Source organism: Ensifer sp. LC11 (assembly GCF_001695835.1).
In the GTDB taxonomy this organism is placed as follows: Bacteria; Pseudomonadota; Alphaproteobacteria; order Rhizobiales; family Rhizobiaceae; genus Ensifer.
This window is the reverse complement of the sequence record NZ_MBSO01000017.1, coordinates 54225-99063: the sequence shown is the minus strand read 5'-3', so window position 1 is coordinate 99063 and position 44839 is coordinate 54225. Positions and strand designations below refer to the sequence as shown.

General features: G+C 63.1%; 44 protein-coding genes and 1 pseudogene (1 of these 45 running past the window's edge). 30 read left to right on the top strand and 15 right to left on the bottom strand.

Annotation, left to right across the window (positions count from 1 at the left end; all coding sequences use genetic code 11):
- Positions 1 to 107 (top strand): annotated as a pseudogene (locus BBX50_RS29905) (IS630 family transposase); the annotation flags it as partial.
- A 143-nt stretch (positions 108 to 250) separates the two neighbouring features.
- Here the strand turns inward: BBX50_RS29905 and BBX50_RS14160 are convergent.
- On the bottom strand, positions 251 to 1057 hold the full coding sequence (locus tag BBX50_RS14160) for a class II glutamine amidotransferase (RefSeq protein WP_065775963.1): 807 nt from the start codon (positions 1055 to 1057) through the stop codon (positions 251 to 253).
- Between the two features lie 263 nt (positions 1058 to 1320).
- Here BBX50_RS14160 and BBX50_RS14155 point away from each other — a divergent pair, with 263 nt between their 5' ends.
- From BBX50_RS14155 to BBX50_RS14125, 7 genes are all read left to right on the top strand, one after another.
- On the top strand, positions 1321 to 2448 hold the full coding sequence (locus tag BBX50_RS14155; RefSeq protein WP_065775962.1) for a Gfo/Idh/MocA family oxidoreductase: 1128 nt from the start codon (positions 1321 to 1323) through the stop codon (positions 2446 to 2448).
- Positions 2449 to 2670: 222 nt separating this feature from the next.
- On the top strand, positions 2671 to 3525 hold the full coding sequence (locus tag BBX50_RS14150; protein ID WP_065775961.1) for a MurR/RpiR family transcriptional regulator: 855 nt from the start codon (positions 2671 to 2673) through the stop codon (positions 3523 to 3525).
- A gap of 123 nt (positions 3526 to 3648) precedes the next feature.
- Positions 3649 to 5586 carry a 5-dehydro-2-deoxygluconokinase gene (iolC, locus tag BBX50_RS14145; RefSeq protein ID WP_065775960.1) on the top strand — a complete coding sequence of 646 codons (1938 nt, stop codon included), beginning with the start codon at positions 3649 to 3651 and terminating at the stop codon, positions 5584 to 5586.
- 75 nt (positions 5587 to 5661) lie between these two features.
- Complete coding sequence (iolD, locus tag BBX50_RS14140) at positions 5662 to 7515, top strand: 3D-(3,5/4)-trihydroxycyclohexane-1,2-dione acylhydrolase (decyclizing) (RefSeq protein ID WP_065775959.1); 1854 nt, start codon at positions 5662 to 5664, stop codon at positions 7513 to 7515.
- A gap of 323 nt (positions 7516 to 7838) precedes the next feature.
- Positions 7839 to 8738, top strand: a complete 900-nt coding sequence (iolE, locus tag BBX50_RS14135) for a myo-inosose-2 dehydratase (protein WP_065775958.1) — start codon at positions 7839 to 7841, stop codon at positions 8736 to 8738.
- A 225-nt stretch (positions 8739 to 8963) separates the two neighbouring features.
- Positions 8964 to 9764, top strand: a complete 801-nt coding sequence (iolB, locus tag BBX50_RS14130; protein ID WP_065775957.1) for a 5-deoxy-glucuronate isomerase — start codon at positions 8964 to 8966, stop codon at positions 9762 to 9764.
- Positions 9765 to 9934: 170 nt separating this feature from the next.
- The gene (locus tag BBX50_RS14125; RefSeq protein WP_065775956.1) at positions 9935 to 10354 is read left to right on the top strand and encodes a GFA family protein; all 420 of its coding nucleotides are present in this window, start codon (positions 9935 to 9937) and stop codon (positions 10352 to 10354) included.
- Positions 10355 to 10474: 120 nt separating this feature from the next.
- On the opposite strand, the gene BBX50_RS14120 is transcribed toward BBX50_RS14125, so the two are convergent.
- Positions 10475 to 11170 (bottom strand): DUF2268 domain-containing putative Zn-dependent protease, encoded by a 696-nt coding sequence (locus BBX50_RS14120; protein WP_161490873.1) that lies wholly within the window; start codon positions 11168 to 11170, stop codon positions 10475 to 10477.
- A 204-nt stretch (positions 11171 to 11374) separates the two neighbouring features.
- Between BBX50_RS14120 and BBX50_RS14115 the strand changes: the two genes are divergently transcribed.
- From BBX50_RS14115 to BBX50_RS14105, 3 genes are all read left to right on the top strand, one after another.
- Positions 11375 to 12181 (top strand): AraC family transcriptional regulator, encoded by an 807-nt coding sequence (locus BBX50_RS14115; protein ID WP_065775955.1) that lies wholly within the window; start codon positions 11375 to 11377, stop codon positions 12179 to 12181.
- An 86-nt stretch (positions 12182 to 12267) separates the two neighbouring features.
- Positions 12268 to 13191, top strand: a complete 924-nt coding sequence (locus tag BBX50_RS14110) for a DMT family transporter (RefSeq protein ID WP_065775954.1) — start codon at positions 12268 to 12270, stop codon at positions 13189 to 13191.
- 32 nt (positions 13192 to 13223) lie between these two features.
- Positions 13224 to 13925, top strand: coding sequence for a phenylalanine--tRNA ligase beta subunit-related protein (locus BBX50_RS14105; protein WP_065775972.1), 702 nt, complete (start codon positions 13224 to 13226; stop codon positions 13923 to 13925).
- Positions 13926 to 13999: 74 nt separating this feature from the next.
- Here BBX50_RS14105 and BBX50_RS14100 read toward each other — a convergent pair whose 3' ends face one another.
- Positions 14000 to 15583: a peptide chain release factor 3 gene (locus BBX50_RS14100; RefSeq protein WP_065775953.1), complete on the bottom strand. Its 1584-nt coding sequence runs from the start codon at positions 15581 to 15583 to the stop codon at positions 14000 to 14002.
- A 91-nt stretch (positions 15584 to 15674) separates the two neighbouring features.
- Here BBX50_RS14100 and dut point away from each other — a divergent pair, with 91 nt between their 5' ends.
- Positions 15675 to 16148, top strand: coding sequence for a dUTP diphosphatase (gene dut, locus BBX50_RS14095; RefSeq protein WP_065775952.1), 474 nt, complete (start codon positions 15675 to 15677; stop codon positions 16146 to 16148).
- A gap of 106 nt (positions 16149 to 16254) precedes the next feature.
- Here dut and BBX50_RS14090 read toward each other — a convergent pair whose 3' ends face one another.
- Complete coding sequence (locus BBX50_RS14090) at positions 16255 to 16692, bottom strand: Lrp/AsnC family transcriptional regulator (protein WP_065775971.1); 438 nt, start codon at positions 16690 to 16692, stop codon at positions 16255 to 16257.
- A 131-nt stretch (positions 16693 to 16823) separates the two neighbouring features.
- On the opposite strand from BBX50_RS14090, the gene BBX50_RS14085 reads away from it, so the two are divergent.
- Positions 16824 to 17738 carry a DMT family transporter gene (locus BBX50_RS14085; RefSeq protein ID WP_065775951.1) on the top strand — a complete coding sequence of 305 codons (915 nt, stop codon included), beginning with the start codon at positions 16824 to 16826 and terminating at the stop codon, positions 17736 to 17738.
- Positions 17735 to 18040 carry an NIPSNAP family protein gene (locus tag BBX50_RS14080; protein ID WP_065775950.1) on the top strand — a complete coding sequence of 102 codons (306 nt, stop codon included), beginning with the start codon at positions 17735 to 17737 and terminating at the stop codon, positions 18038 to 18040. The genes BBX50_RS14085 and BBX50_RS14080 overlap by 4 nt, the downstream gene beginning before the upstream one ends.
- A 70-nt stretch (positions 18041 to 18110) precedes the next feature.
- On the opposite strand, the gene BBX50_RS14075 is transcribed toward BBX50_RS14080, so the two are convergent.
- A complete protein-coding gene (locus tag BBX50_RS14075) occupies positions 18111 to 18743 on the bottom strand; it encodes a LysE family translocator (RefSeq protein WP_065775949.1) in 633 nt (210 codons plus the stop codon).
- A gap of 275 nt (positions 18744 to 19018) precedes the next feature.
- Between BBX50_RS14075 and BBX50_RS14070 the strand changes: the two genes are divergently transcribed.
- Positions 19019 to 19636, top strand: a complete 618-nt coding sequence (locus BBX50_RS14070) for a LysE family translocator (RefSeq protein ID WP_065775948.1) — start codon at positions 19019 to 19021, stop codon at positions 19634 to 19636.
- A 137-nt stretch (positions 19637 to 19773) separates the two neighbouring features.
- The gene (gene cysK / locus BBX50_RS14065; RefSeq protein ID WP_065775947.1) at positions 19774 to 20742 is read left to right on the top strand and encodes a cysteine synthase A; all 969 of its coding nucleotides are present in this window, start codon (positions 19774 to 19776) and stop codon (positions 20740 to 20742) included.
- A 63-nt stretch (positions 20743 to 20805) separates the two neighbouring features.
- Here cysK and BBX50_RS14060 read toward each other — a convergent pair whose 3' ends face one another.
- The 9 genes from BBX50_RS14060 to rsmI form a co-directional block, all read right to left on the bottom strand.
- Positions 20806 to 22338, bottom strand: a complete 1533-nt coding sequence (locus tag BBX50_RS14060; protein ID WP_065775946.1) for a YifB family Mg chelatase-like AAA ATPase — start codon at positions 22336 to 22338, stop codon at positions 20806 to 20808.
- Between the two features lie 223 nt (positions 22339 to 22561).
- Positions 22562 to 23509, bottom strand: coding sequence for a glutathione synthase (gene gshB / locus BBX50_RS14055; RefSeq protein ID WP_065775945.1), 948 nt, complete (start codon positions 23507 to 23509; stop codon positions 22562 to 22564).
- A gap of 147 nt (positions 23510 to 23656) precedes the next feature.
- Complete coding sequence (locus tag BBX50_RS14050; protein WP_065775944.1) at positions 23657 to 24646, bottom strand: endonuclease; 990 nt, start codon at positions 24644 to 24646, stop codon at positions 23657 to 23659.
- Entirely contained in the window at positions 24643 to 25755 is a 1113-nt protein-coding gene (locus BBX50_RS14045; protein WP_065775943.1) for a sn-glycerol-3-phosphate import ATP-binding protein UgpC, read from the bottom strand. Before BBX50_RS14045 ends, BBX50_RS14050 begins: the two co-directional genes overlap by 4 nt.
- Positions 25756 to 25821: 66 nt before the next feature.
- The gene (gene ugpE, locus BBX50_RS14040) at positions 25822 to 26664 is read right to left on the bottom strand and encodes a sn-glycerol-3-phosphate ABC transporter permease UgpE (RefSeq protein ID WP_065775942.1); all 843 of its coding nucleotides are present in this window, start codon (positions 26662 to 26664) and stop codon (positions 25822 to 25824) included.
- Between the two features lie 10 nt (positions 26665 to 26674).
- Positions 26675 to 27679: an ABC transporter permease subunit gene (locus BBX50_RS14035; RefSeq protein ID WP_244513156.1), complete on the bottom strand. Its 1005-nt coding sequence runs from the start codon at positions 27677 to 27679 to the stop codon at positions 26675 to 26677.
- Positions 27680 to 27684: 5 nt separating this feature from the next.
- Positions 27685 to 28983, bottom strand: coding sequence for an extracellular solute-binding protein (locus BBX50_RS14030; RefSeq protein WP_065775941.1), 1299 nt, complete (start codon positions 28981 to 28983; stop codon positions 27685 to 27687).
- A 159-nt stretch (positions 28984 to 29142) separates the two neighbouring features.
- Positions 29143 to 29511 (bottom strand): YraN family protein, encoded by a 369-nt coding sequence (locus BBX50_RS14025; protein WP_065775940.1) that lies wholly within the window; start codon positions 29509 to 29511, stop codon positions 29143 to 29145.
- The gene (gene rsmI, locus BBX50_RS14020) at positions 29501 to 30448 is read right to left on the bottom strand and encodes a 16S rRNA (cytidine(1402)-2'-O)-methyltransferase (protein ID WP_065775939.1); all 948 of its coding nucleotides are present in this window, start codon (positions 30446 to 30448) and stop codon (positions 29501 to 29503) included. Before rsmI ends, BBX50_RS14025 begins: the two co-directional genes overlap by 11 nt.
- Positions 30449 to 30685: 237 nt before the next feature.
- On the opposite strand from rsmI, the gene dnaN reads away from it, so the two are divergent.
- From dnaN to BBX50_RS30485, 7 genes are all read left to right on the top strand, one after another.
- Positions 30686 to 31804, top strand: a complete 1119-nt coding sequence (gene dnaN / locus BBX50_RS14015; protein WP_065775938.1) for a DNA polymerase III subunit beta — start codon at positions 30686 to 30688, stop codon at positions 31802 to 31804.
- Positions 31805 to 32040: 236 nt separating this feature from the next.
- Complete coding sequence (gene pmtA, locus BBX50_RS14010; RefSeq protein ID WP_083213679.1) at positions 32041 to 32643, top strand: phospholipid N-methyltransferase PmtA; 603 nt, start codon at positions 32041 to 32043, stop codon at positions 32641 to 32643.
- 4 nt (positions 32644 to 32647) lie between these two features.
- Positions 32648 to 33241 (top strand): histidine phosphatase family protein, encoded by a 594-nt coding sequence (locus BBX50_RS14005; RefSeq protein ID WP_065775937.1) that lies wholly within the window; start codon positions 32648 to 32650, stop codon positions 33239 to 33241.
- Positions 33238 to 33942: an orotidine-5'-phosphate decarboxylase gene (gene pyrF, locus BBX50_RS14000; protein WP_065775936.1), complete on the top strand. Its 705-nt coding sequence runs from the start codon at positions 33238 to 33240 to the stop codon at positions 33940 to 33942. The genes BBX50_RS14005 and pyrF overlap by 4 nt, the downstream gene beginning before the upstream one ends.
- Positions 33943 to 34058: 116 nt before the next feature.
- Positions 34059 to 34346 (top strand): DUF1330 domain-containing protein, encoded by a 288-nt coding sequence (locus tag BBX50_RS13995; RefSeq protein ID WP_065775935.1) that lies wholly within the window; start codon positions 34059 to 34061, stop codon positions 34344 to 34346.
- A gap of 120 nt (positions 34347 to 34466) precedes the next feature.
- Positions 34467 to 35447, top strand: coding sequence for a complex I NDUFA9 subunit family protein (locus BBX50_RS13990; RefSeq protein ID WP_065775934.1), 981 nt, complete (start codon positions 34467 to 34469; stop codon positions 35445 to 35447).
- Positions 35448 to 35681: 234 nt separating this feature from the next.
- Positions 35682 to 35843, top strand: coding sequence for a hypothetical protein (locus BBX50_RS30485; RefSeq protein ID WP_104662576.1), 162 nt, complete (start codon positions 35682 to 35684; stop codon positions 35841 to 35843).
- 220 nt (positions 35844 to 36063) lie between these two features.
- On the opposite strand, the gene BBX50_RS13985 is transcribed toward BBX50_RS30485, so the two are convergent.
- Positions 36064 to 36870 carry an undecaprenyl-diphosphate phosphatase gene (locus BBX50_RS13985; protein WP_065775933.1) on the bottom strand — a complete coding sequence of 269 codons (807 nt, stop codon included), beginning with the start codon at positions 36868 to 36870 and terminating at the stop codon, positions 36064 to 36066.
- A gap of 162 nt (positions 36871 to 37032) precedes the next feature.
- On the opposite strand from BBX50_RS13985, the gene BBX50_RS13980 reads away from it, so the two are divergent.
- From BBX50_RS13980 to BBX50_RS13950, 7 genes are all read left to right on the top strand, one after another.
- Positions 37033 to 37725 (top strand): glutathione S-transferase family protein, encoded by a 693-nt coding sequence (locus BBX50_RS13980; protein ID WP_065775932.1) that lies wholly within the window; start codon positions 37033 to 37035, stop codon positions 37723 to 37725.
- 10 nt (positions 37726 to 37735) lie between these two features.
- The gene (gene queG / locus BBX50_RS13975; RefSeq protein ID WP_139108322.1) at positions 37736 to 38908 is read left to right on the top strand and encodes a tRNA epoxyqueuosine(34) reductase QueG; all 1173 of its coding nucleotides are present in this window, start codon (positions 37736 to 37738) and stop codon (positions 38906 to 38908) included.
- The gene (locus tag BBX50_RS13970) at positions 38896 to 39771 is read left to right on the top strand and encodes an SDR family oxidoreductase (protein WP_065775930.1); all 876 of its coding nucleotides are present in this window, start codon (positions 38896 to 38898) and stop codon (positions 39769 to 39771) included. The genes queG and BBX50_RS13970 overlap by 13 nt, the downstream gene beginning before the upstream one ends.
- A gap of 459 nt (positions 39772 to 40230) precedes the next feature.
- Positions 40231 to 40605 (top strand): septal ring lytic transglycosylase RlpA family protein, encoded by a 375-nt coding sequence (locus BBX50_RS13965; protein ID WP_065775929.1) that lies wholly within the window; start codon positions 40231 to 40233, stop codon positions 40603 to 40605.
- 137 nt (positions 40606 to 40742) lie between these two features.
- Complete coding sequence (locus BBX50_RS13960; protein ID WP_065775928.1) at positions 40743 to 42032, top strand: RsmB/NOP family class I SAM-dependent RNA methyltransferase; 1290 nt, start codon at positions 40743 to 40745, stop codon at positions 42030 to 42032.
- Positions 42033 to 42223: 191 nt separating this feature from the next.
- Positions 42224 to 43504: an imelysin family protein gene (locus BBX50_RS13955; protein WP_065775927.1), complete on the top strand. Its 1281-nt coding sequence runs from the start codon at positions 42224 to 42226 to the stop codon at positions 43502 to 43504.
- A 48-nt stretch (positions 43505 to 43552) separates the two neighbouring features.
- A protein-coding gene (locus BBX50_RS13950; protein ID WP_065775926.1) for a di-heme oxidoredictase family protein crosses the window boundary here: on the top strand, positions 43553 to 44839 show its 5' portion. Its footprint extends 243 nt past the window's final position; 1287 of the gene's 1530 nt are visible here — the first part of the coding sequence; it begins with the start codon at positions 43553 to 43555; its stop codon lies off the right edge, out of view.

Sequence of the window (44839 nt, the reverse complement as noted above, 5' to 3'; positions counted from 1 at the left end):
CGATCGAAGACACCTGGCGACACATCGGCTCGCTCGTCGCAACCATCCAACCCGGCGAATGCAGCAATTACTTCGCAAACGCCGGCTACGCTTCCGTCAAAACATGAAACGCTCTAGAGAAATCGCGAATTGCGAAGGGGTGCTTTGCGGCCGAGCGAGCGCCACGGGGTCCTTCTCCCCGCCTGCAGGGAGAAGGTGGCGGCCACCGGATGAGGGGCTGACGCCAGCCGCTGAGGGTTCAGAAGACGCCTCACGCCAGGTGGCGAGACCTCACCGGAGCGCCCTTGGTCGAAAACAGCCGGACATCGACGCCGTTTTCGCCGACGATAACAGCGGTTCCGTCTGGGATTTCGACCCAGGCGCTATCGTCGTCGTTGAGCGGCTCGGAGACGAGGCAATAGCCGCCGCTCGGGCCCATCGGGGCTGCATAAAGCGTCGGCGCCTTCCAGTCGGAGGCATAGCGTACCGCGTAGAGATCGTGGCCGTCGGAAAAGGCAGCCGTGAAGCGCACCAGCACCTGGCGCTCCAGGTGTTCGGCAAGCTGCTCGATGAAGGCCAGCGCCTCGGCGATCGCGCCGAGCGGGTCGCGGTCGAGCCCGAATTGCATGGCAAGCAGGAACAGAAGCTCCGAATCGGTCGTGCCGGTACGGGCCGAATAGAGGTCGTTATCGAGCATGCTCTCCATCGGCCGGCGCAGATGCTCGAAATCGCCGATCTGGCCATTATGCATGAAGGACCAGCGACCGAAGACGAAGGGATGACAATTGTCGCGCCGGGTGCCGCCGCCGGTCGCCGCGCGCACATGGGCAAGAAAGAGCGGCGAGCGGATCTGCCTTGCGATGCTCTTGAGGTTGCAGTCAGACCAGGCGGGCAGGATATCGCGGTAGCGGCCGGGCTCGGGGTGATCGCCGTACCAGGCCACGCCGAAGCCATCGCCGTTGGTGGCGGTCTTCGCTCGCGTCGCGCAATGGGACTGTTCGATCAGCGAGTGCGCCGGGGAGGTCACCAGTTCCTCGAGATAGAGCGGCTCCCCGCGATAGGCTGCCCAGCGGCACATGCTGATTTCACTCCAGCTTCGCCCCGTTCAGCCCGAGGCGATTCGTTAACCATGACGAAGCGCGATGTTCCAACGAAACATGGTAAAAATGCGTTAACACATTCCCCCTTCGTCAGGTCGAGCCTAGCTGGAATCCACAGATCTGGCTGTTTCCCTTGGCACAAATCCGGCATCGCCGCCGCATTTCGAACAAATATTCCATATTGACAAATCATGCACAAAACATTTCATTTCGAGCCAATACGGCGACGGAGGAATTCAGCATGGGCAGCAAACGCAAACTCGGGATCGGCCTGATCGGCACAGGCTTCATGGGCAAGGCCCATGCGCTCGGCTTCACCATTGCGGCGCGCGTCTTTGACCTGCCCTTCGAGATCGACCTCGTTTCGGTCGCCGACGTCACCGGCGAGAGCGCTGAACGGGCTCGCGGCCGGCTCGGCTTTCGCAAGGCGACTGCCGACTGGCGCGAACTCCTGACGGACCCGGACATCGACATCATCGACATCACCACGCCGAACCTGCTGCACAAGGAGATGGCGCTGGCGGCGATCGCCCATGGCAAGCACGTCTATTGCGAGAAGCCGCTGGCGCCGACGGTTGCCGAGTGCCGCGAGATGGTCGAAGCCGCGGAAAAGGCCGGCGTCGTCACCCAGGTCGGCTTCAACTATCTCAAGAACCCGCTGATCTTCCTTGCCAAGGACATGATCGAAAGCGGCGAGATCGGCGAGATCCGCTCGATGCGCGGCATTCATGCGGAAGATTTCATGGCCGACGCCAGCGTTCCGTGGGGCTGGCGCCTGAACCCGGCCAGCGGCGGCGGCGCGCTCGCCGATATCGGCAGCCACATCATCGCCTCCATGCGCCACCTCGTCGGTCCGATCAAATCGGTGCTCGCAGAGACCGTCATCCAGATCCCGGAACGCCCGGTTGCCGCTGGCTCCAGCGAAACCCGCGCCGTCGAGGTCGACGACATCACCCGCGCATTCGTGCGCTTCGAAAGCGGCGCCACCGGCAGCTTCGAGGCCAGCTGGATCGCCACGGGCCGCAAGATGCAGCACGATTTCGAGATCTACGGCTCGAAGGGCAGCATCGTCTTTACCCAGGAGCGGCTGAACGAAATCCGTCTTTACAAGACCGGCGACGACATCCGCACGCGCGGCTTCCGCACCATCTGGGCGGGGCCGGAACATCCGCCCTATGGCGCCTTCTGTGTGGCGCCCGGTCACCAGATCGGCTTCAACGACTTAAAGGCGATCGAGGTCAAGGAGTTCCTCGACGCCATCGCCGGCGGCAAGTCGCCATCGACCGATTTCCGCGAAGGCTTTGAGGTGCAGAAGGTGCTTTCGGCCACCTATCAGTCTGCCAAGTCCAACGAGTGGGTCCATATCTAGCGCGGTCCCGACGGAGCCTCAGGAACCGCATTTCCGGACGCAAAACCGCTGCGCACTTTTGCTGGATATGCTGGCTATTTTTCAACGCATTTCCGGACGCAAAACCGCTGCGCACTTTTGCTGGATATGCTCCAAGAATAAAATGGAATGCCTGTTCTATCCCGTTCCCGATTATTCGATTAGGGTGAGGTCACAACGACAACTGAGGGAGATGAGCGAGACATGGCCATGCCGGAAACGACCACAGAGGTGCCGCAGGATTTCGAGGCGCTGAAGGCCGCCATTCTGGAACGCAAGGCGCAGCTGCCGAAACGGCTGCGCCAGGTAGCCGCCTACTCGCTCGACAATCCCGATGAGATCGCCTTCGGCACGGCGGCAAGCATCGCGACCTCCGCCGAGGTGCAGCCGTCGACGCTGGTGCGCTTTGCCCAGCATTTCGGCTTCGAGGGCTTTTCCAGCCTGCAGCAGATTTTTCGCGCGCGGCTGCGTGAGCGGACACCCGGCTATGAGGACCGGCTGAAGGCGCTGAGCGCCAACGACCACAGCAGGCTCGAAAGCGGCTCGATCTTCAACGGCTTCGTCGCCGCCGCCCATCGCTCGCTCGACAACATCGCCACCTCGGTCGACCCGGAGGCCTTCGAGCGCGCCGTCGATATCCTGGCCAAGGCCGACACGGTTTACCTGATCGCCAAGCGCCGCTCCTACCCGATCTCCAGCTACATGGCCTATGCGTTCGGCAAGCTGAAGGTGAAGTACCAGCTCGTCGGAACGGCCGCCGGCATCGACGACGACATGCTGGCGATGGCAACGAAGAACGACGCAGCCTTTGCCGTCAGCTTCTCGCCCTATGCGTCCGAAAGTGCGGCCCAAGCGCGGCTGCTCGCCGAGCGCAAGGTGCCGGTCGTGTCGCTGACGGATTCGGCCTTCTCGCCGCTCGCAGAGTCTTCGAAAGTCTGGTTCGAACTGGTCGAAGCCGACCATGCCGGCTTCCGCTCGCTGTCCGCCAGCATGGCCTTTGCCATGGCGCTGACCGTTGCCATTGCCGAGAAGCGCCAGCGGCTTGCCGAGGCCGAATAGGCAAACGGAACGAATAGAATGAAAATTCCATATTGACGAAACGTCGGAATTTATGTTTCATACCGCCATCACCCACAGTACGAAAATGGTCGGGCCCGCCAAGGTGTCCGCGGGGAGGAAGCAGTGAGCCAGAACGTTTCGGCACAGGGAGCAAAGCCGCTCGACCTGATCACCATCGGCCGGGCCTCGGTCGATCTCTACGGCCAGCAGATCGGCACGCGGCTTGAAGACGTTTCGAGTTTTGCCAAGTCGGTCGGCGGTTGCCCCTGCAACATCTCGGTCGGCACCGCCCGCCTCGGCCTGAAGTCGGCGCTCCTGACGCGCGTCGGCGACGAACAGATGGGCCGCTTCATCCGTGAGCAGCTCACCCGCGAAGGCGTCGAGACGCGTGGCATCGTCACCGATCCGGAGCGGTTGACGGCGCTCGCCATTCTCGCGGTCGAAAACGACAAGTCCTTCCCGCTGCTCTTCTACCGCGACAACTGCGCCGACAATGCGCTCTGCGAAGACGACGTTTCGGAAGAGTTCATCCGCTCGGCGCGCGCGATCCTCGTCTCCGGCACCCATTTCTCCAAGCCGAACACCGATGCCGCCCAGCGCAAGGCGATGCGCATCGCCAAGGAAAACGGCGCCAGGATCGTCTTCGACATCGACTACCGCCCGAACCTCTGGGGTCTGGCCGGCCATGACGCCGGCGAAAGCCGCTACATCGCCTCCGATCGGGTTTCGGCCCACCTGAAGACCGTTCTTGCCGACTGCGACCTGATCGTCGGCACCGAAGAGGAAGTGCTGATCGCGTCCGGCGAAAGCGACCTCTTGCAGGCGCTGAAGACGATCCGTTCGCTTTCCAAGGCGACGATCGTTCTGAAACGCGGGCCGATGGGCTGCATCGTCTATGACGGTCCGATCTCCGACAATCTCGAAGACGGCATCGTCGGCAAGGGCTTTCCGATCGAGGTCTACAACGTGCTTGGCGCCGGCGACGCCTTCATGTCCGGCTTTCTGCGTGGCTGGCTCAGGAACGAGCCGCACGCGACGTCTGCCACCTGGGCCAATGCCTGCGGCGCTTTTGCCGTCTCGCGCCTGCTCTGTGCGCCTGAAATCCCGACCTGGACGGAACTGCAGTTCTTCCTTGAGAACGGCAGCAAGGAGCGGGCGCTGCGCAAGGACGAGGCGATCAACCACGTCCACTGGGCGACCACCCGCCGCCGCGACATTCCGCTGCTGATGGCGCTCGCGATCGACCATCGCAGCCAGCTTGAAGACATCGCCGCCGGCGACCCGGCGCTGCTTGCCCGCATTCCCGCCTTCAAGGTGCTGGCCGTGAAGGCCGCCGCACAGGTCGCTGCCGGTCGCCCCGGCTTCGGCATGCTGATCGACGACAAATATGGCCGCGACGCGCTTTATGCCGCCGGCGCGCATCGCGATTTCTGGATCGGAAAGCCGATCGAGCTTCCAGGCTCCCGGCCGCTGCAGTTCGAATTCAGCCAGGATCTCGGCAGCTGGCTGATCGACTGGCCGGTCGACCATTGCATCAAGGTGCTCTCCTTCTACCACCCGGATGATCCGGCCGATCTCAAGGCGCAGCAGGTGGCAAAGCTCCGCTCGGCCTTCGAGGCAGCCCGCAAGGTCGGCCGCGAAATCCTGATCGAGATCATCGCCGGCAAGCACGGCAAGCTCGACGACCAGACCATTCCGCGCGCGCTCAACGAGCTCTACGATGCCGGTCTCAAGCCCGACTGGTGGAAGCTCGAGCCGCAGGCAAGCCGCGGCGCCTGGGCGGCGATCGACGCCGTCATCGAGACGCGCGATCCGCTCTGCCGCGGCGTGGTGCTCTTGGGCCTCGAAGCGCCCTATGAGCAGCTCAAGGACGGATTTGCAGCCGCCCGCACCTCTAAGACCGTCAAGGGCTTCGCCGTCGGCCGCACGATCTTCGCCGATGCCGGCAAGGCTTGGCTCGGCGGCACGATGAGCGACGAGCAGGCGATTACCGACATGGCCGGAAAATTTGGGGCGTTGGTGGATCTCTGGCTGCAACTGGGTGAAACGAAAGCGGCATAGGCTCGACGTTACCCGTCGGACAATGCGGCAAGCAGGGTGGAACCGGATCAATCCGCCACGAGGAGGAAACAGACAATGAGCCAGAAGACCGTGCGCCTGACCATGGCACAGGCCGTGGCGCGGTTCCTGACCCGCCAGATGACCGTCATCGACGGCAAGAAAGTGCCGATCTTCGGCGGCGTCTTCGCCATCTTCGGCCACGGCAACGTCGCCGGCATCGGCGAGGCGCTGCACGCGATCAAGGACACACTGCCGACCTACCGCGCCCAGAACGAACAGGGCATGGCGAATGCCGCGATCGCTTTTGCCAAGGCGAGCTTCCGCCGCCGCTTCATGGCCTGCACCACCTCGATCGGCCCCGGCGCGCTCAATATGGTGACCTCGGCGGCGCTGGCCCATGTCAACCGTCTGCCGGTGCTGTTCCTGCCCGGCGACGTCTTTGCCAATCGCCGACCCGATCCGGTGCTGCAGCAGGTCGAAGGTTTTGGCGACGGCACGATCTCGGCCAATGACTGCTTCCGTCCGGTGTCGCGCTACTTCGACCGCATCACCCGTCCCGAGCAGATCATCCCGGCGCTGCGCCGCGCCATGCAGGTGCTGACGGACCCGGCCGACTGCGGCCCGGTCACGCTGTCGCTCTGCCAGGATGTGCAGGCGGAAGCCTATGACTACCCGGAGAACTTCTTCGACGAGAAGGTCTGGGTGCCGCGCCGCATCGAGCCCGATCTCGACGAACTGGCAACCGCGATCGCGGCGCTGAAGCAAGCGAAGAAGCCGATCATCATCGCCGGTGGCGGCGTGCTCTATTCGGAAGCAACCAAGGAGCTCGGTGATTTCGCCGAACGGCACGGTATCCCCGTCGTCGAGACCCAGGCCGGCAAGTCGGCGCTGCCGCACTCCCATTCGCTCAACATGGGCTCGGTCGGCGTTACCGGAACCTCCGCCTCCAATGCGCTTGCGGAGGAGGCCGATGTGGTTCTCGCGGTCGGCTCACGGCTGCAGGACTTCACCACCGGCTCCTGGGCGCTCTTCAAGAACGACGACCTGAAGATCATCGGCCTCAACGTGCAGCCCTTCGATGCCGGCAAGCACAACGGCCTGCCGCTGATTGCCGACGCGCGCGCCGGCCTCAACCGCATCTCCGGCGGGCTCGGCAGCCACAAGGCCGATCCGAGCTGGACCACCAAGGCGAAGGCCGGCAAGGCCAAGTGGCTCGCCGCTGCCGACAAGGCGACGGCCACCACCAATGCCCCGCTTCCCTCCGATGCCCAGGTGATCGGCGCCGTCCAGCGCGCCCGCGGCGGCAAGAACACGACGCTTGTCTGCGCCGCCGGCGGTCTGCCCGGTGAACTGCACAAGCTCTGGCAGGCGGAAGAGCCCGGCGGCTATCATATGGAATACGGCTTCTCGACCATGGGCTACGAAGTGGCCGGCGGCCTCGGCGTCAAGCTCGCGAAACCAGAGAGCGATGTCATCGTCATGGTCGGCGACGGCAGCTACATGATGCTGAACTCGGAGATCGCCTCCTCGATCATGCTCGGCGCCAAGTTCACCATCGTGCTGCTCGACAATGCTGGCTACGGCTGCATCAACCGGCTGCAGATGGGCACCGGCGGCGCCAACTTCAACAATCTCCTGAAGGACACCCACCACGTCGAGCTGCCACAGATCGACTTTGCGGCCCACGCCGGCGCGATGGGTGCAGTCACCCGCAAGGTCGGCTCGATCTCCGAGCTCGAGGCAGCACTCAAGGAGACTGCGAGCGAGCCGCGCACGACCGTCATCGTCATCGACACCGACCCGCTGATCACCACTGATGAGGGCGGCCACTGGTGGGATGTGGCCGTGCCCGAGGTTTCGGACCGTAAGCAGGTGAACGACGCGCGTGAGGGCTACGAGAAGGCTCTCATCGCCCAGCGCTTCGGATGATCGAGAACACAGCGCTCGCGTTTTCTGCGCGGGCGCTCTTGCCTGTTGCGACTTCCGGACGAAGCGCACCGAACGGCCCTCCTCGAGTTAAACCCGAGGACTAACCCTCTCCCCGCTAGCGGGGAGAGGGGACTGCGGAGAGCACGGCGCTTCCCTCCCCCCAAGAGGAAAGGAGGTGCAGAGGGCACGGCATTTCCCTTCTCCCCGTACGCGGGGAGAAGGTGGCGGCAGCCGGATGAGGGGCCATTGCCCCCTCCTTCCGCGCCAAAGAGACAACACGAACGATCCGCCTGCGCGGACAATGCTATAGGAAACGACAGACCATGATCCGCTACGGAACCAACCCGATCGCCTGGAGCAACGACGACGATCATTCGATCGGGGCGCATCTGACGCTCGAGGACTGCCTCAGCGATTGCCAGAAGATCGGCTTCGACGGCATCGAGAAGGGTCACAAGATGCCAACCGACCCGGAGGCGCTGAAGCAGAAGCTCGCCTCCTACGATCTCGTCTTCGTGTCCGGCTGGCACTCGACCAACCTGCTCACCCATGACGTCGAGGCCGAGAAGAAGGCGATCCAGCCGCATCTCGACCTGCTGAAGCACAATGGCTGCAAGGTGGCGATCGTCTGCGAAACTTCGAACGCCATCCATGGTGACGACACCAAGTCGGTCACGGGCGACAAGCCGGTGCTGCCGGCCGATCAGTGGAAGAAGTTTGGCGCCGACCTCGAAGCGATCGCTGAGTATTGCGCCGACCAGGGCATCGACCTCGTCTACCATCACCACATGGGCACGATCGTCCAGACCGGCGAGGAGATCGACCTTCTGATGCAGAATACCGGCCCGGCGACCAAGCTGCTGCTCGACACGGGCCACGCCTGGTTCGGTGGCTCCGATCCGGCCGAAGTGGCGAATAAATACATGCACCGTGTGCGCCACATCCATTGCAAGAACGTACGCACCGCGGTGCGCAAGGTCGTTGAGGGCGAAGGCCTCTCCTTCCTCGAAGGCGTGCGCCGTGGCGTCTTCACCGTTCCCGGCGACAGCGAGGGCGGTGTCGATTTCCTCCCCGTGCTGAAAATCGCCGCCGAGCACAATTATTCCGGATGGCTGGTGATCGAGGCGGAACAGGATTCGGCCGTGCGCAACCCGTTCGAATACCAGTCGCTCGGACTGAAATCGCTGAAGGCCTTCGCCAAGGAAGCCGGGCTCGACAAGTAAGCATGCGCTTTCGGTCGCCGGGTTTCGCGGGATTACCCCTTATCCGGCTGCCGCCGCCTTCTCCCCGCAGGCGGGGAGAAGGCATATGCTGCAACCGCGCGAACTTCTCAGTAGCGGTGATAGTGCGCAAACGGTGTTCCCTCTCCCCGCGTGCGGGCAGAGGGTTAGGGTGAGGGGCAAGCCGCAGGTTCGGCGGGCCCCAGGAAAAGAGTTAGGGAGATCGACATGTCCAAGCTGCTCGTCAAACCGAAGGCCAAATCAGGCCTGATGCAAAACGTGACGCCGGAGAGCGCCGGTTGGACCTATGTCGGTTTCGCGCTTGAGCGACTGAAGGCCGGCGAGACGACCGAAGGGGAAACCGGCGACAAGGAAATCTGCCTGGTGCTGGTTTCCGGCAAGGCGAAGGTGTCCGTCGATGGCGAGGCATTCGGCGAACTCGGTGAGCGCATGACGCCATTCGAGGGCCAGCCCTATGCCGTCTATGTGCCGAAGGGCAGCCACTGGCAGGCAACCGCAACCTCCGACCTCGATCTCGCCATCTGCTCGGCGCCGGGCGGCGACGGCTTCAAGGCGAAGGTCATCCCGCCGGGTACCCATCCGCAAATGACCCGCGGCAAGGGCACCAACACCCGCTATGTCACCAACATCATGCCGGAAGACGACGGCTCGGCGCAGTCGCTGCTCGTCGTCGAGGTGATCACACCTGGCGGCCACACCTCCTCCTACCCGCCACATAAGCACGACCAGGACGACCTGCCGGCCGAGAGCTATCTGGAAGAAACCTACTACCACCGGATCAACCCGCCGCAGGGCTTTGCCATGCAGCGCGTCTACACTGACGACCGCTCGCTCGACGAGACCATGGCGGTCGAGGACGGCGACGTGGCACTGGTGCCGAGGGGCTATCACCCGGTTGCTGCCGTGCACGGCTACGATGTCTATTATCTCAACGTCATGGCCGGACCGAAGCGCGTCTGGAAGTTCCACAACGCCCGCGAACACGAGTGGCTGTTCACCGGCGTGTAAGCTTCCGCTTACGTACCGGAGTGCGTTCCGCGCCTTGCTCCCAATCGCCGCAACCTGCGGCGGTTGTCTGCGGCGACAGTCTCACCTGAGCCGTCCCGAAGGCGCATGTAGCGAGCCGCATACACTTTTCCCGTTCCCGCGCTAGCTTCTCCCCTTTCAGGGAGGTCTCCATGCACATCGATGGGCAATGCCACTGCGGTTTCGTGACCTATGAAGCGGAGATCGATCCAGCCGACGTCGCGATCTGCCACTGCACCGATTGCCAGCAACTGACGGGATCTGCCTATCGCGTGACGGCCGGCACGGCGCGCGAGAATTTTCGGCTGACCGGCGGCGAACCGAAGCTCTATGTGAAGGTCGGCGCCAACGGCCGGCAGCGGCTGCAGTTCTTCTGCCCCAACTGCGGCTCGCCGATCTATACGACCGGTACGGACGAGGATGCCGAAGAGGTTGGCATCCGCGTCGGGACGATCAACCAGCGCCGGGAGCTGAGACCCCGGTCGCAGATCTGGTGTTCCTCGGCCCTGCCCTGGATCGGCGATGTCAGGAAATTGCCGGGGCGCGACCGCGACGAAGCTCCCTATGCCTAGAGAATGCCGCTCTCAAGTGGATTCACGTGAGGCGGAAAGATGCTCTAAAATCAAAGTGCTAGCGCGTCCTTGCTGCGTTCATATGAACGCACGGCGCTCTCGACGATCGCGGTCGTGCCATCACGCCGCAGCAAGCAGGCGCTCCTTCAGCGACGCCCAGGCTTCGTCGATCACGAGGGTTGCCGGCGTTGCCGTCATCTGCGACGGGCGGGCGTCTGGATTAGCCGCAAGATAGGTTCTCACCAGATGATAGCCGATCGTGTAGCCGGCCCAACGCGGTAACGCACGATCGCTGCCGTAGAACCAGCCGGCATGATCATAGGTCTCTGCCCAAAGTTCACGCTCGGCCCGCTCCAGCACCCCAGCCCAATCGCTTCCAGCAATTGCGTGGTTCCACGGGTGGCCGTTGCCACCGTTGATTTCGTCGTCGAAGGCGTCCGCAAGTCCTTCCGTGACCAGAGCCTCTCCGAGCCTGGAACCGTAGCCGCAGGTGGCGTGGCGAAAGGAATGATGCAGTTCATGCGTCAGCAATTTCTGCACCTCTCCGGCGGCAAGACTGGCTTCGAAATTGTCGTTGCCAGGGTCGAGCGTGAAAAAGACCAGCGCCCTGCGATAGCAGGCGCCTGCGATACCGAGTTCGGGGATCGTCTCGCCCGGCCGATACTCGACGAGCACATCGATCGGAGCTACGCTGTCTGCGGCAGAAACCGACGCACCGACGCGCTCGGCAGTCTCCCGCACCGCCTCCAGCATCTGTTCACGCCACGGCGCCAGAGACCCGTCCGCCTCGAGGAAGTGAACACGCAGATCCAGCATTTCGACCATCTCCCATTGTCGGCGTCGCCTGGCATCGCAACGTAAACCTGCGGCTGGTGATTGCAACGCCGGAGCAATGAAAGTTTCACGTGCGGGTCCCAATGTCCGCGGCACCACCACGGCGCCCGCTCAAGCCGGCAGCACGATGACCATGGCCCGATGCGTCGCGGCAGTGTACAAGACAAGCTGGAGGATCAGGCGCGGATGGCAAAAGGTCAATTCAGGATGCTGCGCAGCGCGGCCGCGGGCATCGACGCGGTCGAGGCGGAAACGCGCCATTCCTTCGCCCGCCACACCCACGATCAATTCGGCATCGGCCTCATTTACCGGGGAGCACAGAAATCGCTCAGCGGCCGAGGCATGGTCGAGGCTGGGGCCGGCGACATGATCACGGTCAATCCCGGCGAGGTGCATGACGGCGCGCCAATCGGCGACACCGGCCGCGCCTGGCGCATGCTCTACCTCGATCCCTCCGTGATCTCAGCTGCCGCCGAAGACATCAGCCAGGGGCGCTCGACAGCCGCTGAGTTTACCGCGCCAGCATTCCACGATGCGGAAGCGGCAAACCAGTTCCGTGCACTCTTCGCGGCGATCACCGCCACCACGACACCGGACGAAGCGATCCGCCGGGAAGAGCGGCTCCTGACGCTGCTCGGTAGCCTGCTCGCCACCGGCAAGGCGCAGCGATCCGAAAGCCCGGCGGCCGTCGCTTCGGCAAAGACCATGATCGACGACGACCCGACGGCCGCGATCACGTTGGCCGATCTCGCCGCCGAGGCGAAGCTCAGCCGCTTCCAGCTGGTGCGCAACTTCGCGAGAGACGTCGGCTTGACGCCGCATGCCTATATCGTCCAGCGCCGCATCGACCTTGCCCGCGACCTGATCGGCAAGGGCACCCCGCTCGCAGAAGCGGCAATCGCTGCAGGCTTTGCCGACCAGAGCCACATGACGCGTGTGTTCGTCAGCAAGTACGGTCTTTCGCCCGGCGCCTATTCCAACGCGAGCAAGTAGCACCCGCAATTCCGTTCAAGACCCGCGTTCTCCTCCGGCGCATTGCTGGCGTCCGCTTACAGGCGCAGCATTCCAAAGAGGACGACATGTCGGAAAAGTTTCGAGGCTATCTCTATCTGTCGCTGGCGATGATCCTGGTCGGCAGCACGGTGATTGCCAGCAAGATCATCGCCACAGGCCTGCCGCCGTTTTCGGCCACAGCCCTGCGGTTTGCCATCGCCTTCCCACTCTTCCTGCTGCTGATGCAGCTGACGAAGGCGACATGGCCGAAACTCGAGCGACGGGACTGGTTGATTCTCATCGCACAGGCGGGCGCCGGTAGCGTCGGCTACACAACATTGCTGATTGCCGGCCTGAGCCTGACGTCGGCGACAGACGCCGCGGTGGTGATCGGCACCTTGCCGGTCGCCTCCGCCGCGATTGCCATCCTGCTTCTCGGCGAACGCCCTGACCGGCGGTTGCTTGCGGCGATCGCGCTTGCCGCCTTCGGCGTGCTCACCATCGTCTTCAAGCCCGGCGATGGCGCGGCCCATTCTCCGCTCGGCATCGCTTTGATCTTCGGCGCCGTTGTCTGCGAGAGCCTGTTCATCCTGATCAATAAGCGGGTGAAGGCCGAGATTACCCCGCTTGCCCTCTCGACGCTGATGGCGGGCCTCGGCTTTGCCGTCGCCCTCGTCCCTGCTCTTTTCGAGGCGCCGTGGAACACGCCGCTTGAAATGAACGCGATTGGCGCCGTTCTTTACTACGCCCTGATCCCGACGGTCGCTGGCTTCCTGCTCTGGTATGCCGGAGCGGCGCGCGTAAGCGGCACGGAGGCTTCGGTCTTCACGGCGCTGGCGCCGGTTTCTGCGGTCGCCTTCGCCTTCCTGCTGCTTGGCGAGCCGGTCGGGACGTATCAGATTGCGGGCATCGGCTGTGTACTTGTCGCTGTTCTTGGGTTGAGCCTGCCCCAGATCCGCGCAAGCCGGAAAACCGCAAGCGCCATTGCGCACCGGGCACGGAAGGCATGAGTATCATGGACCAACCGGAAGAGAGGATTTCCATGCATTTCCAGCACACGGACGATATCTGGCGCGACTTCCAGGAACTCAGCGCCGGAGCGCTCGTCATCGACCGCGTGCGCAGCGACGTATCGGTCCATGAAGCGGTCCTGTGGTTTCAGGCGACCGCAACCGATCGCCTCGGCACCGGCTCTGAAAGCGATCTGCCGGAGATCCAGGCCTGGCGCCGAACCTTCGCGAAGATGGGGCTGAAGCCAACGCAATACCGCTCGGCCTCCGAGGCGCTGTTGCGACGCTTTCGGAAGGAGGGCGACCTGCCTTCGATCCATCCGCTGATCGATCTCTGCAATGCCGCCTCGCTCGCCTTCGCGATCCCGATTGCGGTCTTCGATTTGGCACAGGTTGCCGGCCATCTGCATGTGCGCCGCGCGCTTGGCGCCGCCGAGACCTATCTGACCTTCGCAGGCGAAACAGAAAATCCGGAGCCCGGCGAGGTGATCTTCGCCGACGCCGAGGGGCGGGCGCATGCCCGGCGCTGGACCAACCGGCAGAGCGGCCTTTCGGCGATTAGACCGGAGACGTCACGCGCGCTGATCGTCGCCGAAGCGCTGCATGAGACGGCGCGGGCGGATATCGAGCGCTTGATTGCCGCCCTTTCGCACGCGATCGAGGCGACCTGGGGCGTTCGCCCGAGCATGGCGATGCTCGACCGTTCGTCGCCGCGTTTCGATTTTTGGGTCTAGGGACGTCGTTTCGACGGCGTCACGCGCCGGAATGCCGGCCGATGCCTCGGGCACCGGCCGGAACAGGAAACCGATCAGGCCGCCTTGGCGACGTGGTATTCCTTGATCGCGACCATCTTGATCGCCGGATAGCGTTCCGCTTCGTAGCGCAGAGAGAAGCTGTCTTGCGCCAGAAACACCGGATCGCCGTCGAGATCGCGGGCGATATCGCCGCGGCGGGCCGTGACGAACTTGTCGAGTTCGGCCGGCTGATCGGCCGAAATCCAGCGGCAGACGGAGAAACGCGACATTTCGAAGGAAACCGGCAGGCCGTATTCGGCGCTGAGGCGCTCCTTCAAGACGTCGAGCTGCAGCGCGCCGACGACGCCGACGATCGCCGGTGAGCCGTCTTCGGGCGAGAAGAGCTGCACGACGCCCTCTTCGGCCATCTGCTGCAGGGCTTCCTTGAGCTTCTTCGCCTTCATCGCGTCTTCCAGCCGCACGCGGCGCAGGATTTCCGGCGAGAAGTTCGGCACGCCCTGGAACACCAGTGGCTCGCCCTCGGTCAGCGTGTCGCCGATCCGGAGCGTACCGTGGTTGGGGATACCGACGACGTCGCCAGCATAGGCCGTGTCGGCAAGCTGGCGCTGCGAGGCGAAGAAGAACTGCGGGGCGCTGAGGCCCAGCTGCTTGCCGGTGCGCGACAGGCGCGCCTTCATGCCGCGCTCGAGCTTGCCCGAGCAGACGCGGGCAAAGGCGATGCGGTCACGGTGGTTCGGGTCCATATTCGCCTGGATCTTGAAGACGAAGGCCGTCATCTTGTCGTCGGTGGCGTGCACCGTGCGGATATCAGCCACCTGGTCGCGCGGCGGCGGGGCAATGTCGCCGAGCGCGTTGATGAGGTCGCGCACACCGAAGTTGCGCAGCGCCGAGCCGAAGAACACCGGGGTCAGATGGCCTTCGAGGAAGGCTTTCTTGTCGAAGGGCTTGCAGGCCTCGATCGCCAGCATCAGTTCTTCGGTGAAGGCGTCGCGCTCGTTTTCCGGCAGGCGATGGGACGCCATTTCCGGACCGTTGACCTTGGTCGGGATTTCCTGCGTATCCGAGCCACGCACGGTGTTGTCGGCGAGGTTATAGGAGCCGCAAAAGGTCTTGGAGCGACCGATCGGCCAGGTGACCGGCGCGCAGTCGAGCGCCAGCTTTTCCTCGACCTCGTCCAGGATCTCGAAGGGATCGCGGCTCTCGCGGTCCATCTTGTTGACGAAGGTGATGATCGGGATATCGCGCATGCGGCAGACTTCGAAGAGCTTGAGCGTGCGCGGCTCGATACCCTTGGCCGCGTCGATGACCATGACTGCGGCATCGACAGCCGTCAGCGTGCGGTAGGTGTCGTCGGCGAAGTCTTCGTGACCGGGCGTATCGAGAATATTGAAGACGTTGCCGTGGTATTCGAAGGTCATCACCGAGGTGACGACCGAGATGCCGCGCTCGCGCTCGATCTTCATCCAGTCCGAACGGGTCTGGATACGATCCTTCTTGGCCTTGACTTCGCCGGCAAGCTGGATCGCACCGCCGAACAGCAGCAGCTTTTCGGTGAGCGTCGTTTTACCAGCATCCGGGTGGGCGATAATCGCAAATGTGCGGCGGCGGGAGACCGCCTCGGCAAGAGTTTCAGCCATGTCGTAGAATCCTGTGAGTTGCCGCGTCCTTTACAGGCTTGGCCCCGATTATGCAATTGACCGGGACGCCCACCGCCCGGCTTATGCGGTCATGAGCACGCACATTTCCGATTCCCGCCCGCCCCTCGACCTCGTTCGCCTGCCGCATGGCGAGGGCCTGGAGCTGCCCGCCTACGAGACATCCGGTGCGGCTGGCATGGATCTGCGCGCGGCCGTCGCGGCCGATCGGCCAATGATGCTGACCCCGGGCAAGCGGGCGCTGGTGCCGACCGGCTTCGTCTTCGAAGTCCCGGCCGGCTACGAAGCCCAGATCCGGCCGCGTTCAGGCCTCGCCTTCAAGCACGGCATCACCTGCCTCAACACACCCGGAACGATCGACAGCGACTATCGCGGCGAAGTGAAGGTGCTGCTCGTCAATCTCGGCGACGAGGACTTCATCATCGAGCGCGGCATGCGCATTGCCCAGATGGTGATCGCACCCGTCACCCAGGTTGCGGTGCGCGAGAGCGACAAGGCCAGCGAGACGGCACGCGGCTCCGGCGGCTTCGGCTCAACCGGGGTTTGATCCGCGCAACTCCAGACGGAAAGCCGTTTCACACTTTTCCTGGAATTGCTTTCCTCTGCGCAATTCCGGACGGAAAACCGTTTCACACTTTTCCTGGAATTGCTTGCTAGACCAACGGCGGCAGACGGCGCTTCACCGGCGACGACTTCACGATGGAGGTGTTGGTCTGCGCCTTCTCGGCGATCCGGTCGAGGATCGTGTCCAGCTGCGCCATGTCGCGTACGAAGAGCTTGGCGATGAAACAATCGTCGCCGGTCACCTTGTCGCATTCGACGATCTCGGGTGTGTCCTGGATCAGCCGCTCGACTGTGTGCAGCATGCCCGGCATCGGACGCACGCGGATGACCGCCTGCAGGGGATAGCCAACCTTCGCGGGATTGAGGGCGATGGTGAAGCCATCGAGAACGCCGCGCTCTTCCAGCTTGCGGAGACGATCCGCAGCGCTCGGCGAAGACAGTCCCGCCTCCTGCGCCAGCTCCTTCAACGACACCCGCGCATTGGCTGCCAGGATATCGAGGATTCGTCGGTCAATCTCGTCCAGCATCTCAACACCATAAGCCATAGCAACAAACAGAACTTCGATAATTAGGCAATCTAACACAATTGCCTTCGTTCATCCATGGGAAAGGCCGCGTGCACCGGCTATTCTCCAATCATCAAGATGGAGCAGTGACCATGAACAACGAACTCAAGCGTGGCAGCATCGAGATGACGGCAGCGATGCTGATCTCCGGAACCATCGGCTGGTTCGTGCTGATGTCCGGCCTGCCGGTGACGAGCGTGGTGTTCTGGCGCTGTGTGTTCGGCGCCATGACGCTCGTCGGCATCGCCTGGTATCTCGGCCTCTTCGACCGTCGGCATTTCAGCCGGCGGATGCTGCTGCTGTCGGTCGTCGGCGGCATCGCGATCGTCGTCAACTGGCTGCTGCTGTTTGCCGCCTATTCCCACGCGTCGATCTCGATCGCGACCATGGTCTACAATACCCAGCCTTTCATGTTGCTGGGGCTTGGCGCCTTGTTTCTCGGTGAAAAGATCACGGCAACGAAAATCTTCTGGCTATCGGTTTCCTTCGCCGGCATGCTGGCGATCGTCGCGGCCAAGCCCGGCCAAGGCTTTGCGCCCGAGAGCTATCTGATCGGCATTGTGCTTTCGGTCGGGGCCGCCTTTTTCTATGCCATCGCAGCGATCGCGACGAAGCTGCTCAAGGGCACGCCGCCGCATCTGATCGCACTGATCCAGGTGATCACCGGAACCCTGATGCTGGCGCCGATGGCCTTCACTGGCCCCGCACCGTCAGGAGCCGCGCAATGGTCGATCCTCCTCACGGTCGGCGTGATCCATACCGGGCTGATGTATGTGCTGCTCTATGGGGCAATCCAGCGGCTGCCGACGCACATGACCGGGGCGCTCTCCTTCGTCTACCCGATCGCCGCCATCGTCGTCGACCGGATTGCCTTTGGCCATCAGCTGCAGCCGGTCCAGATCCTCGGCTCCGTCGCGATCCTCTTTGCCGCCGCCGGCATGAATCTCGGCTGGAAACTTCGCCTGCCCTCTTCTATCAAGCGGGAGCGCGAAGGGAGAACCGCATGATCACCTGCTATCTGAAATACGTCATCGACCCCTACAAGGCCGCCGAGTTCGAACACTACGCCAAGCTCTGGATTCCGCTCGTCAACCGCCTCGGCGGCACGCACCACGGCTACTTCCTGCCGCATGAGGGGGCCAACAACATTGCGCTGGCGCTCTTCAGCTTCCCGAGCCTTGCCGCCTACGAGGCCTATCGCCAGGAAATGGCGCAGGACCCGGAATGCCAGGAAGCCTTCGCCTACGCCGAAAAGACCCGTTGCATCGTCCGCTATGAGCGCAGCTTCATGCGGCCGCTGTTCGAGTGAGCCATTTCGGGAAACCTGTGAAGCGGTTTTGCGTCCGGATTTGCGGCATCCTAGAGAGCGGAAGCGCCGGTTAGCGCCGCGCTTCCGACGCCATGCTCAGCGCGAAGCCGAACAAGGCCGTGCCCATGGCCCAGCGCTGGACGACCATGAACAATGGCCGCCCGGCGAGAAAGGCCGCAATGCCGCTGGCGGCAAGGGCGATCATCGCGTTGACGGTAACGCTGGTCACGATCTGTATCGAGCCGAAGACCAGCGACTGGCCGAGCACGTTGCCAAGTTCCGGACGAATGAACTGCGGCAGCAGCGAAAGATAGAGAACCGCCACCTTGGGATTGAGCAGGCTGGTGAGAAACCCCATGACGAAGAGCTTCTTCGGGCCATCTTTCGGCAAGTGCTTGACCTGAAAAGGCGAGCGACCACCGGGCCGGACCGCCTGCCAGGCAAGATAAAGAAGATAGCCGGCTCCGGCGAGCCTGAGCACGTCATAGGCAAAGGGCACCGCGAGAAGCAGCGCGGTGATGCCGAGCGCTGCCGAGACCATGTAGACGACGAAACCGAGCGCCACGCCGCCGAGCGAGATCAAGCCCGCCGCCGGCCCCTGGCTGATCGAGCGCGAGATCAGGTAGATCATGTTCGGGCCCGGCGTCAGCACCATGCCGAGTGCCAGGAGGGCAAAGCCGATGAGGTCTTTCAATTCGGGCATGAGAGGGCGCCTTTTGCTCGTCTCAACAAGCTCTAACCATCCAGAAGCGCTGGACAATGCCGGACTTGTCACCCGGTCAATTTTGTCACGAAGCGTCGACTGCGATACACGTCTGATCAGATGCGCAAAGCTCCCTGCAGCACTTCGAATTGTGGCTTGTTTAATCCTTGGATCGCCCAGGATTTAAGGAAACGCACGGCAGGGGCCGACAATCTGTGATTTCCGTTTCTTGCCGATCTGCGCTAGAAGTCGGCACCACATCGGAAGGATCGTTCATGACGCTCGCGGCTCTCATCGCCTATAGCGGCGCTCTCTTCATCGCCGCGGCCATCCCAGGTCCCGGCGTGACAGCGCTGGTCGCCCGTGCCCTCGGCTCCGGTTTCCGCGAAACCTTCTTCATGGGTCTGGGCATCGCGCTTGGCGACATGGTCTATCTGACTGCCGTCATTCTCGGGCTGGCCCTGATTGCCCAGACCTTCACCACGGTGTTCCTGGTGGTGAAGTTCGCCGGTGTCCTCTACCTCGGCTACATCGCCTGGAAGCTCTGGAGCGCAGGCTTGCTGCCGGAGGACATCAAGGCCAAGCCCTCGACGAGTGCCGCCATGTCCTTCCTGTCCGGCCTGCTGATCACGCTCGGCAATCCGAAGACCATGCTGTTCTATGTGGCACTGGTACCGACGCTGATCGACATTCAGGCAATTGGCCCCAGCGACTACGGCCTGCTTTTGACGACGACCTTCCTGGTGCTTCTGACGGTGCTCGTGCCCTATATGCTGCTCGCGTCGCGGGCGCGCCTGTTGCTCAAGCAACCCAGAGCACTCAGAGCGCTGAACCGCGTTGCGGCCAGCGTGCTCGCCGGCACGGCCGCCTACATCGCCGTCCGCGCAAGCTGAAAAAACTTTTCCCAAACAACGACTTCGCCGGTGGTTTTTCCTCCGGCGGATCGTCATGCGGTTTTTACCGTTCTGGAATTGGGCAGGCGTCGTCCCTATTCTCATAGGCCAAGAGTTCACGTCCAAGGGAGAATCTTATGTCCGATACACGCAAGCCCGGCCGCGGTCGCGTCTATTCCTCGATCACGGAAACGATCGGCGACACTCCCATCGTGCGGCTCGACAAGCTTGCCAAGGAAAAGGGCGTGAAGGCGAACCTGCTCGCCAAGCTCGAATTCTTCAATCCGATCGCCTCGGTCAAGGACCGCATCGGCGTGGCGATGATCGAGAGCCTGGAAGCAGAGGGTAAGATCGTCCCCGGCCGCACCACACTGGTCGAGCCGACCTCGGGCAATACCGGCATCGCGCTTGCCTTCGTTGCCGCCGCCAAGGGCTACAAGCTCATCCTCACCATGCCGGAGACCATGTCGGTCGAGCGGCGCAAGATGCTGGCGCTGCTCGGGGCAGAACTGGTGCTGACCGAAGGCGCCAAGGGCATGAAGGGCGCGATCGCCAAGGCGCAGGAGCTGGTCGAGGCCCTGCCCGACGCCATCATCCCGCAGCAGTTCGAAAACCCGGCCAACCCGGAGATCCACCGCAAGACGACGGCCGAGGAGATCTGGAACGACACGGAAGGCGCCGTCGACATCTTCGTATCCGGCATCGGCACCGGCGGCACGATCACCGGCGCCGGGCAGGTGCTGAAGGCGCGCAAACCCTCGATCAAAGTCATCGCGGTCGAGCCGGAAGAATCTCCGGTACTTTCCGGTGGCGCGCCCGGCCCACACAAGATCCAGGGCATCGGCGCAGGCTTTGCACCGGCGATCCTCGACACTTCCGTCTATGACGAGATCGTCACCGTCAACAGCGCCGAAGCGATCGAGGCCGCACGCCTCGTCGCCAGGCTCGAAGGCGTGCCGGTCGGGATTTCCTCCGGCGCCGCACTGACCGCCGCAATCGAGATCGGCCAGCGCGAGGAAAACGCCGGCAAAACCATCGTCGTCATCATTCCGTCCTTTGCCGAGCGCTACCTTTCGACGGCGCTGTTCGAAGGCCTCGGAGGCTGACGGACTTGCATCGCCGACGATCGGAAGGGGCGCCGCGGGCGCCCTTTCCACTTGAACATAACGCTACGCCGCCGCCTGCAGGCGCTCGCCGGCGATGCGGTAGGAAATTGCCTCGGCCAGATGGATACGGCCGACGGTTGGCGCGCCATCGAGGTCGGCGAGCGTGCGCGCGACCTTCAGCACACGATGGTAGCCGCGCGCCGAAAATTTCATCTTTTCGGCGGCGTCCCTGAGGAGCTGCAGACCCGCAGCGTCTGGCTCGGCGATCTTCTCGATCATCGAGGTGGATGAGCGGGCATTGCTCGTCAATTCCGGGTGGCCAAGCGTCGCGAAACGGTCGATCTGCAGGGCACGGGCGCGTGCAACGCGGCGGGCCACGACCTCGCTGCTTTCGGCTGCCGCCGGCTTCAGGAGATCTGCGGCGCTGACGGCCGGGACGTCGATGCGGATATCGATGCGGTCCATCAGCGGACCGGAAATACGCGCCTGATAGTCGGCCATGCAGCGCGGGCCGCGGGCGCATGTGCGGCCGGGCTCACCCGCCATGCCGCAGCGGCAGGGGTTCATGGCGGCAACGAGTTGGATCGCGGCGGGGTAGCTCACGCGATGATTGGCGCGGGCAATGATGCATTCCGCGGTTTCGAGCGGCTGGCGCAGCGCGTCGAGCACCTGCGGCGTGAACTCCGGAAATTCGTCGAGGAACAGGACGCCGTTGTGGGCGAGCGATGCCTCGCCCGGTTTGGCGCGCAAACCGCCGCCGACCATGGCTGCCATGGTGGCGGAGTGATGCGGGGTGCGGAACGGCCGCCGGTCCGACAGCTTGCCGCCCGGCAATTGTCCGGCGATCGAATGGATCATCGACACTTCGAGGAGCTCGGCCGGATTGAGCGGCGGCAGGATCGATGGCAGGCGTGCCGCCAGCATCGACTTTCCCGATCCCGGCGGACCGACCATCAGCAGATTGTGGTTGCCGGCGGCCGCCACTTCGAGCGCCCGCTTGGCGCTTTCCTGCCCCTTGATATCACCGAGATCGGGCAGGTTGGCGGCGCCTGACCGGATGGCCGCCTGAGGCCGCGAGAGCACCTGCGTGCCACGAAAATGGTTGCCGATCGCGATCAGGCTGCGCGGCGCGAGAATATCGATCTCGGCACCCGCCCAGGCCGCTTCCGGGCCGCTTTCGGCCGGGCAGATCAGCCCCTTGCCAAGCGCATTGGCGCCGATTGCGGCAGGAAGCGCGCCGGCAACGGCGGCTATCGTGCCATCGAGATTGAGTTCGCCGATCACCACATAGGGCGCCAGCGCGTCGCCGGGAATGGCGCCAAGTGCGGCCATCAGGCCGAGTGCAATCGCCAGGTCGAAATGGCTGCCTTCCTTGGGAAGGTCGGCGGGGGCAAGATTGACGGTGACGCGTTTGGCCGGCAGCGCCAGACCCGAGGCATGAAGTGCGGCCTGCACCCGCTCGCGGCTTTCGGCCACGGCCTTGTCCGGCAAGCCGACGATCTGCATCCCGACCTTGCCGGGCGCGATCATCACCTGCACGTCGACCGGCAAACCCTCGATACCCTGAAATGCCACCGTACTGACACGCGCGACCATGTTTGCTCCCTCGCCCAGGCAGCCCATACTCGCGGGCGCCGCAACCGCCTTGGGTTGCAGAACAAAGCCTTGCACGGTTCACGCACAAAAACAAGAACAATTACAGAACATCCAGGAAGGGGTCGACGCGCTGCCGTTGGCAAGCGCGCTCAACCGACCGGTTGTAGGCGCGAGCCCGCAGCAATCTCCGCCGAACGGAAGTACGTTCTGCGGCCAGCCCGGGTCAGGCGCGCTTGCGCTCTATCGCGTCCCAGAGCAGGCTCGCGACGTCGGCGCCGCCGAATTTTTTCACTTCGCGGATACCGGTCGGCGACGTCACGTTGATCTCGGTCATGTAGTCGCCGATGACATCGATGCCAACGAAGAGGAAGCCACGGGCCTTGAGCGCCGGGGCAATGCGGGCGCAGATTTCCTTCTCTCGCGCGGTCAGATCGGTCGGTTCGGGGCGACCGCCGGCATGCATGTTGGAGCGGGCGTCGTGATCGGCCGGCACGCGATTGATGGCGCCGACCGGCTCGCCGTCGACGAGCAGGATGCGCTTGTCGCCCTTGCGCACCGCCGGCAGGTATTCCTGTGCGATGAAGGGCTCGCGGAACATCTGCCCGAACATTTCCAGGAGCGACGACAGGTTGCGGTCGTCGCGGGTCGAGTGGAAGACGCCGGCGCCGCCATTGCCGTAGAGCGGCTTCAGGATGATGTCGCCCATTTCCTGGCGGAAGCTTGCGATCTCTTGGGGATCGCGGGTGATCAGCGTCTTCGGCATCAGGTCGGCGAATTCGGTGACGAAGATCTTCTCCGGCGAGTTGCGCACCCAGGCCGGATCGTTGACAACAAGCGTCTTTGGATGCAGGCGCTCGAGCAGGTGCGTCGAGGTGATGTAGGCCATGTCGAAGGGCGGGTCCTGGCGCAGCAGGATGACGTCCATGGTCGAGAGATCGACGCGCTCGGCTTCGCCAAGCGTGAAGTGGTCGCCCTTGACGTCGCGCAGTTCCATCTGCTGCACGCTCGCATAGACCTTGCCGTCGCGCAGCGACAGTTTTTCGGGCGTGTAGTGGAAGAGGCGGTAGCCGCGCGACTGTGCCTCGAGGCTCATCGCGAAGGTGGAATCGCCCGCAATGTTGATGCCCGACACATGGTCCATCTGGACCCCGACATTGACGATTTTCGCCATCTTCCCGTCCCCTGTGGATCACGGACATCCGTGATCGATTTCAAACCGCCGGAACGGAAGAGGACGAGAAAACCGCGGCCCTCTCCCGCACTGGAAAAGCCCTCGACATGTAGAATGCGGGCGGGGCTTAGGCAAGGAGAGGCGAGGCTATTTGAAGCCTTCGACGACGCAAGCGATGAGGTCGTGATCCGAGAGCGGCCGGCCAGACGGATCGAGCGACGGAATGATACGGGTTTCGCCGATGTTCAGCCCGCGCGACAGGAACCAGTCGAGCTTCATCGAACGCTCCGGCCAACGGGTAATCAGGCTCGGACGCGTGGTCATCACGTCGAGCGGCCCTCCGTGACGGGTAAAGCCCCTGATAGCGCTCATGGCAAACAACCCCTCGGCCTCGAAATCGCCGCCGGCATGGTTGCCGGTGTTGAGATCGCCGCCGATCAAAACCGGCAGGCCCGGGAAGGCCCCGTCGATCGCATCGATCAGCTCCTTGACCTGGCGCTCACGATAGGCGGCGGTCGTCGCACTTTCGAGATGGGTGGAGACGGCGACGAAGGGACCGGCGTCCGTCTCGATCACGGCGCCGATCGCAAGACGCTCGCCAAGGCGCGGCTGCTCACCATCGGTGAACCAGAGCCGTTCGCCCCAGAGCCGCAGCATGAACGGACGGTTCAGCGGCACCGAGGCCATCAGTGCGTTGCCGTGAAACCCCTTGGCGTTGAAATCGTCCTCGCAGAATTCGCGCTCGGTGTCGGAGCCGAGACCGAGCTCGATGAACTCGATGCCATAGGCATAGTGCATGCCGAGCGCGGCGGCGACCTCCGCGGTTGGGTGGCGCTGGCCGGTACGGGCCATGCCGTTGTCCATTTCCGAAAGCAGAACGAGCGGCGCGTCAGTCGCCGCGAGATGCGCCGCACTTTCGCGCGCAAACAGGCAGCGCTCCAGATTCCAGGCGGCGACGGTGAAGGGAAAGGCAAGCGGCGCAGTCGAGGCCGGCACGCCGCCGACCTCGATGCTGTTCATCTCCGGTCGTGCGGCCATGGCTGCGTCATGGGCCACGATGGTGCGCACGACCCCGGCAAAGCCGGCGCGGATTTCAGGCGCCGGAACGGTTAGCTGCGCGACGGTTTCGCGGATCACGAGGCCGTCTCCAGACGGAGGGTCTGAGCCGGAGCGTCGCTTACGAAAGACGTGCCGCGCTCCAGCCGCTTGCCGGTCTCCGGCGAGAAGAAATGCAGGCGGTCGACGGCGATCGTTACCGCGAGATCGCCGGAGAGCGGCGTTTCCGGCGAAAGCGCAATTGTCAGTGCCTGGCCTTCGATGGTGCCGTGCACGAGCCGCTGGGCGCCTAGCTCCTCGACGTAATCGACCTGGAACAGCATGGCGTCCTCGCCGACACCGGCAAGCTTCAGGTCTTCGGCACGCAAGCCGACGGTGACCGGACCTTCGACCGGCGCGCGGCCGCCGAGTTCTATTCTGTAGAGGCCGATCTGCAGGCTGCCGCCTTCGATCTGCCCCTTGACCAAGTTCATCGCCGGCGAGCCGATGAAGCTCGCGACAAAGGTCGAGGCCGGACGGTGATAGACATCGAGCGGGCGGCCGATCTGCTCGATGCGACCGCCGTTCAACACCACCAGCCGGTCGGCAAGGGTCATCGCTTCGAGCTGGTCGTGGGTGACGTAGAGCGAGGTGGTGCCGAGCCGCTTCTGCAGGCGCTTGATCTCGCCGCGCATGGAGACGCGCAGCTTGGCGTCGAGGTTGGACAGCGGCTCGTCGAAGAGGAAGGCCGCCGGCTTGCGTACGATGGCGCGGCCCATGGCGACGCGCTGGCGCTGGCCGCCCGAGAGCGCGCGCGGCTTGCGGGACAGATAGGGCTCGATCTCCAGCATGCGGGCGGCTTCCGCCACCCGGGCATCGATCTCGGCCTTCGGCGTCTTGCGGTTCTTCAGGCCGTAGGCAAGGTTGTCGTAGACGGTCATATGCGGATAGAGCGCGTAGTTCTGGAAGACCATGGCAATATCGCGCTCGGCCGGATCGACGTCGTTGATGACGCGCGAACCGATCGTCACGGTCCCCTTCGAAATTGTCTCCAGCCCCGCGACCATGCGCAAAAGCGTGGACTTGCCGCAACCCGAAGGGCCGACCAACACGATGAACTCGCCGTCCTCGATATCGATCGAAACGGATTTCACCGCCTCGACATTGCCGTGATAGATCTTCGAGACCTCGGCGATGGTAATGGCCGCCATGGCTGCCTCCGTAAAATTGGTGTCGTTTCAGGAGCGGGCGGGACCTCTGTCCCGCCGCCGCTCCGCTTACTTGTCGCTTTCGGTCAGGCCCTTGATGAACCAGCGCTGGAAGATCACCACGATCATCACAGGCGGCAGCATGGCGAGGATCGCCAGCGCAAAGGCCTCGTTGTAGTCAGGGATATTCGAGCCGACCCAGACGAGCAGGATCTGCTTGATGCCACGCACCAGCGTGAAGAAGCCTTCATCGGTGGTCATCAGCGTCGGCCAGAGATACTGGTTCCAGCCGTAGACGAACATGATGATGAAGATCGCTGCCATCATGGTGCGCGACAAGGGCACCAGCACGTCGATGAAGAACTTGAATGGCCCGGCGCCATCGATGCGCGCCGCCTCGAGCAACTCGTCCGGCACCGACTTGAAGAACTGCCGGAAGTAGAAGGTGCCGGTCGCCGAGGCGAGCAGCGGCACGATCAGGCCGGTATAGGTGTTCGTCAGCTTCAGCGTGTTCATCACTTCGTAGGAAGGGAGAATGCGCACTTCGAGCGGCAAAAGCAGCGTGGTGAAGATCACCCAGAAGAAGAAAGTCGCGAGCGGAAAGCGGAAATAGACGAGCGCATAGGCCGCCAGCATCGACAAAACGATCTTGCCGACGGCGAAACCGAGACCGAGGATCATCGAATTCAGCATCATGTTGAAGCCGGTGATCTTGCCGGTGAAGCCGCCCTCTCGCGTCAAGACCGTCTGATAGGTCTCGACGAAATGGCCGCCCCAGGTGAGGCTGAGGCCGTTGCGATGGATGTCGGCCGCCTCATGCGTCGAGGTCATGAAGGCGACGACAACAGGCGCCACCATGATGAAGACGCCGAAGAGCAGGATGACGTGGTCGAAAATCTTGGTGCGATACATCGGCCCCACCTCAGTTGTAGTGCACGCGCCGCTCGATGAAGCGGAACTGGAAGATGGTGAGCACGAAGACGATCAGCATTAGGATCACCGACTGGGCAGACGAGCCGCCGAGATCGTTGCCGCGGAACCCGTCCATGTAGACCTTGTAGACAAGGGTGATCGGGTTGTTGGCGGCCTTGTCCTTCACCATCACGTCGATGACGCCGAAGGTGTCGAACAGCGCGTAGGTGACGTTGATGATCAAAAGGAAGAAGGCGGTCGGCGCCAAGAGCGGCAGGATCACCGTCCAGAAGCGGCGGAAGCCGGAACGGCAATCGATCGCCGCCGCCTCGCGCACCGAGACCGGAATGCCCTGGAGCCCTGAGAGGAAGAAGATGAAATTATAGGGGATCTGTTTCCAGACCGAGACGACCACCATGGAAAAGGCGGTGTCGAAATAGTTGAGGCCGACCTTGATGTCCCAGCCGAACCAGCGGGCAAGCTCGACGATCGGGCCGATATGCTGGTCGAAGAACATCATGCCGATGAGGCCGGCAACCGGCGGCGCGATGGCATAGACCCAGATCAGCAGCGTCTTGTAGGCGGCGTTGCCGCGGATGACGCCATCGGCCTTGACCGCGAGCAGCAGGCCGATCGACAGCGCAAAGAAGGTGACGAGCGCCGTGAAGACGGCGGTGAAGCGGGCGATGCCGAGATATTCGCCTGACTTCAGCACGTCGGTATAGTTGGTCATGCCGACGAAGGTCGAGCCGAAGCCGAAGGGGTCTTCCAGGTAGAAGGACGACTGGATCGCCTGGACGGACGGCCAGTAGAAAAAGATGAAAATGATCGCGAGCTGTGGCGCGAGGAAAAGATAGGGCAGGAACGGCGAGGAGAACTGCACGCGCTTGGCGGCACCCTCACCTCCGCTATTCGACTGGCCACCGAAAAACCGGAAGGCGCCGAAGCGACGCCCCCCGGTCTTTGTTCCGGTCCCTCCCCGCGATGCGGGGAGGAGATCTGTCGCGGTCGTCATCGAGATCAGCCGGCCGTCTTGGCGAAACGAGCGAGCAGCTCGTTGCCTTCCTTCTCGATCGTGTCGAAAGCGTCCTTGACGGTCGTTTCACCCGAGAAGATGCGGCCGTATTCGCGTTCCATGATTTCGCGGATCTGCGGGTAGAAGCCGAGGCGGTAGCCCTTCGACCATTCGCCGGCCGGCAGCAGCAGCTGCTTGATGCCGACTTCGGCGACCGGCTTCTCCTTGTAGTAGCCGTCCTTCTGGGCAAGCTCATAGGCTGCCTTGGTGATGGCCACATAGCCGGTGGCCTTGTGGTAGAAATACTGGATCTCAGGCGAGGTCAGGAACTGGAAGAAGTCGGCAACGCACTTGTTCTCTTCATCCGACTTGCCGGACATGGCAAACAGCGCCGCACCGCCGATGAAGGAGTTGGTGCCAGCGCCCTTGATCGAGCCCCAGTAGGGCAGGAAGGTTGCCGAGAACGGCATCTGGGCCGTCTTCTGCAAGCCGCCGAAGGAGCCCGACGAGCCGATCCAGAAGGCGGCCTTGCCTTCTTCGAAGACCTTCTGGTTGTCGTTCCAGCCGGCGCCGTAGAAGGCGAAGTAGCCTTCATCCTTCCAGGCCTTCAGCTTGTCGAACATCATGATCAGGTTCGGGTCGGTGACCTTCAGCTCAGTGTCGACGACGGCATCGTAGCCGTTGTTGTTGGTGGCGAACTGGATGTTGTTGCGCGAGAAGAAGTTCTCGGTGAACTGCCAGGTGAGCTGCGACTGGACGAGCGGGATGTAGCCGGCTTCCTTCAGCTTCGGAGCGACGGCCTCAAACTCTTCCCAGGTCTTCGGCGCTTCGACGCCGGCCTTCTTCAGGGCCTCGTCATTGATGTACATGATCGGCGCCGACGAGTTGAACGGCATGCCGACGAACTTGCCTTCGCTGTCGGCGTAGAAGTAACGAACACCGTCGATGAAGGCGTTGCGGTCGAAGGTGTGGCCGGCCTTGATGATCAGGTCTTCGGCCGGGATGACTGCGCCCTTGGCGTTGATGATGGTGGCGGCACCGGCGTCGAAGACCTGCAGGATGTTCGGCTGTTCGCCCGAGCGGAAAGCGGCGATGCCGGAAGCGAGTGCTTCCTCGTAGGTGCCCTTCGAAACCGGGGTCAGCGCGCAGGCGCTCTGGGCTTCGTTGAATTTCTTGGAAACTTCATTGATGACTTCGCCGTTGCGGCCGGCCATACCGTGCCACCAGGTAATGTTGGTTGCGGCAAACGACGAGGTCGCCGAAAAAGCAAAGGTAAGGGCTGCGAGCGAAAACTTCTTGAACATGATTTGTCCTCTCCACCGGGTTGCGGATGGCAGTGGACTAGTGACCTTCAATGACAGGCTGGTTACGCTTTTGTGTCGGAACGATTACAAATTCGCGAATATGTTCCAAAATAGAATGCGAGTGGAACGTCGCAATCATTTCTCCTCATTCGCGCCGTTTCAAAAGGCATCCGGCAGATGCCGCGGCCAGCCCCAGGGTGTCACGGTGACGATGTCGTAGCGCACGGAAAGCCTTGAGAAATCCGGCTGCCTGGCCAACCACAGGTCGCTCGCTGCGCGAATTCGCCGTTGCGCTGTGGCGGTCACTGCGAAGACGCCATCCTCGGCCGTGCGACGAGCCTTGACCTCGACGCAGGCGATGAGGTCGCCGCGCCTTGCGATGATGTCGATCTCGCCAAGCCTGGTGCGATGGCGCATGGCGACGATGCGGTAGCCCTTGAGCAGCAGGCAGAGTGCTGCGCGATACTCGGCGAACCGCCCCCGCTGCAGCGCTTTCAGCCGCCGCCTGTTGCCGCCGTCAATCGCCATGGCGCTCCTTCAGCTGAAGCAGCCGGTCATAGAGCTCCTTGCGCGGCAGGCCCGTCTGGCGGGCGGCCTCTGTCGCCGCCTTGCCGGCGGGCATGTCGGCGACAAGGCTTAGCAGCAGCGCGTCGACGTCAGCGGCTTCCGGCTCGGGTGCAGCTTCCGGCGGACCGATCACCAGAACGATCTCCCCTTTGACCGCGCCTGCGCCTTCATAATGGACGGCGAGCTCACCGAGCGTGCCGCGACGAAACTCCTCGAAGGTCTTGGTGAGCTCACGGCAGACGGACGCCCGTCTGCCCTTCCCCAGCACTTCGGCCGCAGCTGCGACCGTCGCCGCGATGCGGTGCGGCGACTCAAAGAACATGATCGTCGCCGGCACGGCCGCGAACTCCCTGAGGCGATCGCGTTTGGCCTTGTCCTTGGTCGGCAGGAAGCCGGCAAAGAGGAAGGCATCATTCGGCAGGCCGGAACCGACGAGGGCTGCAAGCGGCGCGGATGCGCCCGGGATCGGCACGACACGGTGCCCGGCCTCGATTGCCGATTGCGCCAGGCGGTAACCGGGGTCGGAGACCAGCGGCGTGCCGGCATCGGAGACGAGCGCGACCGACCGGCCCTCGCCGAGTGCGGCGAGCAGCCGTGGTCCGACCTCGTCGGCATTGTGTTCATGGTAGGCGAAGGGGCGATTGGTTATGCCGTAGCGATCAAGCAAAACGCGCGTCACGCGGGTGTCTTCACAGGCAAGCACATCGGCACCAGCGAGCGTTTCGAGCGCGCGCAGCGTGATGTCGCCCAGATTGCCGATCGGGGTGGCGACCAGATAGAGTGCCGCATCGAGCGGACGGGCCGGGACGCTTGCATTGTGCAGGCGAAAGCTGCGCGGCCTCTGCCCGTCTGATGGTTCGGATGTCTTCTGCTTTTCCACCTGCAACGTCCTGATCATGCTTAGCGATGAGCCTGTTCGGCCTTTATGAGTGAGCCGGCATGGCAGGGCAAGGGTCGAGCGGCGGGCCAGCACGCCGCATCTGGGGACAGAACACCTTAAACCCCTTGCTTTCCGGGCGCTGTTTCTGCCATTTTGCCGGTCCACATCTTTCCCGTCCGTCGGTCGGGACACTCGCAGTTGACGCTCAGGCGGGCGCCTCGTCCGCCGGGCAACGGTTGAAAGCGGTAGCATCCCATGCGCATTACTCTCGAGCGGTCCAACCTTCTGAAATCGCTGAACCACGTGCACCGCGTGGTCGAGCGGCGAAACACGATTCCGATCCTCTCGAACGTGCTTCTGCGCTCCGATGGCGCAAGCCTCGAGATGAAGGCGACCGACCTCGATCTCGAAATCACCGAAGGCACCCCGGCGCAGGTGGAACAGGCTGGCGCCACCACCGTGCCGGCGCACCTGCTCTACGACATCGTGCGCAAGCTGCCGGACGGTTCGGAAGTGCTGCTCGCCACCAATGCCGAGGGCACGGCAATGACCGTCGCATCCGGTCGCTCGAAGTTCTCGCTGCAGTGCCTGCCGCAATCCGACTTCCCGGATCTGACCGCCGGAAGCTTCTCGCATTCGTTCCGCCTCAAGGCGACCGACCTCAAGATGTTGATCGATCGCACCCAGTTTGCGATCTCGACTGAAGAAACCCGCTACTATCTCAACGGCATCTTCGTGCACACGGTCGAGAGCAAGGGCGAACTGAAGCTGCGCGCCGTTGCCACCGACGGCCATCGTCTGGCCCGCGCCGACGTCGAGGCCCCCTCGGGCTCCGAAGGCATGCCGGGGATCATCATCCCGCGCAAGACCGTCAGCGAATTGCAGAAGCTGCTCGACAATCCGGAACTCGTCGTGTCCGTCGAGGTCTCGGACGCCAAGATCCGCCTGACCATCGGGTCGATCGTCATGACCTCGAAGCTGATCGACGGCACATTCCCGGACTACCAGCGCGTTATCCCGGCCAACAACGACAAGGAACTGCGCGTCGATTGCCAGTCCTTCGCCCAGGCTGTCGACCGCGTTTCGACGATTTCGTCGGAGCGTGGACGCGCCGTCAAGCTGGCGCTGACCGAGGGCCAGATGACGCTGACGGTCAACAACCCGGATTCCGGCAGTGCAACCGAAGAACTGCCGGTTGGCTACGACCATGACCCGCTCGAAATCGGTTTCAACGCGAAGTATCTGCTCGACATCACCGGGCAACTCACGGGCACCGATGCGATCTTCATGCTCGCAGACCCGGGCTCACCGACGCTCGTTCGCGATCTGGCCGCCGAAGACGCGCTCTATGTGCTCATGCCGATGCGCGTTTAACCGGGCCTGACGTGGCGCGAAATGCGAACCCGTCACGCCCGTGCGTGGCGGGTTTTTTGTTTCCGGCCAAACTCGCCCCCTGTTGATAAGAGGACGCTTTCAGGCGCAGACAGACTTGTTTTTGCCGCAGATGGGGGCACATTATCATTACTGCCGCCGCAGCCGGCTCGAATCAGCGAGCGCGGATCTTAGCGGGCGGCCCGAATGAGGAGAGGACAACGGTTTTGAGGGGCTCAATGAATTTGCGCGTGAAGGTGAAGGAACGGCTCGGACGGAAGTTCGACGAGGAGATCCGCTTTTTCAAGGGATGGATGAGCAATGCCAAGGCCGTCGGTGCGATCCTGCCGACATCCTCCATCACCGCGCGCCGGATGGCGAGCGTCATCAACCCCGCCTCGGGCCTGCCGGTCCTTGAGCTTGGTCCCGGCACCGGCGTCATCACCAAGGCGATCCTGGAGCGTGGGCTTGAACCGTCCAGTCTCGTGTCGATCGAGTATTCGACCGATTTCTACAATCAGCTCAAGACCAACTTTAACGGCGTCAATTTCATCAACGGCGACGCCTTCGATCTGCAGCATACGCTCGGCGCATTGAAGGACCAGACCTTCGACAGCGTCGTTTCCGCCGTCCCGCTTTTGAACTTCCCGATGCACCGGCGGGTCGAACTGATCGACGATCTCCTGTCGCGCATTCCGGCCGGCCGGCCGGTCGTCCAGATTTCCTACGGGCCGCTTTCACCCGTCGTCGCCATGCCCGATCGCTACAGCATCCAGCACCTCGACTTCGTCGTGCGCAATATTCCGCCGGCGCAGCTCTGGGTCTATCGCCGGGCGCACTGATAGAATGTTCGGCATCTATGTTGCCCACCCGCAGGTCCGGATCGATCCGGACGTGCCTGTTCCCCAATGGGGACTGTCGGCGATTGGCCGCGAGCGGGCGACACTGACCGCATCGTTGCCCTGGGTGCGTTCGCTCGGGCGGGTCATTTCGAGCGACGAAACCAAGGCGATCGAGACGGCGCAACTCCTGGCCGACGCGGCCGGCGTAACGGTCGAGGTCCATCACGACATGGGCGAGAATGATCGCTCGGCGACTGGCTTTCTGCCGCCACCGGAGTTCGAGAAGGCGGCTGACTGGTTCTTCGCCAATCCCACCCAGAGCTTCAAGGGCTGGGAACGGGCGGTCGATGCTCAGGCCCGGATTACGGAGGCAGTCTTCCGCACGCTCGACCAGCACGATCCGAAGACCCCGATCGCTTTCGTCGGCCACGGCGGCGTCGGTACCCTGCTCAAATGCCGGCTGCTCGGCGCGCCGATCTCGCGCGCTGCCGACCAGAAGGGTGGCGGCGGCGGCAATGTGTTCGCTTTCCACCTTGCGGATCGGACCGTCGCATGCGACTGGACCGCGATGGAACACTGGCAGGGGATCTCGACATGACCGAAAGCGCGCGTGACAGACTGATCGTAGGCCTCGACCTTCCGACGATCGCTGACGCCGAGAGGATCGTGTCGACGCTCGGGAACGATGTCTCCTTCTACAAGATCGGCTACCAGCTGGTCTTTGCCGGCGGACTGGAATTCGCCCGCGACCTTGCCGGAAGCGGCAAGAAGGTCTTCCTCGACATGAAGCTCTTGGACATCGACAACACGGTCGCCAAGGGCGTCGAGAACATCGTCAAGATGGGCATGTCGATGCTGACCCTGCACGCCTATCCGAAAGCGATGAAGGCGGCCGTCGAGGCCGCCAAGGGCTCCGACTTGTGCCTGCTCGGCGTCACCGTGCTCACCTCGATGGACGAGCAGGACGTGATCGATGCCGGCTACGAATACGACCCGCATACGCTGGTGCTGCGGCGGGCCGAACAGGCGCGCATAGCCGGCATGGGCGGCATCGTCTGCTCGGCGGAGGAATCCGCCGCAGTCCGCAAGATCATCGGCCCGGATATGGCACTGGTGACACCGGGCATCCGCCCGGCCGGTGCCGACAAGGGTGACCAGAAGCGGGTGATGACGCCTTCCGAGGCGCTCAAGGCCGGATCCAGCCATCTCGTCGTCGCGCGCCCTATCGTCGCAGCCGCCGAACCGCTTGCTGCCGCCCGCGACATACTTGCGGAAATGAACGGCGCGCTTGCCCGCTGATACGGGCAGCACTCCGGATATCTTGGCACCCTGTGCCGATCCGCTTGACCTCAACCAAAATTTGCCGGAAGTAACACTCCCGTCGGTCTTGATTGGCGAATGACGAGGAGGTCACCATGGCCAAGGGATACTGGATCGCACGGGTCGATGTCCGCGACCCCGAGCGCTACAAGGACTACGTGGCGGCTGCAAAGCCGGCCTTCGAGAAATACGGCGCGAATTTTCTGGCGCGCGGCGGCGAGTATCAGCGACTGGAAGGGAATGTCCGCGCACGCAACGTCGTCATCGAGTTTCCGTCGCTGCAGGCGGCGGTCGACTGTTACAACTCGCCCGAATACCAGATTGCCGCCGCCATCCGCCAAGAGGTCGCAGACGCGGAAATGGTGGTCGTCGAAGGCGTCTGACCGGCAGACGACACAACCTGCCTGCTGCTTGGCAAGCCGCGTGGATTGGCCTTCACCTCTCGCGGCACTTCAGCTATGTAGCAATCAATTCTTCCCTCTGCGATCAGGAGTGCCTATCCCATGACCTTGTCCAACCTTCCGCCGCTGGTGACGATTTTCGGCGGATCCGGGTTCGTCGGCCGTCATGTGGTGCGCGCGCTCGCAAAGCGCGGCTATCGCATTCGCGTCGCCGTTCGTCGCCCTGATCTTGCCGGCCACCTGCAGCCGCTCGGCAATGTCGGACAGATCTCCTTCGTCCAGGCGAACCTGCGTTACCGCAAGTCGGTCGACCGCGCCGTCGAAGGCTCCGACCACGTCATCAACTGCGTTGGCGTGCTGTTTGAAAGCGGCCGCAACACCTTCGACGCCGTCCAGGATTTTGGCGCCCGCGCGGTGGCGGAAGCTGCGCGCGGCGTCGGCGCGACACTGACGCACATCTCGGCGATCGGCGCGGACGCTTCTTCGCCGTCGGCCTATGCCCGCAGCAAGGGCCGCGCCGAGGCGGCCATCCTGCAAACGATGCCCGAAGCCATTATCCTGCGTCCGTCGATTGTGTTCGGACCGGAAGACGGCTTCTTCAACAAGTTCGCCGAGATGGCGCGGTTCTCGCCGGTGCTGCCGCTGATCGGCGGCGGCCACACCAAGTTCCAGCCCGTCTACGTCACCGACGTCGCCGAAGCAGTGGCGCGCGCTGTCGACGGCAAGATCGCCAAGGGCAAGATCTATGAACTCGGCGGCCCGGATGTCTTGAGCTTCCGCGACTGTCTCGAGATCATGCTGAATACGATCGATCGCAAGCGCACGCTCGTCTCATTGCCCTTCGGCATCGCGTCCTTCATCGGCAGCGTCGCGTCCATGGTCCCCTTCATCACGCCGCCACTCACCGCCGACCAGGTGGTGTTGCTGAAATCCGACAATGTCGTCTCGGCAAAGGCGGATTCTGAAGGACGCACGCTTGCCGGTATCGGCATCGATGCGACGATGCTGGAGCCGATCCTGCCGACCTATCTGGTGCGCTACCGCCCGCAGGGCCAGTACACCCGCAGCGGACGCTCCTCCTGACTTCTGCAGATCATCGCCTTTCTACGAACGGTCGCCGGAACCACTGGCGGCCGTTTTCTGTTGTATTGCGGTAACAGCGTTGCAGTTCTGCCTCAGTTGCAAAAGCGAATGGCATTTACCGCAGATTCAACATGTCCTGATATTGATCATGACATACCCAGCGAATAAACACCGCCTCGCGCCACGATCCCAAGTACGGCGGCGGCAGCATCAATCTCGAAAGGCATAGCGTCCATGGGCAAGTCGATCGCAATCTTTTTTGCGTGTGCGGCACTGATCATTCTGGCTGGCTCATTCATCGCGCCGAACACGGTCGCGAGCAGCGGCAAGGATTGCGCGCCGGCCTATGGCGTCGATCCGTGCACGACCGCGTCGATCGATCTTTCCGGCAACTAAGGCCGGCGCCCTTCAGGTCACGCAATTCCGGACGGAAAACCGCTTCGCACTTTTCCTGGAATTGCTTTGGAAGGGCATATTAGAGTTATTGGCGGGGGCCAGTGGCCGCGTGCGTTTCTCCTTGAGACGCACGCGGCTTTGTTTTTGGCGGACCCTTGAGCTCAAAGAAAAAGGCGCGTCGGAAACGCGCCTTCTGTCGTATTGAGCGCCTGGTTTTCGCTCAGCCGAGCAGCCAAAGGCCGATCAGGCCGGCGGTGCCGACGATGATGCGCCAGATGGCGAATGGCGTGAAACCGCGGCGCGAAACAAAATCGAGCAGCGAGCGCACGACGAAGATGCCGGCGGCGAAAGCAGCGATGAAGCCGACGGCGATCAGGGTGAAATCGTCGAAGGAAAGCGCGTCGCGGTTCTTGTAGAGGTCCAGCGTGAAGGCGCCGAGCATGGTCGGCATGGCCAGGAAGAACGAGAACTCCGCGGCCGACCGCTTGTCGGTCCCCATCAGCAGCGCGCCGGCAATGGTGGCACCCGAGCGCGACGTGCCGGGGATCATCGCCAGGCACTGGAACAGGCCAATCTTCAGCGCCAGCGACGGCGGATAGTCCATCACGTTCGTGTAGCGCGGCTGCAGCGGCAGGTGGTCGATCGCATAAAGGATGATGCCGCCGATGATCAGCACGACGCAGATCAACATCGGCGTTTCGAACAGCACCGTCTTGATGAAGTCATGGGCGATCGCGCCGATGATCGCCGCCGGCAGGAAGGCGAGCAGGACGGACACGACGAAGCGGCGCGCCTTGACGCTCGTCGGCAGCGCCAGGGCAATCGACAGAAGCTTCTGGAAATAGACCAGCAGGATCGCCAATATCGCGCCGAGCTGGATGAGGACGGCAAAGGTGTTGCCCGGCGATTTGAAGCCGAGGAAGTGGCCGGCGAGAAGGACGTGCGCCGTCGACGAGACGGGGATAAACTCCGTCAAGCCCTCGATGAGCCCGAGGACAAGCGCGCTGATGATCGATTGATCCGCCATATATGAGATTTTCCTGACGAGTTTTGGAGTGGGAGGAAAAGGCTGATTCGCTTGTGTTTGCCACCACAAATTTCTATAGCTCTAACACATGAGCCGTGGCCAGACGCTTGCGCCGCCACGCTGACGCCCCCAGCTAAAAGCCACTGAGAAGCCAGATCATCGATGCCGACACTGTACCACCACCCCATGTCCGCCGCTTCACGGTTCGTTCGCCTGATCCTTTCGGAATACGGCTATCAGACGGAACTGACGGAGGAGCAGCCGTGGGAGAACCGGCGCGACTTCCTGGCGTTGAACCCGGCCGGCACCCTACCTGTCTATGTTGACGACAGTATGAGGGCGCTCTGTGGCGCCACGATCATCTCGGAGTATCTCGACGAGACGAACGGCATCATGAAACGAGATCGCCGGCTTCTGGCCGAGGACCCGTTCCAGCGCGCAGAAATCCGCCGGCTGGTCGAGTGGTTCCTGCACAAGATGGAAGCGGATGTGACGCGCCCGCTGGTTCGCGAACGGATCTTCAAGCTGCAGATGACGCCCGACCAGGGCGGCGGCGCGCCCGACAGCAAGGTGCTGCGCACCTCCCGCGCCAACATCCGCCAGCATATGAAGTACCTGTCCTGGCTTGCCGGCTCGCGCACCTGGCTTGCGGGCGACCGGATTTCCTATGCTGATCTTGCCGCGGCCGCGACTGTATCCGTGCTCGACTATCTCGGCGAAATCGACTGGTCGGATGCCCCGACCGCCAAGGAGTGGTACCAGCGGCTGAAGTCCCGCCCCTCCTTCCGCCCGCTGCTTGCCGAGCGCGTCCGCGGCGTGACCCCGGTTCCGCACTATGCGGATCTCGACTTCTGAGGCGAAAACCGTGCCCGGCATCGTTGCCAAGGCTGACATTGGGGATCGACGGCGGCTGAAGCTGACGGAGTTCCTGAAGGCCGAGGCGGCCGACAAGGGCTTCGACCTCTGTCGCGTCACCCGGCCCGACGCCATTCCGCAAGCTCCGGCCCGGCTCAGGGACTTTCTCGACGAAGGCTTCCACGGCACCATGGACTGGATGGCCGAGACCGCCGAGCGGCGCTCGGACCCGCGCGTGCTCTGGAGCGACGTACGCTCGGTCGTCATGTTCGCGATGAACTACGGCCCGGACGACGATCCGCGCGGCATCCTTCAGCAGACCGACCGCGGCGCGATCTCGGTCTACGCCCAGAACCGTGACTATCACGACATCATCAAGGGCAAGCTGAAGGAAGTCGCGACCCGTTTTGCCGCCCGCGCCGGCGAGGACGTCAAGGTATTCGTCGACACGGCGCCCGTCATGGAAAAGCCGCTGGCGGAACAGGCCGGCCTCGGTTGGCAGGGAAAACATACCAATCTGGTCAGCCGGGAATTCGGCTCCTGGCTGTTTCTCGGCAGCCTGTTCACGACGGCGGACCTCGTCGTCGACGAGCCCGAGCGCGACCATTGCGGCTCCTGCCGCGCCTGCCTCGACGCCTGCCCGACCGGCGCGTTCCCTGCTCCCTATCAGATCGACGCGCGGCGCTGCATTTCCTATCTGACGATCGAGCACAAGGGTTCGATCGATCCGGAACTTCGCCCGCTGATCGGCAACCGCATCTACGGGTGCGACGACTGTCTCGCCGCCTGCCCCTGGAACAAGTTCGCGCAGACGGCCTCCGAGATGAAGCTGAAGGCGCGCGACGATCTGAAGGCGCCTTCGCTCCAGACCTTGCTCGATCTCGATGACCCGACCTTCCGCAGCCTGTTCTCGGGCTCGCCGGTCAAGCGCATCGGCCGAGACCGTTTTGTCAGGAACGTGCTGATCGCCACGGGCAATTCCGGCGACCAAGCGCTCGTGCCCGCGGTCAAGGCGCGCATCAGCGACGCCTCGCCCGTGGTGCGGGCGATGGCTGTCTGGGCCCTGTCGCAATTGGTCGCGCCGGCAGCGCTTGCGCAAATTGCTGAACAATGCGAGCCAGAGACGGACGAAGACGTCCTCAACGAATGGCAGATGGCGGGAGTGAGCCGATGCATGTCCTGATCCTTGGCGCCGGTTATTCCGGCCTGGCAATCGCACGCGCAATGGCTCCGACAGCGACAAGCGTTGTTGGCACCACGCGCACCGCGGAGAAAACGGCAAAGCTCGAGAAGGCCGGCGTCCGTCCGATCCTCTTCGACGGCGAAACGATTTCCGACGAACTTGCCACCGCCCTCGGACGGGCGACGCACCTGATCCAGTCGATCGCACCGGGGCGCGACGGCGATCCGATGTTTCGCGCCTCAAGCCCCGACCTCGCGCGGCTGGCACCGAACCTCACGTGGATCGGTTACCTCTCGACGGTCGGCGTCTACGGTGATCATGGCGGCGCATGGGTCACCGAGGATATGCTGCGCAAGCCGGTCTCGGCCCGCTCGGTCGAGCGGGTGGAGGCGGAGGACGCCTGGATCGCCTTCGGCGCCAAACGGAACATCCCGGTCGCCGTGCTCCGACTGGCCGGCATCTACGGTCCCGGACGCAACGCCTTCTGCAACCTCGAAAACGGTACCGCCCGGCGACTCATCAAGCCCGGCCAGGTGTTCAACCGTATCCGCGTCGAGGACATCGGCGCAGCTACGCTCTACCTCGCCGACCATGGGACTGCCGGTGTCTTCAACATCACCGACAACGAACCGGCGCCGCCCCAGGACGTGGTAACCGAAGCCGCCCGGCTGATGGGCGTCGAGCCGCCACCGGAGACCCCTTTCGAACAGGCGGAACTCTCGCCCATGGCCCGCTCCTTCTATGGCGAGAACAAGCGGGTTTCGAATGCGCACATACGCGCCACCGGCTTCGAATTCGCCTATCCGGATTATCGCGTCTCGCTTGCACAGCTCTGGCAGTCCGGCACCTGGCGCGGACAGTGAAACGCAACTCCGCGCCCGCGCGATAGCATAACCCCTAGTGCCTATAGAAAACCGGCAGTCAGTTCGTCAGTAATGGCAACGGCGGCTTCACCGGAATTGTGACATTCTTGGGATATTCGTTCGATACTTGGTGAATTTTATACAACCTGTGCGTTAGTAATGAATTTTCGACCATCCGGATTCCGGAATTTTCGTCCAATTCGAAATTTTTAATGAAATTTTTCGTTTACCGGCACGCTGCGCTCACGTGCAGGCGACCTCCAACGTTCAACCGCTGATTCCAAAGACCTTCCGGGCTCCCTTTAAACTATTTCAAACGATCTTCGTTTTTGAATTTTCGTCCTTTTTTAATAAAGCCTAATAGATCGTAAATGGTTGAAGCACGTTTTCGCCATTTTTCGCCCCAATTAGCGGTTCCCAGAAGATTTTAACCAAGCATTGACCGAGGGGATCGCCAGTTTGTCGCCAGCGAAGATCAAGACTGCTGCTGCTGCAGCGCTGTTCACGGCCGCCATCGGTCTCGTTTCCGTTTCCGATAGCCATGCAGCCGGCACCGGCTGCGGCGGCGCATCCTGGTATGCGCTGACCTCCAAGACCGCTTCCGGCGAGCGTATGAATGCCGCCCGCCTGACGGCTGCCCACCGTAGCCTGAAGTTCGGCACCAAGGTTCAGGTCACCAACAAGCGCAACGGCAAGAGCGTCATCGTTCGCATCAACGATCGTGGGCCGTTCATCCGGGGCCGTGTGATCGATCTTTCCAAGGCAGCAGCCTCGCAGATCGGCATGATCCGCTCCGGGCACGCCAGCATCTGTTATCGCGTCGTCAATTCCTGAACCTGAAATAATACTGGCACCCGGCCAATCGTCGGGTGGGTTACTTGAGAAAGACCGTTCTCGGCGGTTAATCTCCTCCGCCGTCTTGCTCTTCGATGCTATCGCCGTTACCACGGCGAAAAAGGAGTTGATCGAAGATGCGTTTGGGCGGCAGGCTCGCTGGAGCCATTGAGGTTCTTGAGGATATCGAAAAGCGGAAGCGCCCGGTCGCAGACGCACTCAAGGATTGGGGCCTTTCCCACCGCTTCGCCGGGTCCGGCGACCGATCCGCGATAGGCAACATCGTCTACGACGCGCTTCGCATGAAGCTCTCCCACGCCTATCTGATGGACAGCGACAGCGCCACGGCTCTCGGCCATGCGGTGATGTACCGCCAATGGGGCTTTTCGCCCGAAACGCTGGCTGCCGAACTCGACGGCGACAAATTCGCCCCGGAAATGCCGTCGGCCGATATGGCGCAAGCTTTTGCCACGCGCCGCCTCGAAGACGCCGCCGCCCACATCCAGGGTGATATCCCCGAATGGGTCCAGGCTTCTTTTGAAGAGAACTTCTCCGACGACTGGCTCGAGGAAGCCAAGGCGTTAGCCGGCCGCCCGACGCTTGACCTGCGCGCCAATACGCTGAAGGCCTCGCGCGCCAAGGTGTTGAAGGCGCTGGAGCGCAGCGGCGCCGAGCCCGCGACGATCGCCCGCAACGGCATCCGCATCCCCGCCGGCGAAGGCGCCTCGCGCCTGCCCAACGTGACCGCCGAGCTTTCCTTCCAGAAGGGCTGGTTCGAGGTTCAGGATGAAGGCTCGCAGATCGTCGCCGACCTCGCTTTCCCGCAGGAAGGCGAGCAGGTGCTCGACTATTGCGCCGGCGGCGGCGGCAAGACGCTCGCCATGTCGGCGGCGATGAACAACAAGGGCCAGGTGCACGCCTACGACACCGACCGCAAACGCCTTGCGCCGATCATCGAGCGGCTGAAGCGCGCCGGCACCCGTAACGTACAGGTGCATGAATCGACCGACAGCCTCGCGCCGCTTGCCGGCCGCTTCGACCGCGTGCTCGTTGACGCCCCCTGCACCGGTACCGGGACCTGGCGCCGCCGCCCGGACACGAAGTGGCGGCTCAACCAGAAGAACCTTGAAGAGCGCATCTCCCAGCAGGAGGAAGCGCTTGCGAGTGCGGCACAGTTCGTCCGGCCGGGCGGTCACCTGATCTACGTCACCTGCTCGGTTCTCCCTGAGGAAAACGAAGCCCAGGTCTATGGCTTCTGCGAGGACAATCCGGAATTCGCAATCCTGTCGGCGGCCGACATCTGGGCGACCCTCTTCGGCACCGACAAGCCGCAACCCTGGTCGGCGGACATGAAGACGGTGACGCTGACGCCCGCCTCGACCGGCACCGATGGCTTCTTCTTCTGCCTGATGCAACGCAAGGGTTGATGCCAGTTTTGACAACCGTCAAAAGGCGCGCATCAGATTGAATACGTTCTAAACTATACACTTTGACACCAGTTTGCTTTTGGTTCATGAGAGGCAGGCCCGGCGGGGCCTTTTCTCATGGCCCGACGCCTGAACGACGCCGCGTTTGCGGGCTCGCTCGGCTGCGCCGAAGGAAGCAACAGGAGAGGGTCATGACCAAGAATTTCTTCCGCGGCGCCGCGCTGGCGCTCATGACGGCAACGTCGGCGCTGGCCCTGCAGCCGGCCCACGCCGCAACCGATGCCGCCGCGGTGGTAAAGCACTATGCCGCCGTGGCGCATGCCAAGTTCGAAGACGCCCTGACGACGGCGGAAGCTCTCGATAAGGCGGTTGACGCGCTGATCGCAACGCCGAGCGAGGAAACGCTGAAGGCGGCGCGCGAAGCCTGGCTCAAAGCCCGCAACCCCTATCAGGAAACCGAAGTCTATCGCTTCGGCAACGCCATCGTTGACGAGTGGGAAGGCAAGGTCAACGCCTGGCCGCTGGACGAGGGCCTGATCGACTATGTCGACCCGAGCTATGGCAGCGAGAGCGACGAGAACGCCCTCTTCACCGCCAACGTGATCGCCAACAAGACGATCAAGATCGACGGCAAGGACGTCGATGCCTCCAACATCACGCCGGAATTCCTGGCGGGTACGCTGCAGGAAGCTGGCGGCATCGAAGCGAACGTCGCGACGGGCTACCACGCGATCGAATTCCTGCTCTGGGGCCAGGACCTGAACGGCACCAAGGCTGGCGCCGGCAACCGCCCCTATACGGACTACGACACCAAGGCCTGCACCGGCGGCAATTGCGATCGCCGCGCCGCCTATCTGAAGGCTGCCACCGAGCTTCTGGTTTCCGACCTCAAGGAAATGACCGCCAACTGGACGGTAGATGGCGCCGCGACGAAGGCGGTCGAGGCTGATCCGAAGGCCGGCCTCGTCGCAATCCTCACCGGCATGGGTTCGCTCTCATACGGTGAGCTTGCAGGCGAGCGCATGAAGCTTGGCCTGCTGCTGCACGATCCGGAAGAAGAGCATGATTGCTTCTCCGACAACACGCACAACTCGCACCTGCATGACGCGATCGGCATCCAGTCGGCCTACACGGGTGAATACACCCGCGTCGACGGCACCAAGATGACCGGCCCGTCGCTCTCCGAACTCGTCGCCGCCAAGGATGCGGCACTCGACAAGGAGATGACCGGCAACCTCGCGACCACAGTCGAGAAGATGCAGGCGATGGCCAAGCGCGCGGAAACGACCGAGGCCTACGACCAGATGATCGGCGAAGGCAACGCCGAGGGCAACGCCACGGTTCAGGCTGCGATCGACGGCCTGATCGCCCAGGCCAAGACCGTGCAGCGCGTCATTGCGTCGCTGGATCTCGGCACCGTCGAACTTGAAGGTTCCGACAGCCTGGATAATCCTAACGCCGTCTTCCAATAAGCTGAAAAGGCGGGCCGCCCGGAACCGGTGCGGCCCGATCCTCCACCGATGAAACCAGGCGCTCCTCGCATTCTCGCGCTTCTTTTTGCGCAGGCGCTCTTTACCGCCCTGCCCGCCGCTGCCGGCGACGATTTTCCGATCAAACGCACCGATCTGAGCAACACCGACCGCGACCGCGTTGAGGCGATAACGCGGACGACGACCGATTTTTCCAAAGCCGAGGCTTTCGAGGCCATGTCCGGCGGTGCGGCGACGTCGATCGCGCCCGTCAATGCCGACAGCTTTTCGCAGTTCTCGGCCAACCTCACTTTCCAGGAAGAGGAAGGCTTCAAGCTCGGCAATGCGCTGTTCCGCAAGCTCTGGGTTTCCTCGCCCTCCTCCACCCAGGCCTCCGACGGGCTCGGCCCGCTCTACAACGCCCGCGCCTGCCAGAGCTGCCATCTGAAGGATGGGCGCGGCCGCCCGCCCGAAGGCGCCGCCGACACGACCTCGATGTTCTTCCGGCTGGCACGCCCACCGCGCGACGATGAGGAACGCCGGTTGGTCGAGGCGCATCAGACCGTCAACTTCCCGGATCCGGTCTATGGCGCCCAGCTTCAGGACAGCGCCGTGCCCGGGCTTGCCGCTGAGGGCCACCTGAAGATCCGCTATACCGAGGAGCCCTTCACCTTCCCCGATGGCGAGACCGCTTCGCTGCGCCGACCGATCTATTCTGTCGCCGAGCTTGCCTACGGACCGCTCGATCCGACGACGACGCTTTCGCCGCGCGTAGCCCAGCCGATGATCGGGCTTGGCCTGATCGAAGCGATCCACGAGGCGGATATTCTGGCACATGCCGACCCTGATGACGCCGACGGCGACGGCATCAGCGGCCGCCCGGCGCTGACGCGTGACGCGAAGACCGGCAAGCTGATGCTCGGGCGTTTCGGCTGGAAGGCGCAGAACGCCACCGTTCGGCAGCAGAGCGCCGACGCTTTTGCCACGGATATCGGCATCTCCTCCCCCGACGCCGATCGGCCGCATGGCGACTGCACCGCCGCCCAGGCGAAGTGCCTGACGATGGCGACCGGCGTGCAGACGCGGCTCGGCCCGACCGAGGCGCCGGACCCGGTGCTTGACCTCGTGACCTTCTATTCAGCGAACCTTGCGGTGCCGGCACGGCGCAAGGCGAGCTTTACCGATACGCTGCGCGGCAAGAAGGTCTTCTACGACCTCGGCTGCACCAGCTGCCACACGCCGAAATTCGTCACCCGTCGTGACGCCGCCAACAAGGCGCAGTCCTTCCAGCTGATCTGGCCCTATTCCGATTTCCTTTTGCACGACCTGGGCGAAGGT

What these genes read in the sequence shown, in the direction of transcription:
- BBX50_RS14160 (WP_065775963.1), bottom strand. Translation starts at nt 1,057, where the DNA reads ATGTGCCGCTGGGCAGCCTATCGCGGGGAGCCGCTCTATCTCGAGGAA.
- BBX50_RS14155 (WP_065775962.1), top strand. Translation starts at nt 1,321, where the DNA reads ATGGGCAGCAAACGCAAACTCGGGATCGGCCTGATCGGCACAGGCTTC.
- BBX50_RS14150 (WP_065775961.1), top strand. Translation starts at nt 2,671, where the DNA reads ATGGCCATGCCGGAAACGACCACAGAGGTGCCGCAGGATTTCGAGGCG.
- iolD (WP_065775959.1), top strand. Translation starts at nt 5,662, where the DNA reads ATGAGCCAGAAGACCGTGCGCCTGACCATGGCACAGGCCGTGGCGCGG.
- iolE (WP_065775958.1), top strand. Translation starts at nt 7,839, where the DNA reads ATGATCCGCTACGGAACCAACCCGATCGCCTGGAGCAACGACGACGAT.
- iolB (WP_065775957.1), top strand. Translation starts at nt 8,964, where the DNA reads ATGTCCAAGCTGCTCGTCAAACCGAAGGCCAAATCAGGCCTGATGCAA.
- BBX50_RS14125 (WP_065775956.1), top strand. Translation starts at nt 9,935, where the DNA reads ATGCACATCGATGGGCAATGCCACTGCGGTTTCGTGACCTATGAAGCG.
- BBX50_RS14120 (WP_161490873.1), bottom strand. Translation starts at nt 11,170, where the DNA reads ATGCTGGATCTGCGTGTTCACTTCCTCGAGGCGGACGGGTCTCTGGCG.
- BBX50_RS14115 (WP_065775955.1), top strand. Translation starts at nt 11,375, where the DNA reads ATGGCAAAAGGTCAATTCAGGATGCTGCGCAGCGCGGCCGCGGGCATC.
- BBX50_RS14110 (WP_065775954.1), top strand. Translation starts at nt 12,268, where the DNA reads ATGTCGGAAAAGTTTCGAGGCTATCTCTATCTGTCGCTGGCGATGATC.
- BBX50_RS14105 (WP_065775972.1), top strand. Translation starts at nt 13,224, where the DNA reads ATGCATTTCCAGCACACGGACGATATCTGGCGCGACTTCCAGGAACTC.
- BBX50_RS14100 (WP_065775953.1), bottom strand. Translation starts at nt 15,583, where the DNA reads ATGGCTGAAACTCTTGCCGAGGCGGTCTCCCGCCGCCGCACATTTGCG.
- dut (WP_065775952.1), top strand. Translation starts at nt 15,675, where the DNA reads ATGAGCACGCACATTTCCGATTCCCGCCCGCCCCTCGACCTCGTTCGC.
- BBX50_RS14090 (WP_065775971.1), bottom strand. Translation starts at nt 16,692, where the DNA reads ATGCTGGACGAGATTGACCGACGAATCCTCGATATCCTGGCAGCCAAT.
- BBX50_RS14085 (WP_065775951.1), top strand. Translation starts at nt 16,824, where the DNA reads ATGAACAACGAACTCAAGCGTGGCAGCATCGAGATGACGGCAGCGATG.
- BBX50_RS14080 (WP_065775950.1), top strand. Translation starts at nt 17,735, where the DNA reads ATGATCACCTGCTATCTGAAATACGTCATCGACCCCTACAAGGCCGCC.
- BBX50_RS14075 (WP_065775949.1), bottom strand. Translation starts at nt 18,743, where the DNA reads ATGCCCGAATTGAAAGACCTCATCGGCTTTGCCCTCCTGGCACTCGGC.
- BBX50_RS14070 (WP_065775948.1), top strand. Translation starts at nt 19,019, where the DNA reads ATGACGCTCGCGGCTCTCATCGCCTATAGCGGCGCTCTCTTCATCGCC.
- cysK (WP_065775947.1), top strand. Translation starts at nt 19,774, where the DNA reads ATGTCCGATACACGCAAGCCCGGCCGCGGTCGCGTCTATTCCTCGATC.
- BBX50_RS14060 (WP_065775946.1), bottom strand. Translation starts at nt 22,338, where the DNA reads ATGGTCGCGCGTGTCAGTACGGTGGCATTTCAGGGTATCGAGGGTTTG.
- gshB (WP_065775945.1), bottom strand. Translation starts at nt 23,509, where the DNA reads ATGGCGAAAATCGTCAATGTCGGGGTCCAGATGGACCATGTGTCGGGC.
- BBX50_RS14045 (WP_065775943.1), bottom strand. Translation starts at nt 25,755, where the DNA reads ATGGCGGCCATTACCATCGCCGAGGTCTCGAAGATCTATCACGGCAAT.
- ugpE (WP_065775942.1), bottom strand. Translation starts at nt 26,664, where the DNA reads ATGTATCGCACCAAGATTTTCGACCACGTCATCCTGCTCTTCGGCGTC.
- BBX50_RS14035 (WP_244513156.1), bottom strand. Translation starts at nt 27,679, where the DNA reads ATGACGACCGCGACAGATCTCCTCCCCGCATCGCGGGGAGGGACCGGA.
- BBX50_RS14030 (WP_065775941.1), bottom strand. Translation starts at nt 28,983, where the DNA reads ATGTTCAAGAAGTTTTCGCTCGCAGCCCTTACCTTTGCTTTTTCGGCG.
- BBX50_RS14025 (WP_065775940.1), bottom strand. Translation starts at nt 29,511, where the DNA reads ATGGCGATTGACGGCGGCAACAGGCGGCGGCTGAAAGCGCTGCAGCGG.
- rsmI (WP_065775939.1), bottom strand. Translation starts at nt 30,448, where the DNA reads ATGATCAGGACGTTGCAGGTGGAAAAGCAGAAGACATCCGAACCATCA.
- dnaN (WP_065775938.1), top strand. Translation starts at nt 30,686, where the DNA reads ATGCGCATTACTCTCGAGCGGTCCAACCTTCTGAAATCGCTGAACCAC.
- pmtA (WP_083213679.1), top strand. Translation starts at nt 32,041, where the DNA reads ATGAATTTGCGCGTGAAGGTGAAGGAACGGCTCGGACGGAAGTTCGAC.
- BBX50_RS14005 (WP_065775937.1), top strand. Translation starts at nt 32,648, where the DNA reads ATGTTCGGCATCTATGTTGCCCACCCGCAGGTCCGGATCGATCCGGAC.
- pyrF (WP_065775936.1), top strand. Translation starts at nt 33,238, where the DNA reads ATGACCGAAAGCGCGCGTGACAGACTGATCGTAGGCCTCGACCTTCCG.
- BBX50_RS13995 (WP_065775935.1), top strand. Translation starts at nt 34,059, where the DNA reads ATGGCCAAGGGATACTGGATCGCACGGGTCGATGTCCGCGACCCCGAG.
- BBX50_RS13990 (WP_065775934.1), top strand. Translation starts at nt 34,467, where the DNA reads ATGACCTTGTCCAACCTTCCGCCGCTGGTGACGATTTTCGGCGGATCC.
- BBX50_RS30485 (WP_104662576.1), top strand. Translation starts at nt 35,682, where the DNA reads ATGGGCAAGTCGATCGCAATCTTTTTTGCGTGTGCGGCACTGATCATT.
- BBX50_RS13985 (WP_065775933.1), bottom strand. Translation starts at nt 36,870, where the DNA reads ATGGCGGATCAATCGATCATCAGCGCGCTTGTCCTCGGGCTCATCGAG.
- BBX50_RS13980 (WP_065775932.1), top strand. Translation starts at nt 37,033, where the DNA reads ATGCCGACACTGTACCACCACCCCATGTCCGCCGCTTCACGGTTCGTT.
- BBX50_RS13970 (WP_065775930.1), top strand. Translation starts at nt 38,896, where the DNA reads ATGCATGTCCTGATCCTTGGCGCCGGTTATTCCGGCCTGGCAATCGCA.
- BBX50_RS13960 (WP_065775928.1), top strand. Translation starts at nt 40,743, where the DNA reads ATGCGTTTGGGCGGCAGGCTCGCTGGAGCCATTGAGGTTCTTGAGGAT.
- BBX50_RS13955 (WP_065775927.1), top strand. Translation starts at nt 42,224, where the DNA reads ATGACCAAGAATTTCTTCCGCGGCGCCGCGCTGGCGCTCATGACGGCA.